We start from the raw sequence: 57,671 nt of genomic DNA, 5'->3' as shown, positions 1-57,671 counted from the left end.
ATTCTAAAGCCATAAAAAATATTTATGGCTTTTTTGTTAGCATATATCTAAAAATAATTTATACTTTTACGGCCGTCAAAGCTTTTACTTTTACTTCGAAAAAACAGTAAGTTTTGATAAGCAAAGCGCTTATCGTATAATTTTTCACAAATTACGATAATGGAAAAGCGTAAATTAAGTTTCTGGGAAATCTGGAATATGAGTTTCGGTTTCTTGGGAATACAAATGGGGTTTGCACTTCAAAATGCAAATGCCAGCAGAATTCTTCAAATTTTTGGTGCCGACGTACATGAACTTTCATGGTTTTGGATTATTGCTCCCCTTATGGGATTAATAGTGCAGCCAATAATTGGTCATTACAGCGATAAAACATGGGGAAGATTTGGCAGACGAAAACCTTTCTTTTTAGTGGGAGCTATTTTAGCTTCGGTAGGATTAATTTTAATGCCTCAGGCTAATATTTTCATTTCAATTCTCCCAGCTTTATGGGTTGGAGCAGGAATGTTAATGATTATGGATGCTTCTTTCAACATTGCCATGGAGCCGTTTCGCGCGCTTGTTGGTGATAATTTAAGAACAGATCAGCGTACTGCAGGTTTTAGTATTCAAACTTCATTAATTGGTTTTGGAGCCGTAATTGGTTCAGCATTGCCTTATGTTTTAACAAAGTACTTTCACATTTCAAACAGTACGGTTCCTGGAAGTGTGCCTTTAAATCTGACTTTGTCATTTATAATTGGCGCAGCGGTTTTAATTGGTTCTATTTTAGTAACCTTATTTACAACCAAAGAATATTCGCCAGAAGAATTGGCAAAATTTGAAGATCCGCAAAATGATGCGATTTCTGATTCTGAGGAAAAATCAAAAATCACAGACATTTTTACTGATTTTGCAAAGATGCCAACTACCATGCGTCAGCTTAGCTGGGTGCAGTTTTTCTCTTGGTTCGGATTATTCGGAATGTGGGTTTTTACAACTCCGGCAATCGCACATCACATTTACGGTTTACCACTAGAAGATACTTCTAGCCAGCAATATCAAGACGCTGGTGACTGGGTCGGAATTCTGTTTGGAGTTTACAACTTAGTTTCTGCTATTGTCGCTTTATTTTTCTTACCGTATATCGCAAAAAAAATTGGCCGAAAATCAACGCACGCAGTTTCATTAATCATTGGAGGAATTGGTTTAATCTCCATTTATTTTATGCCAAATGAAGACTGGGTTGTATTACCAATGATTTTAATTGGGGTTGCCTGGGCAAGTATTCTGGCCATGCCGTATGCGATTCTTGCGGGATCTATCGCTCCAAAAAAGATGGGAGTTTACATGGGAATCTTCAATTTCTTTGTTGTTATTCCTCAAATTGTAAACGCATTAATTGGCGGTCCAATTGTAAAATACCTTTACAATGGCGATGCAATTTATGCCTTAATTACCAGCGGAGTAAGCTTTTTAATTGCCGCTCTTTTAGTCTACAAAGTAAAAGATGTAGATGATACTATTCAAAAATTATAAAGAAGAATTTCCTTTAAAATGAACAAAAAAGCTTTCATATTCGATCTTGACGGCGTAATTGTCGATACCGCTAAATACCACTTTTTAGCCTGGCAAAAAATCGCACAATCTCTAAACATAAATTTTACGCATGAGGACAACGAGCTTTTAAAAGGCGTAAGCCGAGTTCGCTCGTTAGATATTATACTTGGATTAGGAAATGTTCAGGCTTCGCAAGAAGAAAAAGACAAATGGCTGATTCAAAAAAATGAAGATTACCTATCTTATTTAGTTGACATGGACGAAAGCGAGATTCTTCCTGGAGTTTTTAAAATTCTGCAACTATTAAAAGATAAAAACCAAGGAATTGCGTTGGGTTCTGCGAGTAAAAATGCCCGACCAATTCTTGAAAAAACTGGAATTCTTTCGTATTTCGATTTTATTGTTGACGGAAATGACGTTACCAATGCAAAACCAGATCCGGAAGTTTTCTTAAAAGCGGCTCAATTATTAAATATTGATCCAAAAAATTCAATTGTATTTGAAGATTCTGTTGCCGGAATTCAGGCAGCAAATATTGCAGAAATGGTAAGTGTTGGAATTGGTGAGGAAACAATTTTACATGAGGCTGATTTCATTTTTAAAGATTTCACTCTAATAGATGAAAACTTTATCGAATCATTAATCACAAAGTAAAATCAATCATAAATCAATCAATCACGAAAAACACTGTAAAAACAAATGAACCAAGATTATATAAAACCAGACAATTGGTCCATCATAGAAGAAGGATTTGATGCCGAAAGAGTAAAATCGTCTGAAAGTCTTTTTAGTATCGGGAACGGTGCTATGGGACAACGCGCCAATTTTGAAGAAACATATTCCGCAGAAACTTTTCAGGGAAGTTACATCGCCGGAATTTATTATCCGGACAAAACAAAAGTGGGCTGGTGGAAAAACGGTTATCCGAAATATTTTGCCAAAGTACTAAACGCCCCAAACTGGATAGGAATTGACATCGAAATCAACGAAGAAAACCTTGATTTAAATAACTGTTCCGAAGTTAGAAACTTCCGCAGAGAGTTGAATATGAAAGAAGGATGGTACAATCGTTCTTTTGAAGCAATTCTAAAAAACGGAACCGAAATCGCAGTTAACGTTCGTCGTTTTCTTTCCTTAGATTTAGACGAAGCAGGAATCATTAAATACGATATTATACCTTTAAATAAAGATGCAAAAATCGTTTATAAACCTTATGTTGATGCAGGTGTAACCAATGAAGATGCGAACTGGGAAGAAAAATTCTGGGAACCGCTTGAAGTTAAAAAAGGTACAAATGAAGCTTTTGTAACCGCTCAAACGTTTAAAACGCATTTTAAAGTTACTACTTTCATGCATAATACGATTTTAGCAAATGGTGAAAACATTCATGTTTCACCATCTACAATCGATTCAACTACAGATAAGGTTCAGTATACTTACGGAACCATTATTGCGAAAGGACAAACCTCATCTATTCAAAAAGTTGGCGGATACACGGTTTCTTTAAACCACGAAAACACTTTGTCAGCAGCCGAAAAAGTAATTAAATCTGCTGTTAATTCAGGATATGATGCTTTGCTTCAAAATCAAATTGAAGCTTGGGCAAAAATCTGGGAAATGTCAGACATTACAATCGATGGCGATGTAAAAGCGCAGCAAGGAATTCGTTTCAACATCTTCCAATTAAACCAAACCTATTCAGGAAAAGACAGCCGATTAAACATCGGACCAAAAGGTTTTACCGGAGAAAAATACGGTGGATCTACATATTGGGATACTGAAGCGTATTGTATTCCGTTTTATATGGCGACAAAAGATCAGCAGGTTGCTAGAAATTTATTGACATACCGTTTCAATCAATTGGATAAAGCAATTGAAAACGCTAAAGATAATTTAGGTTTCAAAAACGGCGCAGCTTTGTATCCAATGGTGACCATGAATGGTGAAGAATGTCACAACGAATGGGAAATCACACACGAAGAAATCCACAGAAATGGTGCGATTGCTTTTGCGATTTACAACTATTACCGTTACACTGGCGATTACTCTTATATTCCTGAAAAAGGTTTAGAAGTTTTAATTGGTATTGCACGTTTTTGGCACCAAAGAGCATCTTTCTCAAAAGAGAAAAATCAATATGTGATTCTGGGAGTTACAGGTCCAAACGAGTATGAAAACAACATCAACAATAATTTCTACACCAATTATATTGCAAAATGGTGTATTGATTTTGCAGCAGATCAAATAAATAAAGTGGCGCTGGAATATCCTGCAGACCACAAACGTGTTTTAGAAAAAGTAAATCTTTCTTCGAATGAAATTCATGAATGGAAAAAAGTAGCCAATGATATGTATTTCCCAACTTCTCAAGAGTTAGGAATTTATCTGCAGCAAGACGGTTTCTTAGACAAAGATTTAGTTCCTGTAAAAGATTTAGATCGTTCGCAGCGCCCGATAAACCAAAAATGGTCTTGGGATCGCGTTTTACGTTCACCTTATATTAAACAAGCCGATGTTTTACAATGTTTTTATTTCTTCGAAGATCATTTTTCTAAAGAAGAATTAGAACGTAATTTCGATTTTTACGAATCATTTACCGTTCATGAAAGTTCACTTTCGCCTTGCGTACACTCGATTCAAGCTGCTGTTTTAGACAAAATGGATATGGCTTATACTTTCTATTTAAGAACTTCCCGTCTGGATTTGGACGATTATAATAAAGAAGTGGAAGAAGGCTGTCATATCACGTCAATGGCTGGAACCTGGATGAGTATTGTAGAAGGTTTTGGCGGAATGAGAGTAAAAAATGACCAATTGCATTTTTCTCCAAAAATTCCAAAAGAATGGAAAGGGTATTCTTTTAAAATTAATTTCAGAAATCAAATTTTAAAAGTAGCTGTAAATCATAACGAAACAACATTTACTGTTGACGGCGATCAAGATTTAACAATTGTAGTTAACGGAAATCCTGTGATTGCAAGTAAATTTGTACAAATAAATTAAATTACAATACACTTAAAAACTAAAAAACATGAAAAACTTATTTTTCGCAAGTTTAATTTTGTTTGCGTTTAGCACAGTTGCAAAAGCGCAGCAGTTAAAATCACCCGAAGGCAAGTTCGTAATGGAATTTTCTCTTCAAAACGACGGAACTCCAACATACAATTTAAAATACAAAAACAAAGAAGTTGTAAAAACCAGTAAACTAGGTCTTGAACTTAAAGATGATAAAAAATCTTTATTGAATGATTTTACTGTTGTTGATACTAAAACTTCGACTTTTGATGAAACTTGGAAACCAGTTTGGGGAGAAGTTGACAACATTAGAAATCACTATAATGAATTGGCTGTCACTTTAAACCAAAAAGGAACAGACAGACAAATCGTAATCCGTTTCCGTTTATTTGATGACGGTTTAGGATTTAGATATGAATTCCCGGCGCAAAAGAATCTTACTTATTTTGTAATTAAAGAAGAAAGATCTCAATTTGCTATGACCGGAGATCACACTGCTTTCTGGATTCCGGGAGATTATGACACTCAGGAATACGATTATACCAAATCGAAATTATCTGAAATTAGAGGTTTATCTCAAAAAGCATACACAGCAAACGTTTCTCAAAAATCTTTTTCACCAACAGGAGTTCAGACTTCTTTGATGTTAAAAACAAATGACGGAATCTACATCAACCTGCACGAAGCAGCTTTGATTAACTATTCTTGCATGCACTTAAATTTAGATGATAAAAACATGATCTTCGAATCTTGGTTAACACCAGATGCAAAAGGAGATAAAGGATATATTCAGGCGCCAAGCCACTCGCCTTGGAGAACGATTATGGTTAGCGATGATGCCAGAGAAATCTTGGCTTCAAAAATGACATTAAACTTAAACGATCCATCAAAAATTGATGATACTTCCTGGATTAAACCTGTAAAATATGTTGGTGTTTGGTGGGAAATGATTACAGGAAAAAGCTCTTGGTCATACACAAACGATTTCCCAACGGTACAATTGGGTGTTTCTGATTTTTCAAAAGCAAAACCAAGCGGCACACACGGTGCAAACAATGCGAACGTAAAAAAATACATTGATTTTGCGGCTGCAAATGGTTTCGACGCTGTTTTAGTTGAAGGTTGGAACGAAGGTTGGGAAGACTGGTTTGGACATTCAAAAGATTATGTTTTTGATTTCTTGACGCCTTACCCTGATTTTGATGTAAAAGGTTTGCACGAATATGCAAAATCTAAAGGAATCAAAATGATCATGCACCACGAGACTTCTGGTTCGGTTCGTAACTACGAGCGTCATATGGATGCTGCTTATAAATTCATGAAAGACAATGGATACGATGCTGTAAAAAGCGGTTATGTTGGAGATATTTTGCCTCGCGGTGAAAATCATTACGATCAATGGATTGTAAACCATTACCAATATGCAATTGAAAAAGCTGCAGATTATAAAATTATGGTAAACGCTCACGAAGCCGTTCGCCCAACCGGAATTTGCAGAACTTATCCAAATTTAATTGGAAATGAAGCTGCAAGAGGAACAGAATACCAAGCTTTTGGTGGCTCTAAACCAAATCACGTTACCGTTTTACCATTTACACGTTTAATTGGTGGACCAATGGATTATACTCCAGGAATCTTCGAAATGGATATCAGCAAAATGAATCCGGATAACAAATCGCATGTAAACAGTACAATCTGTAACCAATTGGCATTATACGTTACCATGTACAGCCCATTGCAAATGGCGGCAGATACTCCGGAGAACTACAACCGTTTTCCTGATGCTTTCCAATTCATTAAAGATGTTGCTGTAGATTGGTCTGAAAGCAAATATATTGAAGCTGAACCAGGCGATTTTATTACCGTTGCCCGTAAAGCAAAAGGAACAAACAACTGGTTTGTTGGAAATGTAAACGGAGAAACTGCCCGTACCTCAAACATTGACTTCAGTTTCCTTGAAAAAGGCAAAAAATACACTGCAACAATTTATGCTGATGCAAAAGATGCGCATTACAAAACAAATCCGCAAGCTTATACGATCAGGAAAATTGCTGTAACAAACAAATCAAAATTATCTCAGTTATCTGCTCCCGGCGGAGGATATGCGATAAGCATTATTGAAACAAAATAATTTTAATTAATTCATATAAGAAATGTAAGTCCATTTAAATAGAAATCTCCCCAGCTTTTATCTTAAATGTTCTTACATTTTCTTTTATAGTTTAAATTCTAACTTCCTGCAAGGTTTTGGAAACCTTGCAGGTTTAAGTCTTTCTCAAACATACCTACAAGGTTTTGGAAAACCTTGCAGGAAAACTAAAAACGTTAAATTATGAGAATCCAAACCAACCACACATTCTATAAAATACTTCTTTTTGTTTTGTTGTTTTCTGCTTCCGCGAAAGCGCAAATCCAAAAAGTAGAACCGCCATTTTGGTATGCAGGAATGAAAAATCCGGAGTTGCAGATTATGTTCTACGGAAAAAACATTGCACAATATGAAGCTTCGGTTTCTAATAATGTGGCGATTAAAAACGTCGAAAAAACAGAAAATCCAAACTATCTTTTTGTTACAATTGACACACAAAACATCAAAGCTTCTGAATTGGTTTTCTCTTTTAAAGCCAATAATAAAGTTGCTTTTACTCAAAAATATACTCTTAAAGAAAGAAGAGCCAATTCGGCTGACCGAAAAAGCTACGATTCTTCAGACCTGATTTACCTAATCATGCCAGATCGTTTTGCTAACGGAAATCCGAAAAATGACACCAATGCTTCTTTAACCGAAAAAGGAAATCGTCAGGAACCAGGTGGGCGTCACGGTGGAGATATTGAAGGAATCATCAAAAACTTAGATTACATTTCGTCTTTAGGCGCGACTACAATCTGGAACACACCTTTATGCGAAGACAATGACAAACAGCATTCGTATCACGGATATGCACAATCTGACGTTTATAAAATAGATCCGCGTTATGGAACGAATGAAGATTATGTTCGTTTATCATCAGAAATGCACAAAAAGAACATGAAACTGGTTATGGATTATGTTACGAATCACTGGGGAATTACCCACTGGATGATGAAAGACATGCCAACTAAAACCTGGTTCAATCAATTCGAAAACTTCACTCAAACGCACCACAGACGTGAGGTAATTACAGATATTCACGCTTCAAAAATAGATCAGGAGGTTTGTGTTGATGGATGGTTTGTGCCTTCGATGCCAGATTTGAATTTGAGAAATCCTCTTGTTGCAAAATACTTAACTCAAAATGCCATCTGGTGGATTGAATATGCTAATCTTGACGGTTTTAGAGTGGATACTTATAATTACTCTGACAAAACGGGAATGGCCAATTGGGCAAAAGCAATTACTAATGAATATCCTAATTTTAATATTGTTGGAGAAATCTGGATGCACAATCAGGCGAATTTGGCTTATTGGCAAAAAGACAGTAAAATTGGCGCTATAGAAAACTACAATTCGAATTTACCAAGTGTAATGGATTTTACACTTCAAAGTCAGGTTACTTCGGCTTTCAACGAAGACGAACCAAGCTGGGATAATGGTTTGATTAAATTCTACAACAATTTTGCAATGGATTATTTGTATCCAAATACCAATAATATTTTGGTTTTTGCCGAAAATCATGACACAGATCGTATGAATGAAAAGTTTAAAAACGATTTTCCAAAATACAAACTGGCGATGACTTTATTGGCTACCATTCGTGGAATTCCGCAAGTTTATTACGGCTCAGAAATTGGAATGGGCGGAGACAAAAGTAAAGGTGATGCAGACATTCGTCAGGATTTCCCTGGCGGATGGGCTGGCGACAAAAACAATGCTTTTACAAAAGAAGGAAGAACAGCTGAACAGACAAAATATTTCGATTTTACTTCAAAATTATTCAACTGGAGAAGAACGAATGAAGCAGTTCACTTCGGAAAAATGACGCATTATATTCCGGAGAATAACACGTATGTCTATTTTAGATATACAGATTCTAAGACGGTTATGGTCATTTTCAATAATAATGCAAAAGAGCAGGTTGTAAAAACAAACCGTTTCAAAGAAAACATCAAAAACTTTAAATTAGGAAAAGATGTTTTAACTGGAAAAACATTTGATTTAGCTACTGAAATTACATTGGAACCAAAATCAGCTTTGGTTTTAGAATTGGAATAATTTTAAACACACAGCATAAACGTAGAGACGCACAGCAGTGCGTCTACGCAAAGTTTTCCGCCACGAATTCACGAATTTTTATTCTCAAAGATTGTCAAAAATAATTCGTGAATTCGTGGCGGAACCTTTTATTATAAATGTTCGTTAAATTTGAAATAAATGAAAAAATACTCTTTCCTTTTTTTATCTTTAGTATACTTAACAATGAGTTGTTCTGGCTCAAAATCAGTTACAATGAATAACGAAAATACTTCGAAAACACCTTTCATTTGGGAAGGGGCAAATGTTTATTTTTTACTTACCGATCGTTTTTACAATGGAGATACTTCGAACGACGTTAATTTTAACCGAACCAAAACGTCTGGAAAATTACGTGGATTTGAAGGCGGTGACATCATCGGAATTACCAAAAAAATCGAATCAGGCTATTTTGAAAAATTAGGAATAAATGCTATTTGGCTTACGCCGATTGTGGAACAAATTCACGACGGCGTTGACGAAGGAACAGGTCTTAGTTACGGATTTCACGGCTATTGGGCAAAAGACTGGACGGCTCTCGATCCAAATTTCGGCACCAAAGAAGATTTAGCAAAACTGGTCAAAAAAGCACACGAAAAAGGCATTAGAATAGTTCTCGATGGCGTTATCAATCATACAGGGCCAGTGACTCCAGAAGATCCCGTTTGGCCTTCAGACTGGGTAAGAACCGGTGTGGTCTGCGATTACAAATCATTCGAAAATACAACGATGTGTACGCTGGTGGAAAATCTTCCAGACGTAAAAACTGAAAGTACTCAAAATGTAGAATTACCTCCCTTTTTAATCGAAAAATGGAAAAAAGAAGGCCGTTATGAAAAAGAAATCGCTTCACTTGATGAATTTTTCAAAAGAACAGGGTATCCAAGAAGTCCGAAATATTACATCATAAAATGGCTTACTGATTATATCACAGAATTTGGAATTGACGGTTATCGTGCCGATACGGTAAAACATACCGAAGAAGGTGTTTGGGCCGATTTTAAAAAAGAATGTGACTACGCTTTTGAAACCTGGAAAAAACATCATCCTCTGCAGGTTTTAGATCAAAACCCATTCTATACGATTGCAGAAGTTTACGGTTACGGAATAAGCGGTGGACAAGATTATGATTTTGGAGATCGAAAAGTAAATTATTTTCAAAATGGCTTTAACAGCATGATCAATTTTGAATTTAAATGGAATGCTGCCCAAAACGATTACGAAGGTTTATTTTCGAAATATTCAAATGCTTTACAAAATGACTTAAAAGGATATTCTGTACTTAATTATATGTCATCGCATGACGACGGACAGCCTTTTGATGCCAACAGAACCAAAACGATTGAAGCCGGAACGAAGTTATTGCTTTCTCCAGGAATGTCTCAGGTTTATTACGGAGATGAATCAGCACGATCTTTAGTTGTTGAAGGAACTCAGGGCGATGCAACGCTACGTTCTAATATGAATTGGGACGATATTCAGAATAATCCTGAAATTCAGAAAACACTTTTGCATTGGCAGAAGTTAGGTCAGTTTAGAAAAAATCATCCTGCAGTTGGAGCGGGCGTTCACAAACTCATTAATCCGTGGCCTTATACTTTCTCCAGAACTTTTATAAAAGGTGTTTTTACAGATAAAGTAATTATGGGAGTAGATTTGCCAAAAGGAACAAAAGAACTTCCTGTTGGTGATGTTTTCCCAAACGGAACGAAATTAAAAGATACTTACTCTAATCAAAATGTTGAAGTAATTGACGGTAAAGTAATTGTTGACAGTGAATTTGATATTGTTTTACTGGAACGTACTTAACGGCAAGGAGCGCAAAGTTTTTTCTTTCGCCACGAATTTCACAAATTTTCACAAATTTAAATATGATAAATAATTCGTGGAGATTTGTGAAATTCGTGGCAAACAAATCTGGATTATTATTGTTTTCTGTGGCAAACTTTTTTAATAAATCCTTAGCGTACTTTGCGTAAAACTTTGCGACCTTTGCGGTTAGAAAAAAACACTGCAAAATGCTCAAAATTGCACATCGAGGCGCCAAAGCCTACGAACCTGAAAATACTTTACAAGCTTTCCAAAAAGCCTTAGACTTAAATTCAGACGGAATTGAACTCGACGTTCATCTGAGCGCTGACGAACATATTATAGTAATTCATGACGAAACCATCGACAGAACTACTAACGGAAAAGGTTTAGTAAATACTTTTTCTTTAACTGAGTTAAAATCATTTTTGATTGAAGGGAAATACCAAATCCCAACTTTAAATGAGGTTTTCGATCTGGTTGACAAAAAATGTCTGATCAATATTGAATTAAAAGGTTTAGGAGCTCCTGGTAAAGTTGTTCAGTTAATTGAGCAATATATTTCAGAAAAAAACTGGAATTACAATCATTTTATCATTTCAAGTTTCGATTGGAATATGCTGCAGGAAACATCAAACCTAAATCCGAATATTCCAATTGGTGTTTTAACAGAAGAAAATCTCGATACAGCTTTAGCTTTCGCCGAAGTTGTAAAAGCAGAAGCCATTCATCCCGATTATCAGTTATTGGATGCTGAAAACGTAAAACAAATACAAGATAAAGGATTTCTTGTTTTACCCTGGACAGTAAACTCCGAAGAAGACATTCTAAAAATAAAAAATTATAAAGTAAACGGAATTATCTCTGATAATCCAGACAAAATATAAAAGTAAAATAGCTACGAATTCACGAATTATTTTTTTGATAATCTTTGAGAATAAAATTCGTGAATTCGGGGCTACCAAAAAAATATGATCAAAAATTTCGACATAATCATTGTTGGCGGAGGCGCAGCCGGTTTTTTTTCCGCAATTAATATTGCCGAGAAAAATCCGAAACTTAAAATTGCCATTTTAGAAAGAGGAAAAGAAGTTCTTTCTAAAGTACGTGTTTCCGGCGGCGGAAGATGCAACGTAACACACGCTTGTTTTGAACCAAACGAATTGGTTAAATTTTATCCGCGAGGCGAAAAAGAACTTCGTGGTCCTTTTCATCAATTTTGTTCCGGAGATACAATTGAATGGTTTGAAAAACACGGCGTAGAATTAAAAATTGAAGAAGACGGAAGAATGTTTCCCGTTTCTAATTCATCGCAAACCATTATTGATTGTTTCTTAAAAGCAACCGAAAAATTAGGCATAAAAGTGCTTACAGGTCAAAGCGTACAATCTATTTTCAAAAAAGAAAATCACTGGAAAATTGATACACAAAGCGACAATTATGCTGCCGAAAAATTAGTAATGGCAACAGGAAGTAATCCAAAAATATGGGAAATGCTTCAAGAACATGGACATGCGGTTGTAAGCCCCGTTCCTTCCCTATTTACCTTCAATATCAAAGATTCCAGAATTAAAGAATTACCCGGTGTAGCGGCACAAGTTACCGTAAACGTAAAAGATACCAAACTAGAATCAACAGGTCCTTTGTTAATTACGCATTGGGGAATGAGCGGTCCAGCGATTTTGAAACTTTCGGCTTGGGGAGCGCGCATTTTGCATGACAAAAATTATCAGTTTACCATTTTTGTGAATTGGTTAAATGACGTTGATTTTGAAGATGCAGAAAAAATCCTAAAAGACTTAAAACAGGAACACGCTAAAAAAGCCGTTTCTAAAAAATCTCCTTTTGACTTTCCGAATCGTTTATGGGAAAATTTGGTTTTGGCTTCGGGAATTGAAGTTGAAACGAAATGGGCAGATTTATCTAAAATTCAATTACAAAATTTAGCTGAACAGCTTACAAAAGCCAAATTTCAGGTGAACGGTAAAAGCACTTTCAAAGAAGAATTTGTAACCGCAGGCGGAATTGATTTAAAAGAAATCAATTTCAAAACCATGGAAAGCAAAATTCACGAAAACCTTTATTTTGCAGGTGAAATTGTAAATATCGATGCGATTACCGGAGGTTTTAATTTCCAAAATGCCTGGACCAGCGGGTTTGTTTTAGCTAATAATATTTAATAGAATGAAATTTAAAGGAATTATTTTTGATTTAGATGGAACACTGGTTGATTCACTGCACGATATTTCAGATGCGATGAATGCCGTACTTACAGGTCTAAATTTCCCAACTCATACTTACGAAACTTATCAATATTTTATAGGTAGCGGACTTCGAAATTTGGTAAGCAAAGCGCTTCCCGCATCGAATAATTCAGACCAACAAATCGAAATTTGTTTTGAATGCATGATTAACGAATATCGTGAAATGTGTACCTTGAAAACAAAACCTTATGACGGAATTGTAGAGTTATTAGAAAACCTGACTTCGCAAAACATCAAAATGGCAGTTTTCTCCAACAAAGCTGATGAATTGACGAAAAAAATTGCCTCTGAAATATTTCCAAATAACTTTGATAAAGCAGTTGGTTTGAGCACGGAAGCACTTAAAAAACCAAATCCGTTTGAAGCAATAGAAATCAGCAAAAAGTGGAATTTAAAACCAGAAGAAATTCTTTTCGTAGGCGATTCAGATATCGACATGCAAACGGCAATAAATGCTAATATGTTTCCCGTTGGCGTTACCTGGGGTTATAGAACAGAGAAAGAATTGAAAACAAGCGGTGCAAAATTGGTAATCAACAGCCCCTTAGAATTAATTGAGATCGTATAAAATATAAAATCCTAAAAAATATAATTAACAAGAATTTACAGATTTCACAAGTTTTCATTAAGACAATTCTAATAATTTTACTTTCAACTAAATACCATTAAATGAAAGTAAAATTACTTACCACGATTTCTTTTTTCACTTACCAGCTTTCTATTTCTCAAACAGAAAAATTACTTCACGGAAAAGTTCTCTCCAACAAAGCTCCTCTTAATAAAGTTGAAGTTATAAACAAAACAGCTAAAACCAGTACAAGAACAAATGAACTGGGAGAGTTCTCAATTCTGGTAAAAGAACGAGATAGTTTACTTTTCTTCTCTAAAGATTATTTCTTTACACGGTTGAAACTTACATCCGAAAATTTAAAGAATAATAATCTTGTGGTTAATATGGTTATTAAAGCCGAAGAGCTTAATGAAGTTGTAATTACATCAATAAAATTTGAAAAAGTCAAGTTTGATGCCGAAGCGGTAAATGAAATACAATCGTAAAACTGCCAACGATCTTACTCGTTACACCGGCGTAAATGATGGCAGAATAAGATATGCTGCAAACATCAATATACCTTTAGGAAAATCACATCCAAAAGAAAAATATGAAATTGACGATCGTTTTAAAAAACATGCCAGTGCATATTGTACTCCTGATTTTTTCAGCAAAGATTTAAAACTAAATCCGGAACAAAAAGAACTTTTTCTTGAATTTTGCGATGCCGATCCAAGATCTAAAACCCTTTTAGAACATCCTAATGTTTTGGCTACAATGGATTTTTTGTATTCCAAAAATGAAGAATTTAAGAAATTGAAACCTTGATTTTACTTATTCAACCACCAAATACTAGCATTCAAAATCGTTGCAAATCCAACCCACACTAAATACGGAACTAATAAGTAACCCGAAATTTTATTGATTCTGATAAATTTTAAATACGTTTCGTAAATCATCAGCCATAAAATAAAAATCTCAATTAATGCCAAAAGCGGATTTTTTAATCCGAAAAAGAGATATGACCAAATCGCATTGAGCGTTAATTGAATTAAAAAGAAAAGAAGTGCCGTTTTTACCTTTTCGGTTTGTTCTTTTATTTTATCCCAAACAAGTGCTGCTGCAATTGCCATAAAAATATAAAGTATAGTCCAAACCGGCATAAAAATCCAATTCGGCGGATTAAAAACAGGTTTAACAATTGTTGGATACCAGCTTTCTACACTCGGTCTTGTTACCACACTTGCAGAATATCCCACTGCTAAACAAATAATTAAAGCTATTGCGATTTTGACGATCTTGTTCATTTTATCAAATTTTGTATCCAAAAATAGTCAAAAGAAAATTTAAACCATAATAGATAATTTTTTCACCATATAAGTTATGTAAGATATTATAAGCGGGCTTTACTAAAATGAACTTATATAACTTATATGGTGAAAAAATTATCTATTATGGTGAAAAAACTATCTTTGCCAAAATTTATATTTCATGTTTACAGCTGCTGATTTTATTCCAAATCCATATACTTCAACAATCGAAAACGGAAACTTTGAGTGGAGCGCTCCCAGCAATATTGCATTAGTTAAATATTGGGGGAAAAAAGACAATCAGATTCCAGCAAATCCTTCGGTTAGTTTTACGCTTAACAATTGTAAAACGATTACGAAATTAGGGTTTTCGAAGAAAAGCGCTTCGACTTCGCTCAGCGTGACAGATGGATTTTCTTTTGATTTGCTTTTTGAAGGAAAACCGAAAGAAGATTTCAAACCAAAAATTCAAAAGTTTTTAGAGCGAGTTGAAATTTATCTTCCATTTTTAAAAGACTATCATTTTACGATTGATACGCAGAATACATTTCCTCATAGTTCCGGAATTGCATCTTCGGCATCGGGAATGGCGGCTTTGGCAATAAATTTTATGAGTTTGGAGAAATTGTTAAATCCTGAAATGAGCGATGAATACTTTTACCAAAAAGCTTCGTTTTTAGCTCGTTTAGGTTCAGGAAGTGCCTGCCGAAGTGTGAAAGGGAATGTTGTTGTTTGGGGAAATCAGGGAAATATTGAAGGAAGCAATGATTTATTTGGAGTTGAATTTCCGTACACAATTCATGAGAATTTCAAGAATTATCAGGATACTATTTTATTGGTTGATAAAGGCGAAAAACAAGTTTCAAGCACTGTTGGACATGATTTAATGCACAATCATCCTTATGCCGAAAGACGTTTTGCTCAGGCACACGAAAATCTGGATAAATTAATTGCCATTTTTGAAAACGGAAATTTAGACGAATTTATTAAAGTTGTCGAAAGTGAAGCATTGACTTTACATGCCATGATGATGACATCAATGCCGTATTTTATTTTGATGAAACCAAACACATTGGAAATCATAAATGCAATCTGGAAATTTAGACAAGAAACCCAGATTCCGGTTTGTTTTACGCTTGATGCCGGTGCAAATGTGCATGTTCTTTATCCCGAAAACGTTAGCGAAAAAGTATTACAATTTATTCAGGACAAATTAGTTGTGTTTTGTCAGAATCGTCAGTATATTTGCGACAAAATTGGAGACGGATCAATTGCATTATAATTTTCCGTATCTTTAGTTAAATTTTAGGTTATGGGCATTCAATTAGAAAAACGTGAAGTGATGGATATTCTGAAAGGTACAAATGACCTTTCAATCATTTTGGCGGTCAAAAAAATGTTAACCCAAAAGAAAAAAGATTGGTGGGATGATTTAACTGATGAACAAAAAGAAGAAATTAAAGAAGGAGAAAGACAGATTGAACGTGGTGAATTTGTTGAATATGATGAAATGATGAAAAAATTTCGTTAATGAAAAGAACGATAATCTTTTCAAAAAATGCTGAAAAAAGTTTATTTGAATTATTTGAATACCTAGAAATTAAATGGTCAAAAAAAGTAAAAGATAAATTTATATCAAATCTGGACAAGGTAATTTATCTAATACAAATAGAACCTGAGATTTTTCCTAAATCGGAATTAAATAACAAATATCGTAAATGTATCTTATCAAAACAAACAACGATCTATTATAAATTCAATACAAAAAGAGTTGAAATAATTACATTTTTCGACACCAGACAAGACCCAAATAAAATAAAAAAAGACATAAAATAAATCATGAAAGGACCTTTATTTTACTCAAAAATATTACTCTTTGGAGAATACGGTATCATCCGCGACTCTAAAGGACTTTCTATTCCTTATAATTTTTACAATGGTGCGTTGAAGAAATCTGAAGAACCTTCAGCAGAAGCAATTGCATCAAATAAAAGTTTACAAAGTTTTGCAGCTTATCTTGAAGTTTTACAGACCCAACAACCGGAATTGGTTACTTTCGATTTAGCAGCTCTTAAAAATGATGTAGAAACCGGAATGTATTTTGATTCTAGTATTCCACAGGGATATGGCGTTGGAAGCAGTGGTGCACTTGTAGCGGCGATTTACGATAAATATGCCACAAACAAAATCACGGTTTTAGAGAATTTAACACGCGAAAAACTATTACAGTTAAAAAATATATTTTCTCAAATGGAGAGTTTTTTCCACGGAAAAAGTTCTGGTTTAGATCCGTTAAACAGCTATTTGAGTATCCCGATTTTAATTAATTCTAAAGATAACATTGAAGCAACCGGAATTCCAACTCAAAGTTTTGACGGAAAAGGGGCTGTATTTTTATTAGACTCTGGAATTGTTGGTGAAACGGCTCCAATGGTTAATATTTTTATGGAAAACCTAAAAGATAAAGGTTTCCGTACTATGCTTAAAAATCAATTCGTAAAATATACTGACGCCTGCGTAGAAAACTTTTTGCATGGCGACATGAAGTCTTTGTTTAGCAACACTAAAAAGCTTTCAAAAGTTGTTTTAAACAATTTCAAACCAATGATTCCTGAACAATTTCACGGAATCTGGCAAAATGGAATTGACACAAACGATTATTACTTAAAACTTTGCGGTTCTGGCGGAGGCGGTTATATTCTTGGCTTCACTGAAGATCTGGAACGTGCAAAAGCTTCTTTAAAAGACTATAAGTTAGAAGTTGTTTACCAGTTTTAACTCTTAAAAGCCGAAGTTATTTGAGCATATTTTCATAAGTTTTCATCCTAAAAAGTTATTTATTATGAAAAGCATTTTAAAAATAATCAAAGCAACTTTTTTAGGAGGAATTCTGTTTTTAGCGCCTTTGGTTGTACTGCTTATTATTCTTGAAAAAGGATACGGCATAATTCAAAAAATCACGCTTCCCCTTGTAAATTTCCTGCCGAGAGTACACGTTTTAGGAATTGCAATTCAGGAACTTGTTGGAACCATAATCTTAATTCTTATTTGTTTTACAGCAGGTTTATTGGCCAGAACTGCCGGTGCAAAAAAACTGATTCATAAATTAGAAAATGGAATTTTAAGTTTTGTTCCCGGATATTCATTTATGAAAAACATGAATGAAAATATTATGGGGCTTGAATCGAAACAGGATTTAAAAGTCATTTTAGTTCCTACAGATGCCGGCTGGCAATTTGCCTTTTTGATAGAACAAATAAATGAAAACAACTTTACCGTTTTTATTCCGGATGCACCAAATCCGTGGAGTGGTTCTGTTTGTTTTGTAGAAAAGAAAGACATTAAAGAAATTAATATGACACAAAAAGAAGCTTTGGCCTGCATTCGAAAATTAGGTTTTGGCTCTAAAGAATTGTTAAAAAACAAACTCTAAATTTCAGGTTTCAAAAATATCCTTTAACTTCCCTTAATCTAATCCAACACCATAATAATTTATGTTAAGCAGACAGCACAAACTTTTAGTAATGAAAATTGTTAGTTTGTTTTCTGTAGTACGCGGTTACAACATTCCTATTATTGTTTTAGCTCAATATTTATCGGCAATTTTTATTTTGGCTCCAGAAAAAAGAGCGTTGGATATATTGCTCGATTTTTATTTATTTCTGATCGTCTTTGCTTCGGCAGTTACGATTGCTTCGGGTTATATTATTAATAATTTTTACGACAGTCAGAAAGATTTAATTAATCGTCCAAACAAATCAATGCTGGATCGATTGGTGAGTCAAAAAACTAAACTGACGGTTTATTTCAGTTTGAATTTCCTTGCAGTTTTAATGGCGTCGATTGTTTCCTGGCGCGCTTTTTTATTCTTTTCTGCTTATATTTTTCTGATTTGGTTTTACTCTCATAAAATAAAGAAATATCCAATTGTCGGTAATTTAACAGCAGCATTTATGGCTGTAATTCCGTTTTTTGCGATTTTATTATATTTCTACAATTCGATTTCTTTTGAAGAAATTGAAAATCACAGAAGCCACTTTGCGGTAATTTCGGCACACGCCATGTTTTTGTTTTTATTGCTTTTGATTCGGGAAATGATAAAGGATTTAGAGAACCTGAAAGGTGATTTAGCCAACGATTATCACACCATTCCGATTACGTATAACGAAAGGGTTTCAAAGCAAATTATTACGGTTTTGACATTTTTAACGATAATTCCCGTCTATATTTTGGTAAATATTTACGATGTTGGTTATATGGATATTTACTTTTATGTATGTTTTCTAGTTTTGCTTTTTTTCCTGCTTTATTTATGGAGATCCAATTCTAAAGGGCAATTTTTATTACTTCATAATGTATTAAAATTTCTCATTGTTTCTGGAGTTTTCTGCATCGTTTTGATTAATCCTAGTGTTTTGTGGCACGGACGTCAATTGATTTCTACGTTTTAGATTGGCCCGCTGATTTTAAGGGTTGACCGGGTTTTCGCTGGTTATTTTATTTATGTGAATTTTCTCTTTGTGAAACTCTGTGATTGACTTTGAGAAGCTTTGTGTAATAACTAAATGTTTAAAAGAAGCCTATTGTTTGAATTTTAGCCCCGATTGAAGTGGAAATCCTTTTATTTTTTCCTTTAAAAAATAAAAGATTGGAACGGAAAGCGGGAAACCATGTTTAAAAAAAGCCTATTGTGATGCTTCAAATCACCTTAAAATTGAAAGCTATCAATCTAAGAACATTGAACTTAAGATTTATTAGCAGGAAAAAACTATCTTTGCACAAATTACAGAATTTATGAACAATAAGGAAGGCAATAATAAAAGAGGCGGATCGAGACCAAATAGCTCAAGATCAAACTCAAGCAAGCCAAAACCTCCTATGGCTAAGCGTGCGCAAGGGCCTAAAAAAGTGAAACCTGAGGTTAAAGCGGCTCAGGAAGCAGCAGCTGAAAAAATTAGAAAACAAAATCAGCCGGCGAAGAGACAAAAGGCTTCTGACGAAATTCGTTTGAATAAATATATCTCAAATTCTGGGGTTTGTTCTCGTCGTGATGCCGATATATATATTCAGTCTGGAAACGTGAAAGTAAATGGTGTTCCGGTTACTGAAATGGGTTATTTAGTTAAATTGAATGATGTTGTAAACTTTGATGGTGTAGTTTTAACTCCTGAAAAGAAAGAATATATTTTACTAAACAAACCCAAAAACTTTACAACTGCGCTTGACGAAGGGCAGGAATATCGTAACGTTCTGGAACTAGTACGTGGTTCTACCAATGCAAAAATTGCTGCAGTGGGAAGAATGGACAAAAATACTACTGGATTGTTATTGTTTACTAACGATACCGACATGATTCGTAAGTTTACTTTACCGAATCAGAAATCGTCTAAAATTTATCAGGTTTCTTTAGATAAAAATTTGAAATTTGAGGATTTAGAAAAAATCAGCAAAGGCTTGGTTCTTGACGGACACCGTGTGTTTGTTGAAGAAGTTAGCTATATTGAAAAAGAAGCGAAAAGTGAAGTTGGCCTTAAACTAAAATCATCTAATGTAAAAGTGGTTCGTGCTATTTTCGAACACTTTAATTATGATGTTTTACGTATCGACCGCGTTGCTTTTGCTGGCTTAACTAAGAAGAATCTTCCTAGAGGAAACTGGCGCTTTTTGACAGATCAAGAAGTTATTAATTTGAAAAATTCGTAAAGACTAAACTTTCAAATTAAACATCAAATACATTTGAATCCTGTTTTACTTTGTAAAATGGGATTTTTTTTATTCAGAAACTGAAAAAGTTATGTCCGAAAAGTGTAAAGATTGATCTTCCGATATTTTGATTTTTCTCTTCAACAGATTCGTAACATGAAAATCCTAAGATGATTTTGATTCCTGGCTGAATGCTGTTTAAGATGTCTCTTTTTTGTTCTTCTAACAGTAATTTTAAACTGTCAAGTAATTGGATATTATTTTTAAGATAAGAGACTACAAGTAGTGCAGAGAAGTTAAGTATTTCGCGGGCAGTTTCGCTTTTTATTCCCACTTCGTTTGAAATCATTTCAGAAATTCTGCCTTTTTTATTGTTGAAGATTTCTTTTAGCAGTGTATTTCCTTCTAAACGATAACAGTCGTCGACTGATAAAATTCTGCCTGAAGTAAAATCGACTTCCTGATAAAACCCGGAATTATCTTCAATTAGTGAAATAATTTCTTTATAAAATCCTGATTCCTCAGCCTTATTATAGAGACCCATTAAAACTGTACCGATTGAAACATCAATTCCCTTTATCAGGAGTGCATCATTTTCAAAATAAAATTTGTTTAGTTTTGAAACAACGTTAGAAGAAATAAAACGTCTAAGCTCAATTTGTAGGTTTGGGGTCATACTCATAACTTATTAGATAATAATTTATACTCATTCAAAATAATCGATAAAGTGGGGCTTTTTATCGTTTATCAGGATAAAAATATAAAATATTTTAACATATCCAAAAAATAAGTGAAGAATTTACACGTTAGATTGTTAGGACTTTAACAGAAAAAACGCTGAATACCAGTAAATATAACCCTTTAGTTATCAAAGCAAATTGAAATATTTTCTTAAAAAATTTAAAATTTTTCTTAAAAAAAATAAAAAATAAGAAAAAGGCTAACTATTTGTTACATAATTAAAACAATATGTTTCGATATTCCCATGTTGTGTGTAGAAAAATTCCGAAATATATGATGCAGAATAAGAAGTTAATAAAACTCGAAGCGAGAAAACCAAGAAGAGAACCTGTTGCGGCTTTAAATGCACGTTTATGATTTTTTGAATCGTATATTAACTCGCCGGCTAATGCTCCAATAAATGGCCCAATTATGACTCCAAAGGGTATTGGAGCCAGAATTCCAACTATTAATCCAATGTTTGTACCCCAAACTCCATAGGAACTTCCGCCAAACTTTTTGGTGCCTTTTGCCGGAATTACATAATCTAAAACTGTAATGATTATAGTGAGTAAAAGTGTAATTCCTAAAAGCCAGTAATTATTTTCTACTGCTTTTGTTAGATGCAACAGCAGTAAGCCAACCCAACAACTGGAAAGTCCAGGTAAAACAGGTAAAAAACTGCCTAAAATACCTACAATCATGCATATAAAACCTAATGTAAACAATACTAAATCCATATATTTTTGTAATTTTGCCCTTACAAACTTTTGTAAAAATTAAAAATGCGCCCTTATTTGCAATTTATTCTTTTTTTGTCATTGATTTTTTCGATCAATACAGCATGTGCGCAAACTAAAAAACTCTCCGTCGACGATCAATTACTGCAAGACAGTATTTATAAAAGCAACAAGAAGAAGATCTTAAACTTTTCTATGAAAGAATTTGACACTCTTTTTTTTGAATTTTTTACTCGTAAAAATGACCCGGATGTTCTTTTAACAAAAACCCAGTTTTACAATTATACGGTTCAAATTGCAACCTTTTCTGATCGTCTTGCAAAATTATATCCTGATCAAAAGGAAGTTGCAAGACAAAACAAAGAACAATGGCTTTCAGAAAGGTATGAAGATTATTTAGAATACAAAGGTTCTCAAAAAAAATAATTGTATTTTTATACTTCAGTTTAATTTATCCAATTCAACATCAAAGCCTTGAAGCAGTTTTCTCTTTTTATTATTTTACTATTTTTCAATTCTTGTCAATATTTTGAGAAGAAGGTTCCGTCTGAAAAAGAATTACTGCAAAAGGAATTAAAATCTATTAATTGGAAAGAAGTTGATGAATATCCAACAGTTACTGAGTGCGAAACAATCAATGATAAAAAGCAGCGTCAAAAGTGTTTTTTTGATGTGATGTCACAGCTTATTCAGGAAAAACTAAACGTTGATAGTTTATCTATTCTGTATCCTGATCTTGACACTATACAAGTAAAAGTGACTGTTTTTCCTAACTCAAAGATGAAATTCGAACCTGAATTTCAAAAAGATTCTGTTGCTTACGACACTATCAGGATTGATAGTATTCTTCATGCGCGTTTAGTTGATTTTCCTAAGGTAAATCCGGCTATAAAACGCGGTCTTCCGGTAAAAACACAGTTTATTCTGCCCGTAATTATTAAAGCAAAAGAATAGCTTTTTTCACCATATAAGTGATGTAAGTTCATTCAAAGCAAAAAAACTTCCGATTTGATTTTAACTTGAATCTCTTATAACTTATATGGTTTAAACTATTTTACAAAGCGTCGATCCTTCCATTCGTAAGAACCAAATAAGCTATACAAGGCAACTGTTGAGCTGAAAAAAGGATATAATAAACTACTCAACAAAAGACTTTTAATTCTGGTTTTGGTCAAAAATTGATTGGTTTTATAAATAAGAATAAAATCGATTGTGAACTTTAAAAAGACAAATAAAACAAAAAACGGATAATACCAGATTCTTAAAAGAAATAAGAAAAACGCAATCACAAAACTCAAGTTTCCAAAGAAAACAATCAATCCTAAAAACTTTCCAAACGCACTTTTGTATGAACTTGTTTTTGCCGCCCAGCGAACTCTTTGATAGAATAAAGATTTCCAATTTTCGGTTGGTTTTGTAATTACAATTGCTTCTTCTGCTTTTAAATAATGAACTTCATTTGGGAATTTTTCAATGGCTTTTTGCAGTAAAAAAACATCATCCCCGCTGGCAATTTTATCATTTCCATCAAAACCATTTAAGCTTTTAAACAATGATTTTGTGTAAGCAAAATTTGCTCCGTTGCACATAAATCCTTTGCCTAAACCAAAACTTCCAATAGTTGCACCTTGCAGGCTTGTTAAATCTAATTGCTGAAAATGATGCAAAAATGAATTCTCACATTTATAAGAAACGGCTCCAGCCAACATCGAAACTTTATTTTCCTGAATATAATTATCGAAACTTAAAAGCCAGTTTTCAGGAACTATACAATCGGCATCTGTCGTTATTACCCAATTGGTTTTTACCTGTTGCATTGCAGTTGTAATAGCATCTTTTTTTGGGGAATTTGATATCCGAACGTTGTCAATTACTGAAAGTTGAAACCTGAAACCTGAAACTTGAAATCTCTCATTTGAAGAATCATCAACAAGAATCACTTCGAATAAATTTATTGGATAATTTAGTTTTGAAAAGCTTTCCAAAAGTTTTGGCAGATTTTCTTTTTCATTTCGAAACGGAACTATAATTGTAAAACTTGTCGTTGGACTTAAACCTTTATTTTGATAGTTTTTGACTTTAAAAAAACCCTGAATAAGCGAACCGATGCTTATTAAATAAATGGTTAATATTTCAAATAAACCAAAAATCATTCTGCTCTTTTAGTTTTAAAATTCAGTACAAAATAACTTCCTAAAACTACTGGCAAAACCACATTTAGAAACCACATTAATGTGCTGATAAAAACTACAATCCATTCGTTTACGCCCAGGATTCCGAAGAAATAAATGGCCACACTTCCTTTTACCGCAAAATCCAAAAATTGAAAAGTTGGCAGTGAGGAAGCTAAAAAATAAACAGATGTAACTGCCGCCATTAAAGTTAAATAAGGCAAATCAACATCAAAACCTAAAAACAAAAAATAATATTGATGCGAGAAAACTAAATATCGTAAAACTCCTAAAAGAATGTTTTTTTGATGAACAGATTTCGGAATTTCATTGATTTTATGAAGGAGTTTTTCAATGGAATAGCCTTTGATTTTGATTTTTTTCAGAGAAAATAAAACAATCAAAATCACAATAAAACCTCCAAATAAAATGGCTACGGTTTTTGAGGTAATAACATTGTATTTTGCATTGAAATACATTAATCCAAATATCCCAAAAATAACGGTTAGAATCATTTGGATTCCGTTGCAGATTAAGTTCAGGAAAACTACTTTTTTGGCTTCCGATTTTGGGTAATACAAAGCTTTTCCGGCGTACTCTCCTACTCCATTTGGTGTAAAAATTCCGGCAGTTAATGCGGCTAAAACCTGTTTTGTGGCTTCATAACCTGAGATTTCGTGAATTACTTTGGCAAGATTCTGCCATTTTAAAATCTCAAAATAACGATTCAAAACACTCAAAAGGAAGATAAACGAAATGCCAGCAATGGATTGATTTTTTCTAAACAAAACAATGAATTTTTGCCAGTCAAGTTTGTCGTTATTGGCCAGCTGATCGTAAATAAAATAAAATGCGCCTCCCACAATCAAAAGTTTGACTAGAAGAACAAGGAATTGCTTAGCTTTGTGAGGAATTGAAATCATGCCGCAAAAGTAAGCAAAAGTATTGCTAAAAAGCTATTTCACAAAGATTCACAAAGAAATCACAAAGACACACAGAGATAATAAAAACTTTATGAATCCCTGTGATAATTTGGCGAGACTTTGTGTAACCCAAAAAAAATGACAAAAAAACGCATCATATTATTTTTTTCATTATTGCTAATATTGGCATGCAATAAAATTGACAAAAGCACCCCAAAACTATATGTTAGAATTATGGACAAAGGTTCTTGGGGGGTTAATGATGAAAAAGGGAACGTTCTTATTCCGCTAGGAAAATATAAATTTCTAAATCCGATGGATGAAAAAGGAATGATTTATGCCCAAAAAGGAGCTAAATACGGTTATATTGATATTCGTGAAAATATATTGGTCCCTTTTGATTATGATGGCTTAACTGTTTTTTCTGAAGAATTGGCCTGCGCAAAAAAGAATAACAAGTTTGGTTTTATTAATCGAAGAGGAAAGCTTGTAATTCCGTTTCAATATGACAATGAAACATTTTTTCGTAAAACCGGATTAGCTCAAGTGAAGAAAAATAAACTTTATGGTTTTATTGATAAAAAAGGAAAAGAAATAATTCCAATAACATATCACAATGCAAAATATGCTATTCTTGATAGTTTACTGATTTTAAATAAACACGGAAAATGGGCTTTTTTTGATTCTTTCGGAAAACAAAAAACAGATTTTGTTTATGATGAAATCGCCACAACAGATCTCAATTCTAAAGATACTTTCTGGAAAAATGGCTTAATTTTAGTTCGAAAAAATGACCATATTGCTTATTTAGATAAAAATTTAAAAGAGATAATTCCTTTTGGCAAATATGAAACTGGCGAAACGTTTAATAAAAACAGAATTGCGATTGTTTCTAAAAACCATAAATATGGAATAATCGATGAACTCGGAAAAGAAATAGTTAAACCTGAATATGACACAATAGAACATCCAGAAGAATCTTATCATGAATCTGAAATTTTTGTTGCAAAACGCACTAACTATTTGGTTTTACTTGATGAAAATGGAAAGAAAATTTACGACAAGATAAAAGACTTTTCATTTGATTATTGCCGTATAAATAATAAAATTGAAAAAATCTATCATATTCAGGATTTGAATGGAAAATACGGAGCGATTGACACAAAAGGAAAACTAATAATTCCGGTTATTTATGATGAATTTCAAGATTTTGGAAGCAATGATAATGCAATCGTAAATCATAAAGGTAAATTTGATCCTCAAAAGAAAGAAACTGAATTTTATGTACTAAAGAATGGTAAATATTCAGTCCTAAACAGTAAAAAAGAAATAATTAAAACTAATGTTTCCAGAGAAGAAGTTGAAAACAATTTCCCTTTAGAATTTAAAAAACACACTTGATAAAAGAACGCATCATATTAGGTATTGACCCCGGAACTACAATTATGGGTTTTGGATTGATAAAAGTCATCAACAAAAAAATGGAGTTTTTGCAGTTAAACGAATTGCAATTATCCAAATACGACAACCATTACCAAAAACTAAAAATCATTTTTGAAAGAACCATCGAATTAATCGAAACGCATCATCCAGATGAAATTGCGATCGAAGCACCTTTCTTTGGTAAAAACGTCCAGTCGATGTTAAAATTAGGTCGCGCGCAAGGCGTTGCAATGGCAGCAGGACTTTCAAGAGATATTCCGATTACGGAATACGAACCCAAAAAGATAAAAATGGCCATTACCGGTAATGGAAATGCCAGCAAAGAACAGGTTGCTAAAATGCTGCAACAGCTTTTAGGTTTAAAAGAATTACCTAAAAATTTGGACTCAACCGATGGTTTGGCCGCTGCAGTTTGTCATTTTTTTAATTCAGGGAAAATCGTTGCAGGGAAAAGTTATACTGGTTGGGATGCTTTTGTGAAGCAAAATGAAGACAAGATTCGCAAATAGTGGTCAGTGGTCAGATTTTTAGTGATCAGTTAATATGAAGTGATCGGTGATCAGTTGTTAAGTAAAATACTTTTGTAATCTTCTTACAAAAATTTCGTTTTGGATAAAAAACATAATGAGATTTCAAGATTTATTAGCTTACAAAAAATCTTTTTCCTTAGCGATGAAGATATTTAATATTACAAAACAGTTTCCAAAAGAGGAAACTTATTCATTAACCGATCAAATTAGACGTTCGTCTAGAAGTGTTACAGTTACGATTGCTGAAGCTTACAGAAAACGAATTTATCCGAAACATTTTTATAGCAAATTAACCGATTCTGATGGTGAAAATTCTGAAACACAAACTTGGCTGGAATTTGCCCTCGCCTGTAAATATATCTCAAACGAATCCTATAATGAGCTTTTATCCGAAAGTATTGAAATAGGTAAATTATTAAATTATATGCTTTTAAACCCAGAGAAGTTTGGAGTCAGGAAAGAGTAATCAGTGGTCAGTTTTTTAGTGGTCAGTCTCTAAAAAAGCTGATCACTAAAAAACTGAACACTAAATACTAAAATCTGAACACTAAAAAACTGAACACTAAATACTAAAATCTGAACACTAAAAATGAGCGGCATCTACATCCATATTCCATTCTGCAAGCAGGCTTGCCATTATTGCGACTTTCATTTTTCGACTTCGATGAAAAAGAAAGACGAAATGGTTTTGGCTTTAGCCAAAGAAATTGCCATGCGCAAAAATGAATTCACAAATGAGAATGTAGAAACGATATATTTTGGAGGCGGAACACCGTCAGTACTGACCAATGAAGAAATAAACTTTTTGATTTCAGAAGTTTATAAAAACTATACCGTTTCAGAAAATTCTGAAATTACGCTCGAAGCAAATCCTGATGATTTGTCTGCCGAGCGAATTCTGGAATTATCAAAAAGCCCTATAAATAGATTAAGTATTGGAATTCAGTCTTTTTATGAAGAAGATTTGCAGCTGATGAACCGCGCTCATAATTCGGCGGAAGCCAAAAAATGTTTAGAAGAAGCGACAAAGTATTTTGATAATATTTCGCTTGATTTGATTTACGGGATTCCGGGAATGAGCGATGAAATGTGGAAACAAAATATCGAAACAGCTTTGAGTTTTGGTATTCCGCATATTTCGAGTTATGCTTTGACGGTTGAACCAAAAACAGCTTTAAGCAAATTAATTCAAACCGGAAAAATTGCGGAACCGCAAGACGAAGCAACTTCGAATCATTTTATGATTTTGGTTGAAACGCTTCAGAAAAATGGTTTTATTCATTATGAGTTATCCAATTTTGGGAAAGAGAATTATTTCTCCAAAAACAATTCGGCTTATTGGCTAGGCAAAAAATATATCGGAATCGGGCCTTCTGCACATAGTTATGACGGCGAAAAAAGAGGCTGGAATATTGCAAATAATTCATTGTATTTAAAAGCAATTCAAAACAATGAACTTCCAATAGAAACTGAAGTTTTAACCGTTTCAGATCGTTATAATGAATATATCATGACGGGTTTACGAACGATTTGGGGCGTTTCTCTAGAAAGAATTGAAAAGGAATTTGGTTTGGAATATTTAAATTATCTGAAAAAACAAGCTCAGAAATTTTTAAACGACGATTTGCTTTCAATCGAAAATAACATTCTAAAACCAACTCCAAAAGGAAAATTTTTAACGGATGGAATTGCTTCAGATTTATTTTATCTAAATTTGGAAGACTAAAATTAGCCACGAAGGCACAAAGGCGCAAATCAATCAAACTTTGTGACTTAGCGTCTTTGCGGCATAAAACCTAAACTTGTGTTAGCCAAAATCAACAACTTCGAAATCGACTTATCAAAACCTATTGATATCTCTATTCCATTAACAAATACAGACGAAAACCCTATTGCCTGGTACATTGAAAAACCGGTAATTGAACCCGTAGTTTTTGGCGATTGGATTGGGAAAGTTTCGGAAGGAAAATCATCTACGAATTTTAATAATATCTTCTTCAATCCGCATGGGCATGGAACACATACGGAGTGTTTAGGGCATATTACAAATGATTTTTATAGCATTAATCAATCGCTTAAGCAGTTTTTCTTTTTTGCTAAATTGATTACGGTTGAGCCTGAAAAAATTGGAGATGATTTTGTGATAACTAAAAATCAAGTTCAAAAAGCAATGAGCACTTCGACTTCGCTCAGTGTGACAAAATCGGAAGCAATTATCATTCGAACGCTTCCAAATCAAAAGGAAAAAAAATCAAGGAAATATTCGAATACAAATCCGCCTTATTTGTCTGAAGAAGCTGCGATTTTCATCCGCGAAAGCGAAATTCAGCATTTACTGATCGATTTACCAAGTGTTGATAAAGAACATGACGAAGGAAAATTATTGGCTCATAAAGCGTTTTGGAATGTAAAAGACACGCATAATCTAAATAATGATGCAAGATTGAATGCGACAATTACCGAAATGATTTATGTTCCAGACGAAATTGAAGATGGAAATTACATACTAAACCTGCAAATCGCTTCGTTTGAAAACGATGCAAGCCCATCAAAACCTATTTTATATAAGATTTAAAAGTTTGCCACCAATTTCACTAATTTACACTAATTTTTATATGCTTGAAGTGAAAAATTAATTCGTGAAAATTCGTGTAATTCGTGGCAAAAAAATCTGAACTCTAAAATCTAAAATTAAAATGATAACCGTTTCTACAGATAAAACCAAACTTGACGTTCCGTTTATACAAAACTTTTTAAAAGACATTTATTGGGCAGCGGGACGAACTATTGAGGAAGTACAAACCACAATTGATGCTTCGATTTGTTTTGGAATTTATTTAAATGACAAACAAATTGGCTTTGCGCGCGTGATTACCGATTATGTTGTTTTTGCTTATTTAATGGATGTTTTTATAACCGAAGAACATCGCGGAAAAGGATATTCGTCGATTTTAATTGAAACGATGATGAATGAACCTCAACTTAAAGATGTCAAAATTTGGAGACTGGCGACAAGTGATGCTCACTTTTTATACGAGAAATTTGGATTTACAAAACTGAATCATCCAGAAAAAATGATGGAAAAAATAGTATGATGAACACAATTATTAAACTCGAAGAAACGGCTTTATTTATTCTAGGAATATTTCTTTTCAACCGTTTAAATTACGATTGGTGGTGGTTTTTAGTTTTAATATTGGCTCCGGATTTGGCTATGATTGGCTATGTGTTTGGAAATAAAATGGGCGCATTTCTCTATAACCTCTTTCACCATAAAGGAATTGCACTTTTAATTTATGCTTTAGGATATTATTTAAGTATTGAAAGCATTCAATTAGCCGGAATTATTTTATTTTCACATTCGGCAATGGATCGAATTTTTGGTTACGGATTAAAATATGAAAAGGGCTTTAAATACACACATTTAGGTGAAATTGGTAAATAATAAATGATATGAATTTAGATACGTTTTACGAATATTGTCTTTCAAAAAAAGGCGTGAGTGAACATTTTCCTTTTGATGAAGATACTTTAGTTTTTAAAGTTGGCGGCAAAATGTTTGCATTATCCTCTTTATCTCAATGGGAAAAAAATGAGGCTTCGGTCAATTTAAAATGTGATCCAGACCGCGCACAGGAACTCAGAGCCGAATATGACGAGATAAAACCGGGATTTCATATGAGTAAAGTGCATTGGAATACGGTTGCATTAAATGGAAATCTTCCGGATAAATTTGTCAAAGAATTGATAGATCATTCGTATGAATTGGTTTTCAAAAGTTTGACAAAGAAAATTCAGAATGAAATTATCGAATTAGAAAATTAGGCATTACATTTGCACGGTAAGAAAAAAAACTTAGCAACTTAGTTACTATATAACTTAGCAACTTATACAACCATGAAAGAACAATTTAAAAAATTTCTAAACGAAGAACAAGATCCAAAAGCGATTGAAAAAATCACTTCGAAACTTACCGATTTATTAATGAAAGGTGAAGAAGTTGGATACATCGCAGTGCAAAAAAAGCCTGCAATTACTGTTTTTCCTGATAGTATTGTATTAACAAACAAACGTATCATTATCTGTAAACCTAAAAATTTAGGTCTTTCTATGGATTTTACAGATTATACCTGGGATGATATTGCGAGTACTTTTGTAAAAGAAAATATCTTAGGTTCTGAATTTTCATTTGGCACAAAAACAGATTTAGCTGTTTCTATTGATTATATTCCGAAAATTCAGGCCAGAAAAATTTACACTTACGCTAAAGAACAATTGGATTTATTGAAAAATCCAGTTTCAACAGGAGCACCTGTTCAGGAAGTTGTTGAACCTGTTTTTGAAGAGGAAACAGAAGAAGTTGAAGAAGTTGAAACAGAAGAAGTAACAAATTTTGCTGAAATTTTACCAGCAGCTCCAGTATATACTGAGACTTTTGAACCAATTCAGCCAGTACAGCCTTCAACCGGCGATCGTAAATTAAGCGAATTATCGAAAGAGGAACTTTTTGATAAATTACAGAATTACAAAAAACTTCTTGACAATGGTTTGATTATGCAGGGAGAATACGATACTTATAAAAAAGAAATTTTAAGCTATATGTAAGTCTTAAAGTCAAAAGTCGAAAGTCTTAAAGGTTTTGACTTTGTCTAAAATAAAAAGCCAGAAATAGAAAATTCTATTTCTGGCTTTTACTTTTTTATATGACTTTAAGACTTTCGGCTTTCCAACTTTCGACTTATAAAGTCGCTTTCTGTTTGTCTAAAAAGTTATGTGACTGCAATTCTAATAGCTCCTTTGCATTTTTTCGCTGCAGATCATAAAGACTTTTGTCTTCTGCAATATCTGCATAAACTTTATCATGCATTTCGGCGCTGGTTTTAACCAATAATTCACGTTGGTATTTATTTTGTGCCAATGTTGCTTTCATTGCTGTTTCGGCTTCTTCTTGTTTAAAGTCAAATTCACCTTTTGGCGCTAATAATTTAGCAATAATTGGAGACGTTTCGATCGCCAGGAACAATAACATTATGAAAAACGACGGAAGCCACGGCAGTTTGTTTAACGCATTTATACGAGCCATTAATCCGTCGAAACCTTCGATGATAGGCTGTGTCTGCGAAACTTTTTTATCTAAATCGGCTTGAAGTTGTTTACCTGCTTTTTCTTTCTCCGCAATTTTTGCTTCGTTTGTTGTTTTTAAAGCTGCAAATTCTTTTAAAGACGCATCGTGCTTTTCGCGTTTTTCTTTATAAACAGGGCCTTTTCCAAGTTTCTTAGTTCCTGCGGTTCCTTCAGCTTCTGTAATATAAGTTGAATACAAAGCATTTACTTCTTTCTCTTTCTTTAGAATATCTGCTTTTAGAGCTGCGATTTCTGCTTTATTTTTATCTAAATCTGTTTTGAAATAGGTACCAATTTGCTTTTTATTCGCCAATTCCATTTCGTTTTTCTCTTTCAATAAAACGGTATTGATTTCTTTTTCGAAAATTTTAATTTCCAAAGGTTTCGAAATTACAATAGCAATAATAATAGCAAGCATAATTCTGGGAGTCGCCTGCAGGAATTCATCCATAAAACGATCCCTCTTTTTAATTGTAGAAACGATAAATCGGTCCAGGTTAAAAATTAGTAAACTCCATACAAATCCAAAAATTAAAGCCGGATAAATAGAGTCAAAAACGGTGAAAAGTGCATAAGCACTAGCCAGGAATGCCATTACAGCAGTAAAAAATACGGTGGCACCAATACCCACATATTTGGTTTGTTCGCCTTCTGAACATCCTTCTAATAAATCTCGGTCGGCACCGGAACAAAGGATAAAAAATTGTTTTAACATGATTGATGATTTTTGATTGTGATTGATATGGCAAATTTAACGCCAAATTTTTAATTACGATCAAAATATTCATTTGTTTTTGCTTGTGAATCAATTATTTGAAGCTTTAATGTTAGTTAAAGATTAATGAAATTGAGACAAAATTGATTAATCATAACACTATGTTAATTTTTTTCAAGGGTTTTAGTAATATAAAGATTATAGTTTCGCAACAAATCAAACTAAACACACAATGAAAAAAATCTATTTATTATTAATGTTCTTATTTTTAGCCATTTCGGGTTATGCACAAAAAGCGATAATTTCCGGAAAAGTGCTTGATGCAGACGACAAACTTCCGCTTCCGGGAGCGATGGTCCAGATTGTTGGAGAAAACAAATACACGATTTCTGATTATAATGGCCGTTTTGAATTATTAAATATTAATGTAGGAACTTATACTGTAGAAGTAAAATATATTGGATATACTTCTATAACCCATGAAATTACCGTAGAACAAGGTAAAAACAATGTTTTAGATTTTGCTCTTAAAACTTCTGGAACTGAGCTGAATGAAGTTGTAGTTGGAGACATTTTAAAAGGTCAGGCAAAAGCGCTGAATCAACAAAAAAACAATAAAAACATCGGAAACGTAATTTCGTCTGATCAAATGGGTCGTTTTCCAGATGCTAACGTTGGAGACGCTTTAAAACGTGTTCCGGGTATCACAATGCAAAATGACCAGGGTGAAGCTCGTAATATTATTATTAGAGGTTTGGCTCCGTCTTTAAACTCGGTAACTTTAAATGGAGATCGTATTCCATCTGCAGAAGGAGATAACAGAAACGTACAAATGGATTTAATTCCATCTGATATGATTTCGACTATTGAAGTAAACAAAACGCTGACTTCTGATATGGATGCTGATGCAATTGGAGGTTCTGTAAACTTAATTACAAGAGCCACCCCGAACGGTGAAAGAATTTCTGCAACACTTGCGGGAGGTTATTTACCAATACGCGAACACGCATCTTACACCGCAGGTTTTGTATACGGAAATCGTTTTTTCGATAATAAATTAGGAGCAGTTTTTAGCGGTTCTTATAATAATGTTGATTACGGATCTGATAATGTAGAAAACGAATGGGTAAAAGATGATTTTGGAAATGAATATTTACAGGCTTCAGAAATCAGAAAATACAATGTACAGCGTATTCGCCGCAGCGGTTCTATTGCTTTAGATTATAAATTTGATGAGAATAACACCATTTTTGCCAATGCAATTTACAACTGGAGAGACGATAGAGAAAACCGTTTTAGAACGACTTATGATGATATCGAACCTATTTATAATGGTGAACAAATTACAGGATTTGAAGGTCGTGTAAAACGTGAAACTAAAGGCGGACTTGACAATAATCGTAATAAAAGTAGAAGATTAGAAGATCAAAGAGTTCAAAATTATTCTATTCGCGGAGAACATTTGATCAACTCAAAATTAGATTTAGACTGGTCTGCAAATTATGCAAAAGCAAGAGAATACCGTCCGGGAGAGCGTTATATTGAATATCGCCAGACAGGTTTAGATATGACTCAAAATTTTTCTGATTTAAAATTCCCATTAGTTACAACAACTGGTGAGGCTTTAGATCAATTTGAATTTGATTCGGTTTCTGAAAATACAGACGAAACAAGCGAAAGCGAATTTGGAGCAAAAGTTAATATCCGTTTTCCATTTACAATTATTCCAGCTCAAAAAGGAAGATTGAGAACTGGTCTTAGACTTCGTTTGAAAGAAAAAGAAAGAAATAATACTTTCTTTACTTACGAGCCAATTAATGACGGAATGGGTTTATTATCTGAAATTTCAACAACTTCTTTTGATGGTAAAAACTTTAATCCGGGAACTAAATATATACCGGGAACATTTGCTTCGGCAAATTTCTTAGGAAATCTTGATTTAAACAATGCGGCCTTGTTTGATAAAGAATCAGATCCATCAGAATTTTTAGCGGTGAACTATAATGCAAAAGAAAGTATTTATGCTGCGTATGTAAGATGGGATCAGGATTTTAACGATAAACTTTCTATGGTTTTAGGTTTCCGTTTAGAGAACACTCACATCGATTATACAGGAAACCGAGTTTTGGACGAGGAAGAATTAGAAAGCAAAATCAACACTACAAACTCTTACACTAATGTATTGCCAAGTATCTCTTTTCAATATAATGCTACAAAAGATTTAGTTTTAAGAGCTGCTGCAACTACAGCTTTAGCAAGACCAAACTATTATGCATTAGCTCCTTATGTAAATAATATCGCTTCAGATAAAGAAATTACAGCCGGAAATCCAGATCTTGATGTGACCTATTCATACAATTATGATTTCATGGCCGAGAATTATTTCAAATCTGTTGGTTTGATTTCTGGAGGCGTTTTCTACAAAAGATTAAATGATTTCATTTATAATTACAGTGACAATGAATACGACAGTGTGAAATTTGCAAATGATTTCCCTAATCAGACAAATCCAATTCCGGTTGGCGAAAACTGGTCATTTTTACAATCAAGAAATGGGGATACAGTAGATGTTTATGGATTTGAAGTTGCTTTTCAACGCCAGTTAGATTTTCTTCCGGGTAAATTCTTAAAAGGTTTTGCTGTTTATTTAAACTATACGTACACAAAATCTAAAGCAAAAGGAATTGCCGATGAGGATGGAAACGAAAGAAACGATATTAGCCTTCCGGGAACAACACCACATATGTTTAACGGATCTTTGTCTTGGGAAAACAAACGCTTTTCTGCGAGAATTTCGACCAACTTTACATCTGATTATTTAGATGAATTAGGTTCAGAATCTTATAAAGACAGTTATTACGACAAACAGTTTTTCTTAGATGCAAACGCAGCTTTCAAGATTACGCCAAAACTTCGTCTTTTTGCCGAAGCCAATAACTTAACTAATCAGCCGTTGCGTTACTATCAAGGAATCGAAACGCATACGAAACAAGTAGAATATTACCAAGCCCGTTACAATTTCGGATTGAAATTAGACTTGTAATAACCCATTTATAAATTTCTTAAATTAGACAGGACTTTACCGTTCTGTCTAATTTCATTTAAAATAAAATACCTAATGAAAAACAAATCTATACTTGCTTTTATATTTTTAAGCCTTTCATTTACAGCTTGTAAAGACGATAAATTAGCGCCAATTCAACCAAATGCGGTAAAACCAACAGCGGTTACCGAAGCTTTACCTCACGATACAGATGATCCTTCAATATGGATTAATCCTGCTGATGCTACAAAAAGTATTATTGTGGGAACGGATAAAGATACAGACGGCGGTTTGTATGCTTTTGATTTGAATGGAAAAATCCTTAAAAAGTCAATTGTTTTACAACGTCCAAATAATGTTGATATCGCTTACGGATTAATTATTGACGGAAAAAAAGTAGATATAGCGGTTACAACAGAACGTGAAACCAACAAAATAAGAATTTTCAGTTTACCTGATTTAGAACCGATTGATAATGGCGGAATTCCTGTTTTTGAAGGTGATACAGAAAGCGATCCGATGGGAGTTTCTTTATACACTCGTCCAAGCGATCAGAAGATTTTTGCCATTGTGGGAAGAAAAACGGGTCCAACAGGCAGTTATTTATGGCAGTATGAACTTTCTGGAAACGGAAAATTTGCTGTTGCAAAAGTGGTTCGAAAATTTGGAACTTACAGTGGTAAAAAAGAAATTGAAGCAATTGCTGTTGATAACGAATTAGGTTTTGTTTACTATTGCGACGAACAAGTTGGCATTAGAAAATACAAAGCTGATCCTGCCTTAAACGATAATAAAGAACTGGCTTTCTTTGGTCAAAAAGATTTCAAAGCAGACCACGAAGGAATCGCGATTTACAAAAAAACAGATTCTACAGGATATATTTTAGTTTCAAACCAACAGGCAAATTCTTTTATGGTTTATCCGAGAGAAGGCGCAAAAGGAAATCCAAACCAACATACTTTATTAGCTGAAGTTCCAACGTCAACAATTGAATGTGATGGTGCTGATGTAACAAGTGTAAACTTAGGGCCAAAATACAAAAACGGACTTTTCGCAGCCATGAGCAACGGAATGACGTTTCATTATTATGCCTGGGATTTGATCCAGAAACGTATTGATGAAGGGAAGAAATAAAGTGGTCAGTGGTCAGTTTTTTAGTGATCAGTTTTTAAAATGACGCTAAATTTTGTCAGGCTGAGCGAAGTCGAAGCCCTGCAACTTAAAAGCTCTTCGACTTCGCTCAGAGTGACATTGCAACCGTACCGTGACTGAACACTAAAAAATCTGAACACTGAATACTAAAAAAAAAGCTGTTCATCACTGAACAGCTTTTTTACTTTGAATCAAATAATTCCTTTTATTCTGTAATCGGTGCGCCTGCTAAGATTTCAGCATTCGCAAATTCTTCAAACTTGGCAAAATTAGCTTTGAATTTCTGAGCTAATTCCAACGCTTTTTTATCGTATAAATCTTTGTCTTCCCACGTATTTCTAGGATTTAAAATTTCCTCTGGAACATTAGGGCAAGATTGTGGTTTTGCAATTCCAAATACTGCGTGGTTTTTGTATTCTACATTATCCAGTTCTCCGTTTAATGCAGCTGTAATCATGGCACGAGTATATTTTAGTTTCATACGGCTTCCTGTTCCGTATGCACCGCCAGTCCATCCTGTATTGATTAACCAAACTTTTACATCAGCATCTTTCATTTTTTTGCTTAACATTTCAGCATATTTTGTTGGATGCAAAGGCATGAAAGGCGCTCCAAAACAAGCAGAGAAATTTGGCTGTGGTTCTGTAACTCCAGCTTCTGTTCCGGCAACTTTTGCTGTATATCCGGAAATAAAATGGTAAGCAGCCTGCCCAGGAGTTAATCTTGAAATTGGAGGCAGAATTCCGAAAGAATCTGCTGTAAGGAAAAATATATTTTTTGGGTTATGACCAATAGAATCCGGCTGAATATTATCAATATGCGTTATTGGGTAACTTACACGTGTATTTTGAGTGATTGAAACATCGTCAAAATCAACCTCTTTAGTTCCCGGTTTGAAAACCACATTTTCTAAAAGCGCACCTTTTTTGATCGCTCTGTAAATATCCGGTTCGTTTTCTTCTGTTAAGTTGATAACTTTAGCGTAGCACCCGCCTTCAAAATTGAAAACAGTATTTTCGCCTGTCCATCCGTGTTCATCGTCTCCGATTAATTTACGTTCCGGATCTGCAGATAAAGTTGTTTTTCCTGTTCCGGATAATCCGAAGAAAATTGCTGTATCACCATTTTTACCAACATTGGCACTGCAATGCATTGGTAATGTATTTTCAAAAACCGGTAAAATGAAGTTTAAAGCAGAGAAAATTCCTTTTTTCATTTCTCCTGTATAACCAGTTCCGCCAATTAAAGCTACTTTTTTAGTAAAATCTAAAATAGCAAAGTTAGACTGACGTGTTCCATCTACAGCAGGATCTGCCATAAAACTTGGAGCACAAACAACAGTCCATTCTGGAGTAAAGTTTGCAAGTTCAGACTCTTCCGGACGTAAAAACATATTGTAACAGAACAAATTTGACCAGGCTGTTTCGGTTACAACACGAACGTTTAGTCTATAATTTGGATCTGAACAAACGTAAGCATCACGAACAAAAACCTCTTTGTCTGATAAAAACTTTGTTACCTTATTGTATAATTTCTCAAAAGCTTCTGGTGAAAACGGAATATTTACATTTCCCCACCATACTTTATCTTCTGTAATGCTGTCTTTTACAATAAAACGGTCTTGTGGAGAACGTCCTGTAAATTCACCTGTATTAATTGCCAAAGCACCTGTAGAGGCCTCAACACCTTGTCCTGACTGCACAGTTATTGCATGCAGTTCATCTGCTGATAACTGGTAACGAACCGTTGCATTTTCTATTCCTAATTCTTTTAACGAAATCGATTGCGCGAAAAGTGTGTTATTGTCCATAAATTTAATGTTGTGTGTGTTATTTTTTGGTGCAACAAAATATAATTTTACTAATTCTTAAGCGTAAAGCCCAAGTTTGCAAATTGTTATATTTTTTATCAAAGCAGATAAAAAACAATAAAAATTCACATAAGTAACGTTATATGTTAATTATGAGACAAAATTAAAGATTAATTTTTACACAGAATTTTTTTTTCTGGATTTTATGATTTTTTCCTCAAAATAGTAAGAAATAATACCGCCCAGCCAATAATTAATAAGAATCCGCCCAAAGGTGTTGCGAATACGATAATCTTAGAATCAAAAACTGTAAGACTTTTAGTAGCTAATAAATAAATAGATCCGCTAAAGAGAACAACACCAGCAACAACTAAATTATAGATTGTTTTTACGGTTTTTTCAGCGATGTCTTTTCGGGTTGAAAGAAAAAGTAAAAAAAGAGCGTGGTACATTTGGTAACGAACACCAACTTCAAAAGTGTTTAACTCCTCGACAGCCAGGTATTTCTTTAGTAAATGGGCTCCAAAAGCACCAAAAATAATGGCTAACATTCCTATAAAGGTTCCAGTTAAAACTATTCTTCTTTTCATATTTTCCAGACTTTTAATTTGAAACAAAAATACTTCATCCTATTCAATTTTCTTTTTAGTTTTTAAAATATTTAAGCTCCAAAAAAGATTTTTTTGTTCGATTTACGAATTAAATAATTATCATTTTTTAAATTAAATTTGTTATATTTATAACATTTTAATATGTTTGTGTTAAATATTAGAGTTATGAGAAGCGTTTTAATAATTGGAGCCGGCAGATCAGCATCTTCGCTGATTCGTTACTTACTTTCAAAATCAGAAACAGAAAACCTGCATCTTGTTGTTGCCGATTTGTCTTTGGCTTTAGCCGAGAAAAAAACACAAAAACATCCAAATGCAACTCCAATTGCTTTAGATATTTTTAATACCCAAGAAAGACGTGCTGCCATAGAAAAAGCTTCGATTGTTATTTCGATGCTTCCGGCACATTTACATATTGAAATTGCAAAAGATTGTCTGCAGTTCAAAAAACATCTTGTAACGGCATCTTATATAAGTGATGCTATGCAGGCTCTTGATGATGAAGCCAAAAAAAACAACCTGATTTTCATGAACGAAATTGGTCTTGATCCCGGAATCGACCATATGAGTGCCATGAAAGTTATTGACGAAATCAGATCAAAAGGCGGTAATATGTTATTGTTCGAATCGTTTTGCGGTGGTTTAGTTGCTCCCGAATGTGATAATAATTTATGGAATTATAAATTTACCTGGGCACCAAGAAATGTAGTTTTGGCCGGACAAGGCGGAGCTGCAAAATTTATACAGGAAGGTACTTATAAATATATTCCGTACAGCGCGTTATTTCGCCGGACAGAGTTTCTCGAAGTCGAAGGTTACGGAAAATTTGAAGCGTATTCTAACCGTGATTCGCTTAAATACAGATCCATTTACGGACTTGATGATGTCCTGACCTTATATAGAGGAACAATTAGAAGAGTTGGATTTTCTAAAGCATGGAATATGTTCGTACAATTAGGAATGACGGATGACAGTTATGCTATCGAAGATTCTGAAAACATGAGTTATCGCCAATTCATGAACTCATTTCTACCTTATCATCCAACAGATTCTGTCGAAATTAAAACCCGTTTTATTCTTAAAATCGATCAGGATGATATTATGTGGGATAAACTTTTAGAATTGGATTTATTCAACCCAAGCAAAAAAGTAAATTTGCCAAATGCCACTCCCGCTCAAATTTTAGAAAAAATCTTAACTGACAGCTGGGCTCTTGAACCAGATGATAAAGATATGATCGTGATGTATCATAAATTTGGTTATGAACTAAACGGCGAGAAAAAACAAATCGATTCAAAAATGGTTTGTATTGGCGACGATCAAACTTATACGGCGATGGCAAAAACAGTCGGCCTTCCGGTTGCAATGGCAACTTTGCTTATTTTAAACGGAAAAATCACAACTCCAGGCGTTCAGCTTCCAATAAAAAAAGAAGTTTACGAACCAATATTAAAGGAATTAGAAGAGTACGGCGTTATTTTTAACGAACTGGCTGTGCCTTATTTTGGATACAATCCGGATTTATTTTAATCCGGATCTCACTTTTTATTTTTAGAATTTTTTTTAGTTTATTTTTCCGCTTCCAGATTTTCTGAAAGCGGATTTTTTTATTTTTAGTCTTAAAGGGACAGCGCTGTAGGCTTCTTGACAAACGTTTATATTTTTATGAATTCTATGATTTTATTTGCAATTTCATTTTGTCCATTTTCGCTAATCAGATAATTTCTATCATTTTCATTTGTCAAATAGCCAATTTCTACTAATAATGCAGGACATTTTGAGTTTTTAAGCACAAAGTAATTTGCATCTTTAACCTCACCTTTGGCAAGCTTTTCATTTGAGATTTTATCAACTAAATTTTCAGCCTTTTCCTTTGATTCTTCATAAAAACCATTTTGTTTTGAAACATACGCATTTACCCCGTTTTCATTCAAATTTTCTGAGCTATTTACATGTAAAGAAATGACCAAACTTGGGTTTATTTTGTTTATTTTCGATACTCTTTCACTTAATTGAATAAAACTGTCATCTTTTCTAAGCAAAATAATTTCAATTTCATCTTTACCATTCAATACCTTTATTTTATTGGCAATATTTTCTACAATTTTCTTTTCTTGCCCGGCACCAATCTGCGCTCCAATATCTTCTCCTCCATGTCCGGCATCAATTACTATAGTTTTTTTGCCACTTAATGGCAATGGCTTAAAAGCTAATATCAAAAAGATTGTTAAAAGGCCAAAAACAGCTAAAGACTGCATCATTAGGGATTTTGTTTTTGAAGTGATTTTTGTCATCATAATAAGTCGTTTTTTTGTTGATAAAAAATTTAAATTACTAGTCAAATAAATGGGTTTGGAAATGTTGAATTTGTTGAGCAAAAGGTTCTGATATAAATAAACATCATGATGCGCTGCTATTACATTTTCATCTGCCAAAAACTCATGATTAAGCTGAATGGCTTTTTTATAAAAAATAAAGATTGGATTGAACCAAAATAACGTTTTCAAAACTTCTATAAAAATCACATCAAGAGTATGTTTTTGCTTTACATGGGCAATTTCATGCGTAAACAATTCTTGTTCTATTAGTCCATTTTCAAAATCATTTTGATTCATGTAAATGGAATTCCAAAACGAATAAGGCAATGTTTTCTCTAAGAGTAAAACCATTCTTATATTTTGATACACAATGATTTTAGATACTTTAGCCTTAGATGTGATTTTATAAATATTTTGAACAAACCGATAACTTAGTATTAAAGTAATTAAGCCATAAATTATCCATAATAGAGAAAGCCAGTAATTGGTTTGTTCATCTTTGTTTATATCTATCAATTCTGTTTGAATTGGAAGATGGCCTGTATTAGTCGAAAACGGAATTGCATTATTGTATACAATAGGAATATCTTGTTGAATTTCAAAAGACATGAAAGGAACCACTATTGAAAACAATAAACTGACTAATAAAAAATACCTGTTGAAGCGAAACATTTTTTCTTTTTGCAAGAGCAAAAGATATACAGCCAAAAGAACGCTTAAACTAACTGTCGATTTTATTAGAAAGTCTGTCATTTTTTCTTTTTTTGAATTTCTGAATCGATTATTTTTCTAAGATCTTCTAATTCTGAAGCCGACAAATTGGTTTCGGTCGTAAAAAAAGAAGCAAACTGCGAAGCTGAATTATTAAAGAAATTGCTAATAAGTCCTTTTACATGTTTTGAGAAATAATCCGTTTTTTTAACCAAAGGATAATATTCTCTCGAATTTCCAAATTCATTATAAGCAACAAATTTTTTATCGATCATTCGTTTTAAAAGCGTTGCTACGGTTGTTGTTGCCGGTTTTGGTTTTGGATACGCTTCAAGTAAATCTTTCATAAAAGCCTTTTCAAGCTTCCAAAGATGTTCCATTAATTGTTCTTCTGAGTTTGATAGCTGCATATTTTTAAGGTTCTAAGATTCTGAGTTGCTAAGGTTCTAAGTTTTTTTTCTCTTAGGGTTTAAACAATCCTTTACTGTTCTACATTTATAGATTTTATTCTACAAATGTAGAGTTAAAATTTTAATATGCAAATTTATTTAGAATAAATTTATTTTAAGTCACACAAAAACAAAGCTTTAAGGATATTTTTTTTAATTACCTCTAGCTTTAGCTGGAGGTGTAGAAGGAACTCAAGAGAAAAGGCTTTAGCCAAATTTGTATTGTATTTAATTAAAACAAAATCCCTAATAGTTCGGCTAAAGCCAATGCTAATCTCTTTTAAAACCCCCAGCTAAAACTGGAGGCAATTGAAAAAATATTTCTTTGCACAAAAAAAATCCGCTCATTTCTGAACGGATTCTATATCTAAAAAAATCTTAGTGTCTTAGCGCCATCGCGGCAAAAACACCTTATTTACTCAATTCCACAAAATACTTATAAAACAATGGAATAGTTTCAATTCCCTTCAAGTAATTAAAGATTCCAAAATGTTCATTTGGCGAGTGAATAGCATCGCTGTCCAAACCAAATCCCATTAAAATCGTTTTGCTTTTTAATTCCTTTTCAAACAAAGCCACAATTGGAATACTTCCTCCAGAACGAACCGGAATTGCAGGAACTCCAAATGTTTCTGTATATGCTTTATTTGCCGCCTGATACCCAATGCTGTCAATTGGCGTAACGTAACCTTGTCCACCGTGGTGAGGCGTCACTTTTACCGTAACTCCAGCCGGAGCAATATTTGTAAAATGTTTTGTGAAAAGTTCTGTAATCTCAACCCAATCCTGATTTGGAACCAAACGCATCGAGATTTTAGCAAAAGCTTTACTCGCAATAACCGTTTTTGCACCTTCGCCAGTATAACCGCCCCAGATTCCGTTTACGTCTAAAGTTGGACGGATTGAGTTGCGCTCGTTTGTTACATAACCTTTTTCGCCGTAAACATCTGCGATGTTTAAAGCATTCTTATATTTTTCTAAACTAAAAGGCGCTTTTGCCATTTCAGCTCTTTCTTCTGCAGATAATTCCTGAACTTTATCGTAGAATCCCGGAATCGTAATATGATTGTCTTCATCGTGAAGAGAAGCAATCATTTTTGCCAAAATATTAATTGGGTTCGCAACAGCTCCACCGTATAAACCAGAATGCAAATCGCGGTTCGGACCTGTAACTTCAACCTCAACATAACTCAAACCTCTTAAACCTGTCGTGATCGATGGTTGTTGATTAGAGATCATTCCCGTATCAGAAATCAGGATAACGTCATTTTTCAGTTTTTCCTGATTGCGTTCTACGAACCAGGCCAAACTTGCCGAACCAACTTCTTCTTCACCTTCGATCATGAATTTTACGTTACAAGGCAAATTATTAGTTTGTACCATATATTCAAGCGCTTTTACGTGCATGTACATCTGACCTTTGTCGTCACATGCTCCACGTGCGAAGATTGCGCCTTCTGGGTGAATATCTGTAGTTTTTATAACCGGTTCAAATGGTGGTGAAGTCCATAATTCTAATGGATCTGGCGGCTGAACATCGTAGTGTCCGTAAACTAAAACTGTTGGAAGATTTGGGTCGATTATTTTTTCTCCATAAATAATTGGATAACCCGGAGTATCGCAAACTTCAACTAAATCGCAGCCTGCTTTTGATAAACTTTCTTTTACAGCCTCTGCTGTATCAATAACATCTTGTGAATATGCAGTGTCGGCACTTACCGACGGAATCTTTAATAATTCGATCAATTCATTGATAAATCGATCTTTATGTTGTTGAACGTAGGACTTAATATTTTCCATTTAAATAATTTTTATAGAAACCCAAAAGTACAAAAAAGAGAATTAATATTTTTTTTGAAATTTTTCTTTGAATATTCGAAAGTATGCTTATCTTTGCACCCACAATTACGCGGATATGGTGAAATTGGTAGACATGCCAGACTTAGGATCTGGTGCCGCAAGGCGTGTAGGTTCGAGTCCTATTATCCGCACTAAAAAAGCTTCTGAAGATATTCAGGAGCTTTTTTGTTTTTGGTATATATTTGATCGATGTATCCTAATCACATAATTACAATGAAAATCAACGACTTAAAATTAGATCATTATTCGGATTTTTTAGGAGAACCTGAAATCAGATTTTATACTAATCCAAAAAACATTTCTTTTCGAAGAAATATTCAAAAAAACCCAGATGGAACTTCAACTGAATATCTACTAAAACAAGGAGAAAATGGAATTTACTTTTTTAGTTTATGGGAAGTATATTTTTATTCTTTAATATCTGAATTAAATGTTATTCCAATTTCTTCCGATTTACCCGATTTTATTACAAACTGGATTAAAAGTATTGGCTGGAGTTGGGAAAACGTTCCAGATATAATTTCCGAAAATGAAATAGATTGGTTAATTGAGAAAACCGTATTAGTTAATGAAAAAGTATTTGAAAACTCAACAGATCTAGTTTGGGATTTTAAATGCATAACAGATTTAATAATCTTCTTAAAGCTCGTAAAAGAAAATGATATGGAGTTACGAATATCTTTAGAATAATTAATTCGACTTTCACTAAAAGCACAAGGTAACCCCAATATTTGTCATTCCGAGGACGAGGAATCTCCACGAGTAGCTCTACAAAGATTGTCGATTATGATTGCGAAGATGGATTAAAATCCATCCCTACAATATAATTTGTTCCTACGGAACGCTATATAAAATTCCGAAGGAATGATTTATTTTGTAGCAAGGGATTTCAATCCCTTGAAGAAAAAGTAACCACAAAGATTGTCATTCCGAGGAACGAAGAAATCACACTCGCAAATCGACAAAGATTGTTTTACGTTTCGTAATTTCTGATGTGATTCCTTCGTTCCTCGGAATGACAAACTAAACCTAAAACCTTTCTTCATTCAACATCCAAATAAGGATCAAGTACTTCTGCCAATTTATTTAGCCAATAAAAATTATCATCGATATTATTTAATTCAGATTCAAGAGTTTCGCAACCTCGCATTGAGCATAACGAAAGTGCATAATTCACTTCTCGTATAGTTTTTGCCAAATCTTTTGGGTCAAATCTATTAACAAAAAAATCTTTTATTATGTTTTCAACTTCTTCTGAAAGTTTATTTGTGCTCATAATTTTAGAATTTAAATATTACAAAAATCATCAAGAACATTTATTTTATATGAGCAAATATGCCTTCAACCCTAATTATTTTTTTCATATACAAAATCTATTTTTAATTTTACCGCAAATCCAAAAAGCTACTAATGATTAAAACCAAAAAAATTCAACTAACTAAAAAAGAATACTTCTCTTTTATTATTAGGATTTTATTAAAAAGAAGATGGTGGCTTTATGCTTTTATGTTGTTTCTTTCTATGGCAATTCTATTTAAGGATAATAAAGATTCTTCTGATATTTTTATGATTGCCTTTGGTTTTCTCTTTCCGTCAATTACATTTTTTCAATATTGGCTGTTTACAAATTCAAAAGAAAACAAGATTATTTTTAAAGAAAGACAACATGAAGTTTTCTCGGATAAAATCATTTCCCGCATGGGAGAAATCTCTGAAGGCACAATTGACATGCAGAATTTCATAAAAGTTTTCGAATTAAAAGATCTTTATCTTTTATACGTTTCAAAAGGTCAATGTTTATACTTTCCAAAACGAATTTTTGAAACTCCAGAAGATGAAAATTGGTTTAAAAATGAAGTTTTTTTGAAGATTAAAAACAGGTAAATTTCGGCGAAAGCCTTTTTTCTTTCAAAACAAAATATATCAAAAACTACATTGAAAAAATTTAGAAATCTTCACGAAACACAAAAATTTGCTATTGTAATTCCTGCTTTATTCTTTTTAAGCTGTTTGACAAAACATTATCTTGAAAATTTTAGGGGCACTTTGATATATGCATATGGCAGTACTATTACATTATTTTTGAGCTTATTTCTTGTCCTCTTTTCTTTAGTCAATTCTATTTTAATTCTTCGAGATTTAAAAATAAAACTTATTCAAAAACTTTTGTGGTTTTTATTAAGTGCATTACCATTTTTATACTTGTCAATTGGACTTATTTTTTCAATTTAAAACTTAATTTTCGGCTAAAGCCTTTTCCTTTTCAATCATAAAAAGACCTCCAGCTAAAGTAGGAGGCAATTCAAATTATACTCATTTATTTAAATGAACTTATATTACTTATATGGTTACAAAAATTGGTCTTGAAAAAATATTGTATGATATAATCGAAAAGTCGTTATTTGCCAAAGATTTGTAATAGCTAATAGTGCAATAAACCAGCCTCTATCCAAAACAATAATAATGCTTTTTAATTCAATCAATTTTGCAATATTTTTACCTGTAGTATTTGTTCTTTATTGGCTTATCAATAAAAAACCCTTTCAGTATCAAAATATTCTTCTTTTAGTTTCGAGTTACTTTTTTTACGCTTGCTGGGATTGGCGTTTTTTATTTCTTTTAGTTTTTTCTACTCTCTTAGATTATTTTACAGGATTACAAATGCATAATGCTAAAAACATTCAGACAAAAAAAATCTGGTTTTGGCTTAGTATTTCGATCAATTTAGGTTTCTTGGGAATTTTTAAATATTATAACTTCTTTGCTGAATCTTTTGCTGCAGCCATGTCAAATTTTGGATTACAGGTAAATCCATGGACTTTAAAAGTTATTCTTCCTATTGGAATTTCTTTCTATACCTTTCATGGTTTATCGTATGTAATTGACATTTATAAAAACCGAATTTCCGCAGAAAAAAACTTCATCGATTATTCTGTTTTTGTCTGTTTTTTTCCGCTTTTAGTTGCCGGACCTATTGAGCGGGCCACGCATCTTTTGCCTCAAATTAAACAGAAAAGAACTTTTGATTACGAAAAAGCCATCGATGGATTAAGGCAGATTTTATGGGGATTATTTAAAAAAATAGTCATTGCAGACCAATGTGCTGAATATGCAAATCAAATCTTCAATAATTCTAATGATTATTCCGGAAGTACACTAGCTGTTGGCGCTGTGTTTTTTGCTTTTCAAATTTATGGGGATTTTTCGGGATATTCGGATATTGCACTAGGGGTAGCCAGACTTTTTGGAATAGAGTTATTACGAAATTTTGCTTTTCCCTATTTTTCAAGAAACATTGCTGAATTTTGGCGACGTTGGCATATTTCACTTTCGACATGGTTTAGGGATTATTTGTACATTCCGTTAGGAGGAAGTAAAGGTGGAATCTATCAGCAAATAAGGAACACTTTTATTATTTTTATTGTCAGTGGATTTTGGCATGGCGCAAACTGGACTTTCATTATTTGGGGATTTTTAAATGCATTGTACATTATCCCATCTATTATTTTAAAAAACAACCGAAACAATCTTGATACTGTTGCACATGGTAAATACTTGCCAAGCTTAAAAGAATTTTTTGCAATGAGCCTCACTTTTGGCCTTACCGTTTTTGCCTGGATTTTTTTCAGATCTGAGAATCTTGAACATGCCTTGAATATTATATCCCAAATATTCTCGCACACCTTGTTTACAAAACCAGAAATAATTCCAAAAAAGTTTCTCTTTTTACTACTCATTTTTATGCTGATTGAATGGATTGGCAGAGAACAACAATTTGCCATAGCTAAATTAGGAACATCGTACCCTCGTTTAATTCGCTGGGGATTTTATTATGCTATTATATTAGCTATATTCTATTTTTCAGGTTCAGAACAGCAATTTATTTATTTCCAGTTTTAGCCATGAAAAAGTTTATTATAAAATCAATTCTTTTTTTAATTCCGGTGCTTCTTTTTACAATATTTTTAGAAAATTTGATAAGAAGCGTTCCTAATGACTATTCTATTAAAAAAGAATATCTGGATAAAAATTCGGCTAAAATTGAAGTTTTAATTCTGGGAAGTTCGCATACTTATTTTGGAATCGATCCGAAATATATAACAGCAAAAACTTTTAATTCCGCTTACATCTCGCAATCTGTTGATTATGATTTTGAAATTTTAAAGAAATACAAAACTCGTTTTAAGCAATTAAAATATATTGTTATTCCTATTGATTATTTTTCGCTTTATTCCAGACTTGAAGAAGGAACAGAAAAATGGAGAATAAAAAACTACAATGTATACTATAATGTAAATAGCAGCGGTCCTTTTAAATTATCAAATCATTTTGAATTACTAAATGGAAAAGTCAGCGATAATATAATGCGGGTTAATTTACATTATAAAGAACATAAAAATGATAATATTACCTGTAATGGATCTGGGTGGGGAACAATTTATAAATCTGAAAACAGTATAAACTTAACCGAAACAGGTAAAGCGGCAGCGAAAAGGCACACCATAAACATACAGGACAATATTTATTACAAAGAAAATATTAAGACGATTAAGTCTATTATTCAACTTGCCGAAGAAATCAACGTTAAGGTAATTTTTATCACTTCTCCTGCTTACAAAACTTATACAGCTAATCTTGAACCAAACCAACTTAAGGGCACCATCGGTTTTATGAATAAAACGTCTAAAGACAATCGAAATGTCATGTATTATAATTTATTAGAAGATAAGTCCTTCATCGACAAAGATTTTTATGACGCCGATCATTTAAACGAAATAGGAGCTAAAAAACTATCCTTAAAAATAAACAATATAATAAATTACAAAACAAACAAGGTCTTAGAATAATTTAAAAACATAAAAAAACATTCAAAAATATTCTGCTTAATTATTTAAAATATTCTTATTTTTAAAACACCAAAAACCTAATTCTCAATATTTTGCTTGTTTTTAAATCTCAAAAAACATTTAGAACACATGAGAAAATACAAATTATTAGTTATTCTTTTAGGGATTATTGCCGTTTTTTACGTTGCGAGAACAATTCGAACTTTTACTGTTAAACACAAAGCCCAAACTTTGGAATCGGAACATTTTATTATCTCCTATGACGGAATTTATAAAAGTGAAGCTAAAAAACTAAGCGAACATCTGGAAAGCAATTATGATGAAATAAGAACGAATCTAAAAGATGTAAAACACGGCCAGATAAAGGTTTTTGTTTACAGTTCGCAATACAAATTTAATGTCGCTACTGGCCTAAAAAAAAATGCAAACGGCACAAGCCGCGGCCCGAATGAATTTCATTTTGTCTGGACAAACTGGTTCAATTCGATTTTTCCAGACGATCCGCTAAAAACGGCTCTGCATGAATTTACACACTGCATTCAGTTAAATATATTAATCGACAAGGCAAAAGAAACGATTACAACACAAAACCGCACCGAGTTTGATAAGCAATTTGATAAAAAATTTGCATCCGAATATCCGCGCTGGCTTTGGGAATCGATCAGTATTTTTGAAGCTGGAGAAGTAAATTCCTTAAGCGTAAAATATGCCAAAAGTAAAAATTTGACTTTAGCAGAACTTAATCACAGTAACCAGATTTACAATATTGGCTACACGATAATCGAATATCTTACCCAAAAATGGGGAAATGATATGCTGTCAAAACTGATTGCTTCTTTTGGGAACATTGAGAAAACATTAAATATATCAACTAAAGAATTTGAAAAAGGCTGGATTGCTTTTTTGAACGAGAAGTATTAAAAACTCTGCGACTTTGCGAGATTAATTTTAAAGTATGTGATTCTTATACTTACGAATCTCTCGCAAAGTCGCAAAGTGTGGAATTTGGAATTTTAAGAATTGGTATTTAACAATTCAATTATCTTCTCCACATTAATCTCACTGTAATCATTAATATAAAAATCACACACAGGAAGCTGTTCTTTTGTATGCGTACTCAAAACGCCAACAACTTTCATTCCAGCATTTAATCCCGCCGTAATTCCCGAAAAAGAATCTTCGAAAACCACACAATCACACGGAGAAACACCAACACGTTCTGCCGATTTTAGATATACTTCGGGATTTGGTTTATGAAGTGTAACGTCTTCGCTTGACATCATCGAATCCATTTTGTCGGTGATTTTTAAGGCGTTTGCAATCAAATCCAGATTCGCACGCGGTGCCGATGTGGCAACAGCGGTTTTAAATCCGCGAGATTTTAATTCGTTTAAAAAATCCATATAATGCGGAATCGTATCGACTTTGTCTTTATAAATTTCACGAAACATTCCTTCTTTTTCGTCTTCTAGTTTCAGCAATTCTTCTCCCGCAATTGGGCGTTTGAAGAAATGCGTCATGATATAACTGTTATGTTTTCCGTACATATGTTCTTCAAATTCTTCGTTGGTATAAGGAACCTGATATTTATCAAAAAATGCCTCAAAAGCCTTCACATGATGCGGATTGGTATGCGAAATCACACCGTCCATATCAAAAATTACACATTGCTGTTTCATTGTATATTTTTTGTTTTTTAACGGTTGCAAGATAGGCTAATATCGTGGCATTCCACAGAGATTCGTGGAGGTTTTTCGCGGAGATTCGCAAAGTTTTTTTTAATCGCACAAAGGCGCAAAGTTTTTGTTTCACGCAGATTTTAAAAAGATTTAAGCAGATAAACGCAGATAATAATTAAAATTAAATCTGCTAAAATCTGCAGAATCTGCGTGAAAAAAAAATCCTTCAACTGCTCCATTTTGGAATTTGGAATTTAAAAATTGAAATTTGCGTTCTAGCCAATCCAAATCTTACTTTTAACCAAGGTTATTGTTTGTCTTAAATGCTGATTGCATGCGATAAGAATAATCAAAACAATCAAACCATATCCAACAATCGTATAAATTTCCATATCAGCTAATAAAGTCGCTTGTTTGGCAACTGTTCCGAATACTTTTTTCAAGGCTAAAGTATTCGCATTATCAGTAGAATATCCTTTTGCCATAAAACTCTGTGCCGTCGAAGCGATAGTTTGCTGTGCTTCGGGATTTTCGCCAGTTACGAATTGGCTTAGTTTTAAAAAGTGTTTTTTATTTAAAAATACTGTTGCATTCTGCATGACGCAAAAACCAATTGTACTTCCCCAAAAACGCCCCGAAACGCCAACAATTCCAGAAGAAACTGCCATTTTTGCCGGAACCGAAGATGTGGTAAACAAAATTAACGGAACAAATAAAAACCCAACTCCAATGCCTTGTAAAACATACGGAATAATAATATCAGATAAAGCCACGTCTGGCACAAAAAGAAACGTAAACCAAAAATGAAACAATGCAATCAACGAAAAACCTATGATAAAAATAACTTTGGTCGAAACCGATTTCATCAGAAAATAAGCAGCCAAAATTAACCCAATTACATTTCCTAATCCGTTAATGTATTGTACGCCAGCAACTCGCGACGGATCCCAATTCCAAATTGAAAACATCGCCGAATGACAAAGACTCAGCGTTGCCCTGCTTATGTAAAAAAGAAAAAACAATAAAAATCCAATTCGCAGATTGGCATATTTAAAAACTTCAAAATCAAAAGTCGGTCTTTTTACCAAAAGTTCTTTAAAAATGAACAATCCGCCCGAAATCAAGGCAATCATCAACATTAAAACCATTTGAGAAGATTCAAACCAGTATTTTTTCTCAGCATAAACAAAAAAGTAGGCACCACAAAGAATAGCAGTTAAAACCAAAAAATAACTCATCCAGTCGATTTGATACAACGGAATTTTCTTTGTGATTCGGTGCCCACGAAAAGTAACCAAGATTAAAAAGACATTCAAAACCTGAAGTCCGCCCGAAACATACAACATGTATTTCCAATCGTAATGATCCAGAAACCAAACCGCAATATTCATAATAAAAGGCGTTGACAATAACAGCGAACCATAATAAAAGGAGAAACCAATTATAATAGCATTTTTAGAATTAAACTGCTCGATTAATAACTGTCGGATTGTAATTACTGGAAGCGCCATTAAAATTCCCTCGGCAATTCTCAATATTAAAAAAAGATAGAAATTCGTAATATATGCCGATGAAACAATCGTAATCCCGATTAAGGAATATACCGCCATCAGGTAATTTTTTGCAGGGAAGAAACTCGAAAATCGACTTTCTATCAAAATCGTGGCCAGCAGAGTTCCGTACGTAACGCACATCGCAAACTGCAAATCTTCGGGCTCGATGTCCAGAAAACTTGCTGCGTAGGTTACGTTTGAAGTATAAACTCCCAATAAAATCATGGAATGCAACAAACAGACAAACAAAATAATAATGATTGCCCATTTTGGAACCCACGATTTAAAAATACTTTTATCTTCCATTTTAGTGTGCTGCGATCACAGTGATATTCATTCCCGCTCTTAAAAAATCGGTTTGTTTGTCGTTGTTTTTTAGCTGAATTCTAACCGGAATTCTTTGTTCAATTTTAACAAAGTTTCCGGTTGCATTATCTGGAGGAAGCAATGAAAACCTTGCGCCGCTCGCAGGCGATAAAGAGGCAATTGTACCAATGAAAGTTTTGTCGTTCAAAGCGTCGGCTTTTATTTCAACATCCTGACCCACGGTTAAATACTGTAATTGCGTTTCTTTAAAATTGGCCGTAATCCATTTTTCTTTACTTACGATTGAAAGCAGGGATTGACCTTCTTTTACCAATTGCCCTGGCTGTAACGTTCGTTTTCCAACCCAGCCGTCATAAGGTGCAGTGATTATCGTGTACGAAAGAAACAATGCCGCATTATCCGCCACAGCTTGTTTCGAAGCAATATTTGTTTCTGTTGTTGGCACATTGGCTTCAGCCGCAGAGGTACTCAAAGTCGCCGAATGAATTCTGTTTTTCATTTCCTCAAAATGTGCCTGCGCCGATTCATAATCTGCCTTTACTTTTTCTAATTGCTGCGAAGTTGCCGCTTCGTCTTTTACCAACGCTTTATATCTTTCGTATTCCAGTTTTGTTTTCCAAAGATTCGATTTTGCACCTTCTAACTGTGATTCATTAATAGCCGTTGCACTGGCTGTTGTAACCGCATTTTTTTTCGCCACAACACTATTTTGCTGTGCGTTTTGAACATCGGCAAGAGCCACATTCAATTTCGATTGGTATTCTCTGTTATCAATCACAACCAAAGTATCGCCTTTATGCACAAACTGATTTTCGTTAAAACGAACTTCCTGTACATAACCCGTAATACGCGACATAATAGGCGTTACATATTGCTCGACCTGCGCATCATTTGTTTCCTCATGATTTCTGTTGAATACATAAAACCAAATTCCTAAAATAACACCGCTTATTACCAGCGTACACGCAATAATTGTTATAATGATATGAAACGTTTTGTTTCTGCTAGTTTCATTTTTTATCTTAACCATAAACTTTAATATTCTTTATCTGTTCTTTCTTATTCTCCACCGGATTAAAATCCGGGGCTACAATATGAATCGTTCCTTCGGAACTGAAAATCCATCTATATTCTCTTGTTTCTTGCCTCTATCTTCTATCTCCTAACTCTGAGGCATAATTCCAGCCGTATGAAGCAACTCATAATGTTTTAAAACCGCATCTAATCTTATAGAAATTTTGTTGTATTTCGCCTGAAGCAAAGCATTGTCGGCATCGACCATTTCGGTTATTAAAACCAGTTGGTTTAAATATTTGAGTTTTACGATTCGGTAGTTTTCTTCGGCTAAATCCAAAGCTTTGTTAACGACCACAAACTTTTCAAGAATTTCCTGATATTGTGTGTGCTCTTTGTACAGCTTATCCTGAATTTCATCTTTTACAATTTCCGACTGCATTTGCTGCCATTCGATTTTCTTGTTTGCCTGTTCTACTTTGGTTTTGTTTTTATACAAAGAAGAAAGGTCAAAACTCGCTTCGATACCCACCTGTCCTAAAGTGTACAAATACGGATTTGGTGGAAAAAATTTGTAATTCGGATAATAAAAACCATAGTTTCCAAAGAAGTTTACCTTTGGAAGGTAATTTCCTTTTACCAATTTCAGTTCCGTTTTGCTGATATCTAATTCCTGGCTAGCCATTCGCATTTCTTCATTTTCCAAAGCTTTGGTCATATAAAAATCATAGGGATCCAAACCGTTCATTTCTTCCAAACTTGCAGTTGTATCAATCGCAATTTCTTCGTTTTCTGGAATCTGAATCAGCGTTTTCAAATCATGAAGCGCAATTTTAATGTTTTTGGAGTTTGTAAGCGCATTTAATTCACGATCCGAAAGCTGTAATTCGGCACGAATAACCTCGTTTTTAGTTACCGTTCCATGTTTCTGCAATGATTGAACTTCTTTCAATCGGCTTTTTTCTTCTTTGATGTTTTCTTCAAAGATCTTTTGAAGTTCCATCATTTTATAAATCGAAAGATAATTGGCTACGACTTCGAGTTCAATATCATTTTCGGTTTTCTCTGTTTTTATTTTAGCAATTTCACTTTCCTGATTGGCAATTTTGATAGCGTTATTGATTTTATTTCCCGCATAAATTGGCATTTTAAAAGTTGAATTTACCTGATAGATTTCAGGAATTGCCTTCGTAACTTCTTTGCCATTTAAGAAACCGCTTCCTTTGAATTCGGTAATATTCGTAATTCTGGAATACTCGCCGTTTAATTCGATATCTGGCAAACGGAGTTCTTTTGTTTCTTTTATGTTTTGCTCTGAAAGCGTAGTCTCTAATTGAGATCTAAGGATTTTTTTGTTGTTTTCCTTTGCCAGTTTTATTGCCTCTTTTAATGAAACCGAATGAACTTCCTGAGCTTGTAAGCCATTGAATGTTAATAAAATTAAGAGTAACAGCAGGATTCTGGAAAAACAATCGTCTGTAGAATTTGTTGTTTTAAGGAACATGATAATAATTTATACTGCAAAGTTCTTGCATTTTTCTGTTGACTGATAATTCTAAAAAGTCAATAACATATTCATTTCGGACAAATGTTAAAATTCTATTCCTCGAAAAAATTTTATTAAACATCGAAAAACAATTTATTATAAAAACATATTTGAACTGTGAGATTTTCACGCAGATTTAGACAGATTTTAGCAGATGCGCACAGATTTTTATTTTTTCTAAAATTCTCTCGCAGATTTGGCAGATTGAACAGATTAATAAGACATTAGAAAAATCCCCTAAATTTGCTAAAATCTGTCTAGATCTGCGTGAAATAAAACGATTTACTTTCGCTCTAAAATCTCTTCTCCATTTAAGTAATCAGAAGGTCTTTGTCCTAAAATCTTGAAAAAAGTGTTGCTGAAAGTCGGAACACTATTATAACCAACTTCTAGCGCTACCTCTTTTACCGAAAGCTTTCTTTCTAATAAAAGTTCGATTGCTTTTAAGATTCGGCGAATGGTATAATATTGAATGAAAGACATTTTGAGATCTTTTTGAAACAGGCGATACAAAGAGCGCTCGCTGTAACCAAATTCATGGGCAACATCGGCAAAGAGAATTGTTTCTCCTAAATTTTTTTCAATATGGCGTAGAATTTTACTAAGTCGTTTGTCTTTTGGCTGTGGTAATTCTAATGGTAAATTATTAGTGCAAATTTGAGGCAGAATCGCTTTTATGGCTTTGGCAATAGCGAAGTTCGGAGTTCCTTTTTTAAGATCACCGTTCCATCGATTGGTAAAAAGCATCATTTGCAACAGCAAATTATTGACCGGATAAATCCCTTCTATTTTATAAAAGTCATCTTCGTCTTTTTCGACTGGAAAATATAGATTTCGCATCATCACATGTTCTGACTTTGGCTCTATACTGTGCTCTAAACCAGCAGGAATCCAAATAAAATGTCTTGCAGGCAAAAAGTAAGATTTCGTTTCGGTTGTCACAAAAACTACATCTCCTTCCGCATATAGCATTTGCGCTTTTTCGTGCTTGTGAATTGGAACAAACAATTCTCCCATTATATCATGATGACAATAAATACTTTTTTTATCGGCATCTACTTTTTTGATGTAATACTTGTCTACTTTAAAAGTTGATTGTTCCATTATTATGATTTCTTATTATAAAGATAAGAAAGAAATTTAACCGCAAAACACGCAAGATAAAAGCGCAAAGTTCGCAAAGCTTAAAAAAACCTTTGCGAACTTTGCGTAAATCTTAGCGCCTTTGCGGTAAAACCCAAAAAACAAAAATGCCTTTCCGCTAAGAAAGGCATTTTTAAATTTAAGCGGTCTGGACGGGACTCGAACCCGTCTCGTCCCTAGACGAGATGACAGGCATGTATTCTAACCCGATTTAACTTTTTTATTTATACTCTTTAATTAAAGCTTCTATTGATTCTACTTCTGTTCTCATTATGATACAATAATCTTTGAGCAACATCTTCACTAAACCCTTTGTAATAAAGATCAAAAGTTTTAGAATAAATTATATAAACGTAAACATAAATCAAAATTTAATGGTAAAAAAAATGCCTCTCGTAATGAGAGGCATTTTACAATATTGTCTCGTTCTTAAAACGAGAGGACTCGAACCCGTCTCGTCCCTAGACGAGATGACAGGCATGTATTCTAACCCGMTTTRMCTTTTTTATTTATACTCTTTAATTAAAGCTTCTATTGATTTCCGATTTAACTTTTTCAATCTCAATTCTTCAATTAAAGCTTCTTTTTTAGTTTCAAATAGCAACATCTTCACTAAACCCTTTGTAATAAAGATCAAAAGTTTTAGAATAAATTATATAAACGTAAAACATAAATCAAAATTTAATGGTAAAAAAAAATGCCTCTCGTAATGAGAGGCATTTTACAAACTTAGGCGGTCTGGACGGGACTCGAACCCGTCTCGTCCCTAGACGAGATGACAGGCATGTATTCTAACCCGATTTAACTTTTTTATTTATACTCTTTAATTAAAGCTTCTATTGATT

The 57,671-nt window shown here is 33.5% G+C and carries 54 protein-coding genes, 1 tRNA gene and 1 pseudogene; 38 read left to right on the top strand and 18 right to left on the bottom strand.

Annotated elements, in window-relative coordinates; translation table 11 throughout:
* Window positions 1-159: 159 nt before the first annotated feature.
* From ASD98_RS19380 to ASD98_RS24450, 11 genes are all read left to right on the top strand, one after another.
* Window positions 160-1,515, top strand: coding sequence for an MFS transporter (locus ASD98_RS19380; protein ID WP_056207569.1), 1,356 nt, complete (start codon window positions 160-162; stop codon window positions 1,513-1,515).
* Window positions 1,516-1,533: 18 nt separating this feature from the next.
* Window positions 1,534-2,190 carry a beta-phosphoglucomutase gene (gene pgmB / locus ASD98_RS19375; RefSeq protein WP_056207566.1) on the top strand — a complete coding sequence of 219 codons (657 nt, stop codon included), beginning with the start codon at window positions 1,534-1,536 and terminating at the stop codon, window positions 2,188-2,190.
* A 45-nt stretch (window positions 2,191-2,235) separates the two neighbouring features.
* Entirely contained in the window at window positions 2,236-4,539 is a 2,304-nt protein-coding gene (locus ASD98_RS19370; RefSeq protein ID WP_056207563.1) for a glycoside hydrolase family 65 protein, read from the top strand.
* Between the two features lie 28 nt (window positions 4,540-4,567).
* Window positions 4,568-6,682 (top strand): glycoside hydrolase family 97 protein, encoded by a 2,115-nt coding sequence (locus ASD98_RS19365; protein ID WP_056207560.1) that lies wholly within the window; start codon window positions 4,568-4,570, stop codon window positions 6,680-6,682.
* Between the two features lie 201 nt (window positions 6,683-6,883).
* On the top strand, window positions 6,884-8,743 hold the full coding sequence (locus ASD98_RS19360; protein WP_056207555.1) for a glycoside hydrolase family 13 protein: 1,860 nt from the start codon (window positions 6,884-6,886) through the stop codon (window positions 8,741-8,743).
* A gap of 159 nt (window positions 8,744-8,902) precedes the next feature.
* Window positions 8,903-10,570 carry an alpha-amylase family glycosyl hydrolase gene (locus ASD98_RS19355; RefSeq protein ID WP_056207553.1) on the top strand — a complete coding sequence of 556 codons (1,668 nt, stop codon included), beginning with the start codon at window positions 8,903-8,905 and terminating at the stop codon, window positions 10,568-10,570.
* A gap of 209 nt (window positions 10,571-10,779) precedes the next feature.
* Window positions 10,780-11,457, top strand: a complete 678-nt coding sequence (locus ASD98_RS19350; RefSeq protein WP_056207552.1) for a glycerophosphodiester phosphodiesterase family protein — start codon at window positions 10,780-10,782, stop codon at window positions 11,455-11,457.
* 84 nt (window positions 11,458-11,541) lie between these two features.
* Entirely contained in the window at window positions 11,542-12,750 is a 1,209-nt protein-coding gene (locus ASD98_RS19345) for an NAD(P)/FAD-dependent oxidoreductase (protein WP_056207550.1), read from the top strand.
* A 4-nt stretch (window positions 12,751-12,754) separates the two neighbouring features.
* Window positions 12,755-13,402: an HAD family hydrolase gene (locus tag ASD98_RS19340; protein WP_056207548.1), complete on the top strand. Its 648-nt coding sequence runs from the start codon at window positions 12,755-12,757 to the stop codon at window positions 13,400-13,402.
* A 101-nt stretch (window positions 13,403-13,503) separates the two neighbouring features.
* Window positions 13,504-13,890, top strand: coding sequence for a hypothetical protein (locus ASD98_RS24455; RefSeq protein WP_056207546.1), 387 nt, complete (start codon window positions 13,504-13,506; stop codon window positions 13,888-13,890).
* A complete protein-coding gene (locus ASD98_RS24450) occupies window positions 13,874-14,212 on the top strand; it encodes a hypothetical protein (RefSeq protein WP_056207544.1) in 339 nt (112 codons plus the stop codon). Before ASD98_RS24455 ends, ASD98_RS24450 begins: the two co-directional genes overlap by 17 nt.
* A 2-nt stretch (window positions 14,213-14,214) precedes the next feature.
* On the opposite strand, the gene ASD98_RS19325 is transcribed toward ASD98_RS24450, so the two are convergent.
* Complete coding sequence (locus ASD98_RS19325; protein WP_056208219.1) at window positions 14,215-14,691, bottom strand: TspO/MBR family protein; 477 nt, start codon at window positions 14,689-14,691, stop codon at window positions 14,215-14,217.
* A 184-nt stretch (window positions 14,692-14,875) separates the two neighbouring features.
* Here ASD98_RS19325 and ASD98_RS19320 point away from each other — a divergent pair, with 184 nt between their 5' ends.
* The 7 genes from ASD98_RS19320 to ASD98_RS19290 all read left to right on the top strand — a co-directional run bounded on the left by ASD98_RS19320 (window position 14,876) and on the right by ASD98_RS19290 (window position 20,397).
* Window positions 14,876-15,976: a diphosphomevalonate/mevalonate 3,5-bisphosphate decarboxylase family protein gene (locus ASD98_RS19320; protein WP_056207543.1), complete on the top strand. Its 1,101-nt coding sequence runs from the start codon at window positions 14,876-14,878 to the stop codon at window positions 15,974-15,976.
* 30 nt (window positions 15,977-16,006) lie between these two features.
* A complete protein-coding gene (locus ASD98_RS19315) occupies window positions 16,007-16,225 on the top strand; it encodes a hypothetical protein (protein WP_056207541.1) in 219 nt (72 codons plus the stop codon).
* Window positions 16,225-16,530 carry a type II toxin-antitoxin system RelE/ParE family toxin gene (locus ASD98_RS19310; RefSeq protein WP_056207538.1) on the top strand — a complete coding sequence of 102 codons (306 nt, stop codon included), beginning with the start codon at window positions 16,225-16,227 and terminating at the stop codon, window positions 16,528-16,530. Before ASD98_RS19315 ends, ASD98_RS19310 begins: the two co-directional genes overlap by 1 nt.
* A gap of 3 nt (window positions 16,531-16,533) precedes the next feature.
* Entirely contained in the window at window positions 16,534-17,472 is a 939-nt protein-coding gene (locus tag ASD98_RS19305; RefSeq protein WP_056207536.1) for a mevalonate kinase, read from the top strand.
* 64 nt (window positions 17,473-17,536) lie between these two features.
* Window positions 17,537-18,127, top strand: a complete 591-nt coding sequence (locus tag ASD98_RS19300) for a DUF502 domain-containing protein (protein WP_056207533.1) — start codon at window positions 17,537-17,539, stop codon at window positions 18,125-18,127.
* 61 nt (window positions 18,128-18,188) lie between these two features.
* Window positions 18,189-19,145 (top strand): geranylgeranylglycerol-phosphate geranylgeranyltransferase, encoded by a 957-nt coding sequence (locus ASD98_RS19295; protein WP_056207531.1) that lies wholly within the window; start codon window positions 18,189-18,191, stop codon window positions 19,143-19,145.
* 343 nt (window positions 19,146-19,488) lie between these two features.
* On the top strand, window positions 19,489-20,397 hold the full coding sequence (locus ASD98_RS19290; RefSeq protein WP_056207529.1) for a pseudouridine synthase: 909 nt from the start codon (window positions 19,489-19,491) through the stop codon (window positions 20,395-20,397).
* 73 nt (window positions 20,398-20,470) lie between these two features.
* Here ASD98_RS19290 and ASD98_RS19285 read toward each other — a convergent pair whose 3' ends face one another.
* Window positions 20,471-21,073 (bottom strand): DUF937 domain-containing protein, encoded by a 603-nt coding sequence (locus ASD98_RS19285; RefSeq protein ID WP_056207527.1) that lies wholly within the window; start codon window positions 21,071-21,073, stop codon window positions 20,471-20,473.
* Window positions 21,074-21,356: 283 nt separating this feature from the next.
* The gene (locus ASD98_RS19280; RefSeq protein ID WP_056207525.1) at window positions 21,357-21,857 is read right to left on the bottom strand and encodes a DUF456 domain-containing protein; all 501 of its coding nucleotides are present in this window, start codon (window positions 21,855-21,857) and stop codon (window positions 21,357-21,359) included.
* 195 nt (window positions 21,858-22,052) lie between these two features.
* Here ASD98_RS19280 and ASD98_RS23870 point away from each other — a divergent pair, with 195 nt between their 5' ends.
* Together ASD98_RS23870 and ASD98_RS19270 are read left to right on the top strand one after the other, a co-directional pair.
* Window positions 22,053-22,283, top strand: a complete 231-nt coding sequence (locus ASD98_RS23870; RefSeq protein WP_128414863.1) for a hypothetical protein — start codon at window positions 22,053-22,055, stop codon at window positions 22,281-22,283.
* Window positions 22,284-22,331: 48 nt separating this feature from the next.
* A complete protein-coding gene (locus ASD98_RS19270) occupies window positions 22,332-22,811 on the top strand; it encodes a hypothetical protein (protein WP_056207521.1) in 480 nt (159 codons plus the stop codon).
* A 95-nt stretch (window positions 22,812-22,906) separates the two neighbouring features.
* Here the strand turns inward: ASD98_RS19270 and ASD98_RS19265 are convergent, their stop codons facing one another.
* Window positions 22,907-24,010: a glycosyltransferase gene (locus ASD98_RS19265; RefSeq protein ID WP_056207519.1), complete on the bottom strand. Its 1,104-nt coding sequence runs from the start codon at window positions 24,008-24,010 to the stop codon at window positions 22,907-22,909.
* The gene (locus tag ASD98_RS19260; RefSeq protein WP_056207515.1) at window positions 24,007-24,951 is read right to left on the bottom strand and encodes a lysylphosphatidylglycerol synthase domain-containing protein; all 945 of its coding nucleotides are present in this window, start codon (window positions 24,949-24,951) and stop codon (window positions 24,007-24,009) included. The genes ASD98_RS19265 and ASD98_RS19260 overlap by 4 nt, the downstream gene beginning before the upstream one ends.
* A gap of 138 nt (window positions 24,952-25,089) precedes the next feature.
* Between ASD98_RS19260 and ASD98_RS19255 the strand changes: the two genes are divergently transcribed.
* From ASD98_RS19255 to ASD98_RS19215, 9 genes are all read left to right on the top strand, one after another.
* Window positions 25,090-26,352, top strand: coding sequence for a WG repeat-containing protein (locus ASD98_RS19255; RefSeq protein WP_056207513.1), 1,263 nt, complete (start codon window positions 25,090-25,092; stop codon window positions 26,350-26,352).
* Entirely contained in the window at window positions 26,349-26,903 is a 555-nt protein-coding gene (ruvC, locus tag ASD98_RS19250) for a crossover junction endodeoxyribonuclease RuvC (RefSeq protein ID WP_082577899.1), read from the top strand. Before ASD98_RS19255 ends, ruvC begins: the two co-directional genes overlap by 4 nt.
* A 115-nt stretch (window positions 26,904-27,018) precedes the next feature.
* Complete coding sequence (locus tag ASD98_RS19245) at window positions 27,019-27,390, top strand: four helix bundle protein (protein WP_056207511.1); 372 nt, start codon at window positions 27,019-27,021, stop codon at window positions 27,388-27,390.
* Window positions 27,391-27,513: 123 nt separating this feature from the next.
* The gene (hemW, locus tag ASD98_RS19240) at window positions 27,514-28,650 is read left to right on the top strand and encodes a radical SAM family heme chaperone HemW (protein ID WP_056207509.1); all 1,137 of its coding nucleotides are present in this window, start codon (window positions 27,514-27,516) and stop codon (window positions 28,648-28,650) included.
* A gap of 78 nt (window positions 28,651-28,728) precedes the next feature.
* Entirely contained in the window at window positions 28,729-29,499 is a 771-nt protein-coding gene (locus ASD98_RS19235; protein ID WP_056207507.1) for a cyclase family protein, read from the top strand.
* 121 nt (window positions 29,500-29,620) lie between these two features.
* Window positions 29,621-30,019, top strand: a complete 399-nt coding sequence (locus ASD98_RS19230; protein WP_053469965.1) for a GNAT family N-acetyltransferase — start codon at window positions 29,621-29,623, stop codon at window positions 30,017-30,019.
* Window positions 30,019-30,369 carry a DUF4260 domain-containing protein gene (locus ASD98_RS19225; RefSeq protein WP_056207505.1) on the top strand — a complete coding sequence of 117 codons (351 nt, stop codon included), beginning with the start codon at window positions 30,019-30,021 and terminating at the stop codon, window positions 30,367-30,369. Before ASD98_RS19230 ends, ASD98_RS19225 begins: the two co-directional genes overlap by 1 nt.
* Window positions 30,370-30,377: 8 nt before the next feature.
* Window positions 30,378-30,749, top strand: a complete 372-nt coding sequence (locus ASD98_RS19220; protein WP_056207503.1) for an MmcQ/YjbR family DNA-binding protein — start codon at window positions 30,378-30,380, stop codon at window positions 30,747-30,749.
* A gap of 72 nt (window positions 30,750-30,821) precedes the next feature.
* Complete coding sequence (locus tag ASD98_RS19215) at window positions 30,822-31,529, top strand: PH domain-containing protein (protein ID WP_056207501.1); 708 nt, start codon at window positions 30,822-30,824, stop codon at window positions 31,527-31,529.
* A gap of 133 nt (window positions 31,530-31,662) precedes the next feature.
* Here ASD98_RS19215 and ASD98_RS19210 read toward each other — a convergent pair whose 3' ends face one another.
* Window positions 31,663-32,763, bottom strand: coding sequence for a DUF4407 domain-containing protein (locus ASD98_RS19210; protein WP_056207500.1), 1,101 nt, complete (start codon window positions 32,761-32,763; stop codon window positions 31,663-31,665).
* Between the two features lie 232 nt (window positions 32,764-32,995).
* On the opposite strand from ASD98_RS19210, the gene ASD98_RS19205 reads away from it, so the two are divergent.
* Both ASD98_RS19205 and ASD98_RS19200 read left to right on the top strand, forming a co-directional pair.
* Window positions 32,996-35,806 carry a TonB-dependent receptor gene (locus tag ASD98_RS19205; RefSeq protein WP_056207498.1) on the top strand — a complete coding sequence of 937 codons (2,811 nt, stop codon included), beginning with the start codon at window positions 32,996-32,998 and terminating at the stop codon, window positions 35,804-35,806.
* Window positions 35,807-35,881: 75 nt separating this feature from the next.
* Window positions 35,882-36,940 (top strand): phytase, encoded by a 1,059-nt coding sequence (locus ASD98_RS19200; protein ID WP_056207497.1) that lies wholly within the window; start codon window positions 35,882-35,884, stop codon window positions 36,938-36,940.
* Window positions 36,941-37,163: 223 nt separating this feature from the next.
* Here ASD98_RS19200 and pckA read toward each other — a convergent pair whose 3' ends face one another.
* Together pckA and ASD98_RS19190 are read right to left on the bottom strand one after the other, a co-directional pair.
* A complete protein-coding gene (gene pckA / locus ASD98_RS19195; protein WP_056207494.1) occupies window positions 37,164-38,768 on the bottom strand; it encodes a phosphoenolpyruvate carboxykinase (ATP) in 1,605 nt (534 codons plus the stop codon).
* A 203-nt stretch (window positions 38,769-38,971) separates the two neighbouring features.
* Entirely contained in the window at window positions 38,972-39,358 is a 387-nt protein-coding gene (locus ASD98_RS19190) for a DUF423 domain-containing protein (protein ID WP_056207492.1), read from the bottom strand.
* A gap of 186 nt (window positions 39,359-39,544) precedes the next feature.
* Here ASD98_RS19190 and ASD98_RS19185 point away from each other — a divergent pair, with 186 nt between their 5' ends.
* A complete protein-coding gene (locus ASD98_RS19185; RefSeq protein ID WP_056207490.1) occupies window positions 39,545-40,909 on the top strand; it encodes a saccharopine dehydrogenase family protein in 1,365 nt (454 codons plus the stop codon).
* Window positions 40,910-41,034: 125 nt separating this feature from the next.
* Here the strand turns inward: ASD98_RS19185 and ASD98_RS19180 are convergent, their stop codons facing one another.
* The 3 genes from ASD98_RS19180 to ASD98_RS19170 form a co-directional block, all read right to left on the bottom strand.
* Window positions 41,035-42,450, bottom strand: coding sequence for an N-acetylmuramoyl-L-alanine amidase (locus tag ASD98_RS19180; RefSeq protein WP_082577898.1), 1,416 nt, complete (start codon window positions 42,448-42,450; stop codon window positions 41,035-41,037).
* Window positions 42,447-42,818 carry a BlaI/MecI/CopY family transcriptional regulator gene (locus tag ASD98_RS19175; RefSeq protein ID WP_056207485.1) on the bottom strand — a complete coding sequence of 124 codons (372 nt, stop codon included), beginning with the start codon at window positions 42,816-42,818 and terminating at the stop codon, window positions 42,447-42,449. Before ASD98_RS19175 ends, ASD98_RS19180 begins: the two co-directional genes overlap by 4 nt.
* 450 nt (window positions 42,819-43,268) lie before the next feature.
* Window positions 43,269-44,657, bottom strand: coding sequence for a dipeptidase (locus tag ASD98_RS19170; protein WP_056207484.1), 1,389 nt, complete (start codon window positions 44,655-44,657; stop codon window positions 43,269-43,271).
* Between the two features lie 109 nt (window positions 44,658-44,766).
* On the opposite strand from ASD98_RS19170, the gene ASD98_RS19165 reads away from it, so the two are divergent.
* Both ASD98_RS19165 and ASD98_RS19160 read left to right on the top strand, forming a co-directional pair.
* Window positions 44,767-44,848: transfer RNA gene (locus ASD98_RS19165), tRNA-Leu, on the top strand.
* 82 nt (window positions 44,849-44,930) lie between these two features.
* Window positions 44,931-45,407 (top strand): hypothetical protein, encoded by a 477-nt coding sequence (locus tag ASD98_RS19160; RefSeq protein ID WP_056207481.1) that lies wholly within the window; start codon window positions 44,931-44,933, stop codon window positions 45,405-45,407.
* A gap of 352 nt (window positions 45,408-45,759) precedes the next feature.
* Here ASD98_RS19160 and ASD98_RS19155 read toward each other — a convergent pair whose 3' ends face one another.
* Window positions 45,760-45,993: a hypothetical protein gene (locus ASD98_RS19155; RefSeq protein ID WP_056207480.1), complete on the bottom strand. Its 234-nt coding sequence runs from the start codon at window positions 45,991-45,993 to the stop codon at window positions 45,760-45,762.
* Window positions 45,994-46,127: 134 nt separating this feature from the next.
* Here ASD98_RS19155 and ASD98_RS19150 point away from each other — a divergent pair, with 134 nt between their 5' ends.
* From ASD98_RS19150 to ASD98_RS19130, 4 genes are all read left to right on the top strand, one after another.
* Complete coding sequence (locus ASD98_RS19150; protein ID WP_056207477.1) at window positions 46,128-46,601, top strand: YcxB family protein; 474 nt, start codon at window positions 46,128-46,130, stop codon at window positions 46,599-46,601.
* Between the two features lie 579 nt (window positions 46,602-47,180).
* On the top strand, window positions 47,181-48,617 hold the full coding sequence (locus ASD98_RS19140; RefSeq protein ID WP_056207475.1) for an MBOAT family protein: 1,437 nt from the start codon (window positions 47,181-47,183) through the stop codon (window positions 48,615-48,617).
* 2 nt (window positions 48,618-48,619) lie between these two features.
* A complete protein-coding gene (locus ASD98_RS19135; RefSeq protein WP_056207472.1) occupies window positions 48,620-49,564 on the top strand; it encodes a hypothetical protein in 945 nt (314 codons plus the stop codon).
* A 129-nt stretch (window positions 49,565-49,693) separates the two neighbouring features.
* A complete protein-coding gene (locus ASD98_RS19130; protein ID WP_056207470.1) occupies window positions 49,694-50,485 on the top strand; it encodes a DUF6055 domain-containing protein in 792 nt (263 codons plus the stop codon).
* 230 nt (window positions 50,486-50,715) lie between these two features.
* On the opposite strand, the pseudogene ASD98_RS19125 reads toward ASD98_RS19130, so the two are convergent.
* The 6 genes and pseudogenes from ASD98_RS19125 to ASD98_RS24610 form a co-directional block, all read right to left on the bottom strand.
* A pseudogene (locus tag ASD98_RS19125) lies at window positions 50,716-51,243 on the bottom strand (HAD family hydrolase); the annotation flags it as partial.
* A 275-nt stretch (window positions 51,244-51,518) separates the two neighbouring features.
* The gene (locus ASD98_RS19120) at window positions 51,519-53,102 is read right to left on the bottom strand and encodes an MFS transporter (RefSeq protein ID WP_056207466.1); all 1,584 of its coding nucleotides are present in this window, start codon (window positions 53,100-53,102) and stop codon (window positions 51,519-51,521) included.
* Between the two features lies 1 nt (window position 53,103).
* Entirely contained in the window at window positions 53,104-54,153 is a 1,050-nt protein-coding gene (locus ASD98_RS19115; protein ID WP_056207464.1) for an HlyD family secretion protein, read from the bottom strand.
* A 132-nt stretch (window positions 54,154-54,285) separates the two neighbouring features.
* The gene (locus ASD98_RS19110) at window positions 54,286-55,641 is read right to left on the bottom strand and encodes a TolC family protein (RefSeq protein WP_056207463.1); all 1,356 of its coding nucleotides are present in this window, start codon (window positions 55,639-55,641) and stop codon (window positions 54,286-54,288) included.
* Window positions 55,642-55,965: 324 nt separating this feature from the next.
* The gene (locus ASD98_RS19105; RefSeq protein ID WP_056207461.1) at window positions 55,966-56,787 is read right to left on the bottom strand and encodes an AraC family transcriptional regulator; all 822 of its coding nucleotides are present in this window, start codon (window positions 56,785-56,787) and stop codon (window positions 55,966-55,968) included.
* A 272-nt stretch (window positions 56,788-57,059) separates the two neighbouring features.
* Window positions 57,060-57,194: a GIY-YIG nuclease family protein gene (locus ASD98_RS24610; protein WP_157849161.1), complete on the bottom strand. Its 135-nt coding sequence runs from the start codon at window positions 57,192-57,194 to the stop codon at window positions 57,060-57,062.
* Window positions 57,195-57,671: the final 477 nt, after the last annotated feature.

It is taken from the genome of Flavobacterium sp. Root186, from assembly GCF_001428525.1.
Classification (GTDB): Bacteria; Bacteroidota; Bacteroidia; order Flavobacteriales; family Flavobacteriaceae; genus Flavobacterium.
This window is presented reverse-complemented; position numbering and strand designations above follow the sequence as displayed.

What these genes read in the sequence shown, in the direction of transcription:
- ASD98_RS19380 (WP_056207569.1), top strand. Translation starts at nt 160, where the DNA reads ATGGAAAAGCGTAAATTAAGTTTCTGGGAAATCTGGAATATGAGTTTC.
- pgmB (WP_056207566.1), top strand. Translation starts at nt 1,534, where the DNA reads ATGAACAAAAAAGCTTTCATATTCGATCTTGACGGCGTAATTGTCGAT.
- ASD98_RS19370 (WP_056207563.1), top strand. Translation starts at nt 2,236, where the DNA reads ATGAACCAAGATTATATAAAACCAGACAATTGGTCCATCATAGAAGAA.
- ASD98_RS19365 (WP_056207560.1), top strand. Translation starts at nt 4,568, where the DNA reads ATGAAAAACTTATTTTTCGCAAGTTTAATTTTGTTTGCGTTTAGCACA.
- ASD98_RS19360 (WP_056207555.1), top strand. Translation starts at nt 6,884, where the DNA reads ATGAGAATCCAAACCAACCACACATTCTATAAAATACTTCTTTTTGTT.
- ASD98_RS19355 (WP_056207553.1), top strand. Translation starts at nt 8,903, where the DNA reads ATGAAAAAATACTCTTTCCTTTTTTTATCTTTAGTATACTTAACAATG.
- ASD98_RS19350 (WP_056207552.1), top strand. Translation starts at nt 10,780, where the DNA reads ATGCTCAAAATTGCACATCGAGGCGCCAAAGCCTACGAACCTGAAAAT.
- ASD98_RS19345 (WP_056207550.1), top strand. Translation starts at nt 11,542, where the DNA reads ATGATCAAAAATTTCGACATAATCATTGTTGGCGGAGGCGCAGCCGGT.
- ASD98_RS19340 (WP_056207548.1), top strand. Translation starts at nt 12,755, where the DNA reads ATGAAATTTAAAGGAATTATTTTTGATTTAGATGGAACACTGGTTGAT.
- ASD98_RS24455 (WP_056207546.1), top strand. Translation starts at nt 13,504, where the DNA reads ATGAAAGTAAAATTACTTACCACGATTTCTTTTTTCACTTACCAGCTT.
- ASD98_RS24450 (WP_056207544.1), top strand. Translation starts at nt 13,874, where the DNA reads ATGAAATACAATCGTAAAACTGCCAACGATCTTACTCGTTACACCGGC.
- ASD98_RS19325 (WP_056208219.1), bottom strand. Translation starts at nt 14,691, where the DNA reads ATGAACAAGATCGTCAAAATCGCAATAGCTTTAATTATTTGTTTAGCA.
- ASD98_RS19320 (WP_056207543.1), top strand. Translation starts at nt 14,876, where the DNA reads ATGTTTACAGCTGCTGATTTTATTCCAAATCCATATACTTCAACAATC.
- ASD98_RS19315 (WP_056207541.1), top strand. Translation starts at nt 16,007, where the DNA reads ATGGGCATTCAATTAGAAAAACGTGAAGTGATGGATATTCTGAAAGGT.
- ASD98_RS19310 (WP_056207538.1), top strand. Translation starts at nt 16,225, where the DNA reads ATGAAAAGAACGATAATCTTTTCAAAAAATGCTGAAAAAAGTTTATTT.
- ASD98_RS19305 (WP_056207536.1), top strand. Translation starts at nt 16,534, where the DNA reads ATGAAAGGACCTTTATTTTACTCAAAAATATTACTCTTTGGAGAATAC.
- ASD98_RS19300 (WP_056207533.1), top strand. Translation starts at nt 17,537, where the DNA reads ATGAAAAGCATTTTAAAAATAATCAAAGCAACTTTTTTAGGAGGAATT.
- ASD98_RS19295 (WP_056207531.1), top strand. Translation starts at nt 18,189, where the DNA reads ATGTTAAGCAGACAGCACAAACTTTTAGTAATGAAAATTGTTAGTTTG.
- ASD98_RS19290 (WP_056207529.1), top strand. Translation starts at nt 19,489, where the DNA reads ATGAACAATAAGGAAGGCAATAATAAAAGAGGCGGATCGAGACCAAAT.
- ASD98_RS19285 (WP_056207527.1), bottom strand. Translation starts at nt 21,073, where the DNA reads ATGACCCCAAACCTACAAATTGAGCTTAGACGTTTTATTTCTTCTAAC.
- ASD98_RS19280 (WP_056207525.1), bottom strand. Translation starts at nt 21,857, where the DNA reads ATGGATTTAGTATTGTTTACATTAGGTTTTATATGCATGATTGTAGGT.
- ASD98_RS23870 (WP_128414863.1), top strand. Translation starts at nt 22,053, where the DNA reads ATGAAAGAATTTGACACTCTTTTTTTTGAATTTTTTACTCGTAAAAAT.
- ASD98_RS19265 (WP_056207519.1), bottom strand. Translation starts at nt 24,010, where the DNA reads ATGATTTTTGGTTTATTTGAAATATTAACCATTTATTTAATAAGCATC.
- ASD98_RS19260 (WP_056207515.1), bottom strand. Translation starts at nt 24,951, where the DNA reads ATGATTTCAATTCCTCACAAAGCTAAGCAATTCCTTGTTCTTCTAGTC.
- ASD98_RS19255 (WP_056207513.1), top strand. Translation starts at nt 25,090, where the DNA reads ATGACAAAAAAACGCATCATATTATTTTTTTCATTATTGCTAATATTG.
- ASD98_RS19245 (WP_056207511.1), top strand. Translation starts at nt 27,019, where the DNA reads ATGAGATTTCAAGATTTATTAGCTTACAAAAAATCTTTTTCCTTAGCG.
- hemW (WP_056207509.1), top strand. Translation starts at nt 27,514, where the DNA reads ATGAGCGGCATCTACATCCATATTCCATTCTGCAAGCAGGCTTGCCAT.
- ASD98_RS19230 (WP_053469965.1), top strand. Translation starts at nt 29,621, where the DNA reads ATGATAACCGTTTCTACAGATAAAACCAAACTTGACGTTCCGTTTATA.
- ASD98_RS19225 (WP_056207505.1), top strand. Translation starts at nt 30,019, where the DNA reads ATGAACACAATTATTAAACTCGAAGAAACGGCTTTATTTATTCTAGGA.
- ASD98_RS19220 (WP_056207503.1), top strand. Translation starts at nt 30,378, where the DNA reads ATGAATTTAGATACGTTTTACGAATATTGTCTTTCAAAAAAAGGCGTG.
- ASD98_RS19215 (WP_056207501.1), top strand. Translation starts at nt 30,822, where the DNA reads ATGAAAGAACAATTTAAAAAATTTCTAAACGAAGAACAAGATCCAAAA.
- ASD98_RS19210 (WP_056207500.1), bottom strand. Translation starts at nt 32,763, where the DNA reads ATGTTAAAACAATTTTTTATCCTTTGTTCCGGTGCCGACCGAGATTTA.
- ASD98_RS19205 (WP_056207498.1), top strand. Translation starts at nt 32,996, where the DNA reads ATGAAAAAAATCTATTTATTATTAATGTTCTTATTTTTAGCCATTTCG.
- ASD98_RS19200 (WP_056207497.1), top strand. Translation starts at nt 35,882, where the DNA reads ATGAAAAACAAATCTATACTTGCTTTTATATTTTTAAGCCTTTCATTT.
- pckA (WP_056207494.1), bottom strand. Translation starts at nt 38,768, where the DNA reads ATGGACAATAACACACTTTTCGCGCAATCGATTTCGTTAAAAGAATTA.
- ASD98_RS19190 (WP_056207492.1), bottom strand. Translation starts at nt 39,358, where the DNA reads ATGAAAAGAAGAATAGTTTTAACTGGAACCTTTATAGGAATGTTAGCC.
- ASD98_RS19185 (WP_056207490.1), top strand. Translation starts at nt 39,545, where the DNA reads ATGAGAAGCGTTTTAATAATTGGAGCCGGCAGATCAGCATCTTCGCTG.
- ASD98_RS19180 (WP_082577898.1), bottom strand. Translation starts at nt 42,450, where the DNA reads ATGACAGACTTTCTAATAAAATCGACAGTTAGTTTAAGCGTTCTTTTG.
- ASD98_RS19175 (WP_056207485.1), bottom strand. Translation starts at nt 42,818, where the DNA reads ATGCAGCTATCAAACTCAGAAGAACAATTAATGGAACATCTTTGGAAG.
- ASD98_RS19170 (WP_056207484.1), bottom strand. Translation starts at nt 44,657, where the DNA reads ATGGAAAATATTAAGTCCTACGTTCAACAACATAAAGATCGATTTATC.
- ASD98_RS19160 (WP_056207481.1), top strand. Translation starts at nt 44,931, where the DNA reads ATGAAAATCAACGACTTAAAATTAGATCATTATTCGGATTTTTTAGGA.
- ASD98_RS19155 (WP_056207480.1), bottom strand. Translation starts at nt 45,993, where the DNA reads ATGAGCACAAATAAACTTTCAGAAGAAGTTGAAAACATAATAAAAGAT.
- ASD98_RS19150 (WP_056207477.1), top strand. Translation starts at nt 46,128, where the DNA reads ATGATTAAAACCAAAAAAATTCAACTAACTAAAAAAGAATACTTCTCT.
- ASD98_RS19140 (WP_056207475.1), top strand. Translation starts at nt 47,181, where the DNA reads ATGCTTTTTAATTCAATCAATTTTGCAATATTTTTACCTGTAGTATTT.
- ASD98_RS19135 (WP_056207472.1), top strand. Translation starts at nt 48,620, where the DNA reads ATGAAAAAGTTTATTATAAAATCAATTCTTTTTTTAATTCCGGTGCTT.
- ASD98_RS19130 (WP_056207470.1), top strand. Translation starts at nt 49,694, where the DNA reads ATGAGAAAATACAAATTATTAGTTATTCTTTTAGGGATTATTGCCGTT.
- ASD98_RS19120 (WP_056207466.1), bottom strand. Translation starts at nt 53,102, where the DNA reads ATGGAAGATAAAAGTATTTTTAAATCGTGGGTTCCAAAATGGGCAATC.
- ASD98_RS19115 (WP_056207464.1), bottom strand. Translation starts at nt 54,153, where the DNA reads ATGGTTAAGATAAAAAATGAAACTAGCAGAAACAAAACGTTTCATATC.
- ASD98_RS19110 (WP_056207463.1), bottom strand. Translation starts at nt 55,641, where the DNA reads ATGTTCCTTAAAACAACAAATTCTACAGACGATTGTTTTTCCAGAATC.
- ASD98_RS19105 (WP_056207461.1), bottom strand. Translation starts at nt 56,787, where the DNA reads ATGGAACAATCAACTTTTAAAGTAGACAAGTATTACATCAAAAAAGTA.